Genomic DNA, 56,806 nt, shown 5'->3' on the forward strand with positions numbered 1-56,806 from the left:
CTCGTGCTTCTGCGGCGCTGAGGAGTTCGTGCTCCACGCCGGCGCCGGTGAGGACGCGTGCGAGGTGCTCCGGCTGCCGTTCGGGCCCGTAATCCACCGCACCGAACGCAGTGATCAGGTCAAGTCCGCTGGTCCGGTCGAGTTCGTCCCACAGAACCTTGGACTCGATCACTGCTCGGGTGTAGAACTCGTCCGGGTAGGCGTAGCGGAAAATCCGGGCGGACCCGTGCGAGCTGCCGTCATGGCTTGCCGGCACTTTTCGTTCCAGGATGGTCACGTCGTGCCCGCGTAAGGCCAGCTGCCAGGCCGTGGCGGCGCCGGCCAGTCCGGCACCGACCACAACGTACTCAGAGGATTCCGGCATCACTTCGCTCCCGGGATCCAGCTCGTGCCAGCCAGGGGAACCCGGGCCATGGCGGATGCTTCGATGGTGAGGGCCACGAGATCCTCGGGTTCGAGGTTGTGCAGGTGGGACTTCCCGCAGGCCCGGGCGATGGTCTGGGCTTCCATGGTCAGGACGCGGAGGTAGTTGGCCAGGCGATGGCCGCCCGCGATCGGGTCGAGGCGGGAAGAAAGCTCCGGATCCTGGGTGGTGATGCCGGCGGGGTCGCGGCCGTCCTGGAAGTCATCGTAGAAGCCTGCGGCCGATCCCAGGGCGGCGTATTCCGCGGCGTAGCGGGGATCGTTGTCGCCCAACGCGATCAGCGCCGCGGTGCCGATAGCGACGGCGTCGGCACCCAGTGCCATGGCCTTGGCGACGTCGGCGCCGGTGCGGATGCCGCCGGAGACGATGAGCTGAACTTTCCGGTGCAGCCCCAGTTCCTGCAGGGCCTGGACGGCCTGCGGGATGGCGGCCAGGGTGGGGATGCCGACGTTTTCGATGAAGACCTGCTGGGTTGCGGCGGTACCGCCCTGCATCCCGTCGACCACGACGACGTCGGCGCCGGCCTTCACGGCCAGGGCGGTGTCGTAGTACGGGCGGGAGGCGCCGATCTTGACGTAGATGGGCGTCTTCCAGTCGGTGATTTCGCGCAGTTCGCCGATCTTGATTTCGAGGTCGTCCGGGCCGGTCCAGTCCGGGTGGCGGCTCGCGGAGCGCTGGTCGATCCCGACGGGCAGGGTGCGCATGCCGGCGACGCGTTCGGTGATTTTCTGGCCCAGCAGCATGCCCCCGCCGCCGGGCTTGGCGCCCTGTCCGAGCACAATTTCGATGGCGTCGGCCTTGCGCAGGTCATCGGGGTTCATGCCGTAGCGGGACGGCAGGTACTGGTAGACAAGGTGCTTGGACTGGCCGCGCTCCTCTGGCGTCATGCCACCGTCGCCCGTTGTTGTGGAGGTGCCCACCTCGCTGGCGCCGCGCCCCAGGGCTTCCTTGGCGTTGGCTGAAAGGGCGCCGAAGCTCATCCCGGCGATGGTGACCGGAGTCTGCAGGTGCAGTGGACGGGAGGCGTGCCGGTCGCCGAGGACGACGTCGGTGTCGCACTTTTCGCGGTAGCCCTCCAGCGGGTAGCGGGACATGGAGGCCCCGAGGAACAGCAGGTCATCGAAGTGGGGGACCTTGCGCTTGGCTCCCCAGCCGCGGATGTCGTAGACCCCGGTGGCGGCGGCGCGTTGGATGTCGGCGATGGTGGCACGGTCGAAAGTGGCCGATTCGCGCAGGCCAAGCTCTTCGGTGTGCTGCGCGGGAAGGACAGCGGGTGTGTCCTGGGGCAGTGAAGTGATGGTCATGGGTGTTGTCCTTATTTAGTACGACGTCGAGTTGTGGACGCTGAAGTGGTAGAGGTTCCGTGCCGATCCGTAGCGCTTGAAGTCCGCGGGATTGTCGGTGCGGCCCGCTGCGGCGAGCAGGCCGGCGAGCTCGTCGAGGTGTTCGATGGTCATGGGTTTCTCGATGCAGTCCGCGCCGAGGGAGGCGACGGTTCCCTTGACGTAGATCCGGGCTTCGTAGATGGAGTCGCCGAGGGCGTCGCCTGCGTCGCCGCAGACCACGAGGCGGCCGGCCTGGGCCATAAAGGCGGACATGTGGCCGATGTTCCCGCCGACCACAATGTCAACGCCTTTCATGGAGATCCCGCAACGGGCTCCGGCATTGCCGTCGATCACGACGAGTCCGCCGTGTCCGGTGGCCGCGGCCGACTGGGAAGCATCGCCCTTTACGTACACTTTTCCGGACATGATGTTCTCCGCGAGTCCGACGCCGGCATTTCCGGTGATGGTCACGTCGCCTTTTTGGTGCATTCCGGCGGCGTAGTAGCCGGCATGGCCTTCCACGGTGACGGAGATGTGGGCGTTGATGCCGACGGCGAGGCTGTGCTTGCCGCCGGGCTTGGTGACGGTCCAGGACTGGCCGTCGGCGGCGTCGTGCAGGGCTTGGTTAAGGTCCCGGACCGGGCTGTCGGCCAGGTCAACGTCGATGGGGCTGCCGCCGGTGGTTGCGGTTTCGTTCGCTGGGGTTTCGATCAGAGTGACCATGTGTAGACCTTTCCGGGTTCCGGTTCAAAGATGCGGGCTGTTTCGATGCCGGGCAGGGCGGCCAGGGCACGGTATTCGGAGGCCATGGCCACATAGTCGTCGGTTTCGGCGATGATGGCGGGCTTGCAGGCGATGGGGTCGCGGACCACTGCCATGCTGTCGGCGGTGGTGACGACGAGGGTGTAGAAGCCGTCGAAGACCTTGCCAAGGTTGGTGAGCGCGGTTTCCAGGTCATCGCCCTGCTGCAGGCGGGAGGCGATGTAGCGGGCGCCGACTTCGGTGTCGTTGTCGGAGTCGAAGACCACGCCTTGACGCAGCAGGTCCCGGCGGATGGTGGCGTGGTTGGAGAAGGATCCATTGTGTACCAGGCACAGGTCGTCGGCCACGGAGAAGGGGTGCGAGCCTCCAGCCGTGACGGCGGATTCGGTGGCCATGCGGGTGTGAGACAGGCCCTGGCTTCCGGCCATGGCCTCCAATCCGTGCTCGGCGGCGATGTCCATCGGGTGGCCCACGCTCTTCATGACGGCCACGTGTTCGCCGCGGCCGATGATGGTGGAGCCCGGGAGTGTTTCGCTGACGGCCTTGACCAGCAGGTCGGTCCCGACGGCGGCGCTCACCAGGGTGGTGTCCCCCACCACCCTGACGGCGGTGGCGGCGGAGGCGGGCAGCAGGGTTTCCAGCGCTGCGGTGATGGCATCAAAGGTGATGCCCTGGTCCTTGCCCAGGAGGCTAAGCGTGGAGGTGCCTGGGGAGACGAGGCCGGGGGTGTCGTAGACGGCGAGGCCGGCGGAGTCCGGGCCGCGGTCCACGATCTGGCACATCATGGAGGACAGGAGGCTGCCCATCTGGGGGTGCAGCCGGGGGTTGCGCAGCTGCAGCGCGGCGATTCCGCACATTTTGTGTCCTTTTCTCTCTGGAGGTTTTTGTTAGATGGAGGTCAGGTAGGCGCGGATTTCCCAGTCGCTGACCTGGTTATGCCAGCTCAGGAACTCTTCTTCCTTGGCGTTCGCGTAGTACTTTCCGATCTGCTCGTCGCCGCTGAGGCTGGCGAGGATCACCGGGTCACGGCGCAGGGCCTCGACGGCGTGCAGGAGTGTCGCGGGCAGGAAATGGGCCTCCGGCCGCGCTTCGCCCGGGCCTGACGGGGATCCGGGATCGGTTCCGTTGGCGACGCCGTCCAGCCCGGCCTCGATCGCCGTGGCGATGGCGAGGTAGGGGTTGGCGGAGCCGTCCCCGGACCGGAGTTCGATCCGCTTGTCGTCCGGGACGCGGATCATGTGAGTGCGGTCATTGCCTCCGAACGAGGCCCTCCGGGGGGACCACGTGGCGCCGGAGGAGCTCGTGGTCGCCCCGGAGCGTTTGTAGGAATTGACGGTGGGAGCGAGGAACGCCTGGAGGGCCGGGGCGTGGTTGAGGATTCCGCCAATGAACGAGTAGGCCAGCTCCGAGAGCCCCAGGCCTCGTCCGCCGTCGTCCCCCGGGAACAGCGCCTCGGCGCCGGACCACAGCGACAGGTGGAAATGCAGGCCGGTGCCCGTCCGGTCCGTGAAGGGCTTGGGCATGAACGTGGCGGTCATGCCGCGCTGTTCGGCGAGAATGTTCAGGATGTAGCGCAGGGTGACGACGCGGTCGGCCGTGGTGAGGGCGTCGGCGTAGTTGAAGTTCTGCTCAAACTGCCCGGCGGCGTCCTCGTGGTCATTGGCGTAGTTGCCCCAGCCCAGGCCGTTCATCGCTTCGGAGATCGACGTCAGGTGGTCGTACATGCGGGTGACGCCGCGGGCGTCGTAGCAGGGGTGTGGTGAATCGTCCTTGGCATCGGCCGTGCTCAGGGAGCCGTCGGGGTTCTTGTTGACCAGGAAGTACTCAACTTCGGCACCCACCTTGGCCTGCATGCCGTGCCCGGCCAGCCGGGCGAGCGTGTTTTTCAGGATGACCCTCGGGGCGAAGGGCCAGGGCGTACCGTCCACGTGCGGGTCGCAGTGGATGATCGCCAGGCCCTCCTTGATGAACGGCACGGGCGTGAAGGATGTGAGGTCAGGTACCGCGATGAGGTCCGAGTCCTGCGGCTTCTGCCCGATTAGCCCTGCTGCATAACCGGCAAAGCCCATGGCACCGGCCTCGAGCTCATCCGCTGCTTCGACCGGAACCAGCTTCGCGCACGGTTTGCCGGTCATATCCACGAACGTCGCCAGCAGGAACCGCACGTCATGGGCCTTCGCGATGTCCGCGAGGGAAATCTGTCCGGCCTCGGCCGGCACCGATTGCTCGGTTGGTACTGCAGGGGTTGCGACACTGGTCATCGGAACTGTCCTGTTCAATTGGTGTTACCTACGGGGAAACGTTGTTGAACCACAGTAGTCAATGTGATGTTACAGGCGTACGCCTCAAGCGTTAAATCCGCGTGTCACGATCGGGCGGCGAACGCAACAGAAAGTTAACGCGCGCGAAACCCGCCATCGTTCACTGCCATGAATCATGGTTTCATCCCACGGTTGCGTTGAGTGCTTCCGTTTCTGGCGGATATTGACTTCCACCCCTTCTTGATTGGAGTTCCATGAATTCTGGAGACGTCGCCTGGATCCTCGCCGCGAGTGCACTGTTGTGCATCATGATCCCCGGCCTTGCCTTGTTCTATGGCGGTATGGTCGGTTCCCGCAGAATCCTGAACATGATGATGATGTGCTTCGGCGGCATGAGCATCGTCGCGGTCCTGTGGGCCGTGTTCGGCTACTCCATGGTCTTCGGCAATTCCATCGGCGGTGCCGGACTCCTCGGTGACGTCACCGAGTATTTCGGGATGGAACAATTGCTGGCCGAGGACCCGAACGCGCCGATACCTGCAGCCCTGTTCGCTGCCTTCCAACTGTTTTTCGCCGGTATCACCACGGCAATCATCGCCGGAGCTGCCGCCGGACGAATGAAATTCGGCGCGTGGATGACCTTCGCCGCCCTCTGGGCCACCCTGGTCTACTTTCCTATCGCCCACTGGGTATTCGCGTTCAGCTCGGCGGACGGCTCAGTGACCGGCGGCTGGATCGTCAACAGCCTCAAGGCCGTCGACTTCGCCGGCGGAACCGCCGTTCACATGAACGCCGGCGTCGCAGCCCTCGCCCTCGCCCTGGTCCTGGGACGCAGCGCAGGCTGGCCCAAGAGCGAACACACCAAACCGCACAGCCGGCCGCTGGTACTGGTGGGGGCCGGACTGCTGTGGGCTGGCTGGTTCGGCTTCAACGCAGGATCGGCGCTCACCGCCGGACAGTCCGCATCGGTGGTGTTCCTGAACACCGCCGTCGCCGCTTGTGCCGGCCTCCTGGCGTGGGCGCTGGTGGAACGCATCCGGCTGGGCAGCGCCAGCAGCATGGGCGCCGCCTCCGGCCTGATCTCGGCCCTGGTCGCCATCACTCCCGCGTGCGGCGCCGTCAGCCCCCTCGGTGCTCTCGCCATCGGCGTGATCGCCGGTGCCGTCTGCTCCCTGGCCATCGAACTGAAGTTCCGCATGGGCTTCGACGATTCACTCGACGTCGTCGGTGTCCACCTGGTCGGCGGCATCCTCGGAACCCTCCTGATCGGCCTCTTCGCCACAGACGCCGCCCCCAACAAAGTCAACGGGCTCTTCTACGGTGGAGGCTTTGAACTCCTCGGAATCCAGACGGTCGCAACCCTGGCTGTGCTTGCCTATTCCTTCGTCGTGACCTGGGTCATCGCCAAGGTCCTCAACGTCACCATGGGCCTGCGCGTCCATGAGGCCGAGGAACTGCGCGGCATCGACATCGCCGCACACTCGGAGGCCGCGTACCTCAGCGACGAAGAACCCGTGGAACTCGGCTCCCCGAGCCGTGCCTAAGGCCTCCGAAGAAGGATCGGGGCTTCTCATGCCCCTAGGCTCCATCATCCGCACCAGCCGCCTGGCCCGCGTCCCCTGGAAGAACGGGGCAGGCACCACCCGGGAAGGTGCAGTCTTCCCGGATGGTGCAGGTCCAGACAGTTTCTGGTGGAGAATCAGCGTGGCCGACATCATCGAAGACGCAGCCTTCTCAACGTTCCCCGGCACCGACCGACACTTTCTCCTCGCAACCGCCGGCACCCTCACCATGGACGTCGACGGGGCACGCCGCACCGCCGCCTACGGCCGACCCGAAACCTTCCCAGGAGAAGCCGACGTGTCAGTCAGATTGTCCTCTGGACCAACTTCCGTCATTAACCTCATCACCAAGCATCCTTACTGCACCGGGGATGTCTCGGTGGAGCGCCTTGACGGACCACTCATCCCCCATGTGAATGCCGTCGCCCTGGTCCTCCTTAACGGAGCCGCATGGATTGACAGCGGAGAGAGGCTGGAACCCCTCGACTTTCTAATTTGCGGCCCAACAACGGAAGGAATTCAATTCAAGGAAGCACTGGTGGCCACCATCTCTGTTTTCCCCTGAGACAAGTCCGGGCACAAGCGTGACGAGATGCTGGGCGTCATAAAGGAGCTAAGCAGCTACCGTGTTACTTACCTGTGTCGCAACCTTCAGGTTGCGAGGGTTCGAGGGGTTCTTCGGCCAACAGCCACCACTGCATAAGACAACCACAGACGCTGCACCGGATCCGGGACTGCCCCGGATTTGCTTGACTCCTGACTTGTGAGGATTCGCTCCTTGCAGCAAGGATGATCAACATGTCCAAGCCTTTCCCCGCTGAGTTCCGCCGTGACGTGGTCGCGGTTGCACCGGATGACCGTGTTTACGATGCACTCGATCACCGCGCGCATCCGCTTCCTCACCGGACAGCTCAATGAAATTGACCCGGAGCTGTTGGCCCTGATTCACGAGCATCCTGCGGGTCCGGCCCTGCTGACCGAAACGGGTGTGGGGCCCGTGGTCGCGGCGCAGCTGCTGATCAGCTGGTCCCACCCCGGACGTCTCAGAAGCGAAGCAGCTTTCGCCTCTCTGGCCGGGGTCGCACCGCTGGAAGCCAGCAGCGGCCAGCGGAGCCGGCACCGGCTGAACCGCGGCGGCGGTCGCGCCCTGAACCGGGCACTGCACAGCGTCGCCATCACCCGCATCAGATGCCACGCCGAGACCCGGGTATACGAAGCCCGGCGCACCCTGCAGGGCAAAACCCACCGCGACATCCGCCGTTGCCTTAAGCGCACCTTGGCCCGGCACCTATACCGCGTTATGGAAGCCGCGGCAGCCTCTCATTCGGCGCCCTCGGCGGATTGACAAACTTAGGACCGTCGAACGGGTGAGTATGTCAACCTGATTCAGGACCACTCAGACGGGGTGGCTTCTAACGATCGTCGCAACGGCAGTCAATGTGCGGGGGCGTCATAGTGCGTGGGGATGAAAGCCCCTCCAAGATCCGTGAGGGGTAACTATCGTTCTAGGAGCGTGGGTCAGTAGTCATTAAAACGCCGGATGAATTGCCGAGCTCCCGGGACGGCGGCTGGAAGAATTGCGGGTATGAACTCCGATTCCCAGGATGGCCTCTTTGATGAAGCACTTGTCGAGCGGGTCGAATTATCCGCTGATGATGGCCTGATTGAGGCCGGCGCCGGTGTGAACAAGCGCTTTAAGCCGTTTGATCCGGATGCGGTGATGCTCGTGCCGCCGTCACTGGATGAGTGGCTGCCGCAGAATCATCTGGCCCGGTTTATCGCCGATCTGGTGGCCGAGGAGCTGGATTTGTCCCGGTTCTACGACGCCTACGAGAAGACGAAGGGTCAGCCCCCGTATGATCCGAGGCTGATGGTCCGGATCCTGCTCTATGGCTACTGTGTCGGGGTCCGCTCCTCACGGGAGCTGGAGCGGGCATGCGTGGATGTAGTCGCGTTCCGCACCGGATTTCCGGTCCATCGGCCGGGTCCGCAAACGGCATCTGGCGGCCCTGGGAAACGTGTTCCTGCAGGCGTTGGAGCTGTGCCGCGCCGCCGGCATGGTCTCGCTCGGCCGGGTCGCCCTGGACGGGACGAAGGTCCGGGCCAACGCCTCACGGCGAAAGGCCATGAGCTACGCGAGGCTGACCGAGAAGCAGAAAATCCTCGCCGCTGAAGTCTCCGATATGCTCGCCGACGCGCAGGCCGTGGACAGCGAAGAGGACACCCGGTACGGGGCGGACAAACGCGGCGATGAGCTCCCGCCGGAGCTGGCCGAACGCCAATCGCGGCTGGCGAAGATGGCCGCTGCCCGGCAGCATCTGGAAGCCGACGCGGCCGAAAAGGCCCGCAAGGAGGCCGAAGCCAAGGCCAGGGATCGTGGTGATGATGATGGTTCCGCGGCCGCGGCAGGGGACGCGGCGGCCGCGAAGGCCGTGGTAGCGCCGAAGGCGCAGCGCAACTTCACGGACCCGGACTCAAGGATCATGAAAACCGCGGACGGGACTTTCCACTACTGCTTCAACGGCCAGGCCGTCGTTGACGCGGCCCATCAGGTCATCGTGGCCACCGAGCTGAACAACACCGCGGTCGATGTCCAACAGCTTCTTCCGATGCTGGACAAGACCCGCCGGACACTCGGTGCGCTGCCAGGGCAGGTCCTTGCCGATGCGGGGTATTGCTCGGTCGCGAACCTGGCACACGCCGCCCTGCTCGAGGCCGAGCCCGGCTCGAGCACGGAGTTCTTCATCGCGACCGGCCGGCACAAGCACGGCGAGAAGATCCCGGACGCACCCCGCGGCAGGATCCCGGCCAGCGCCACCGCGCGCGAACGCATGGGCCGCAAACTCAAAACAAAACGCGGCCACCGAATCTACGCCCGGCGCAAGGCGATCGTCGAACCGGTCTTCGGGCAGATCCACACCCGCCAGGGCAAGCACGTCCTGCTGCGCGGCCTCGAAAAGGCGAAGAACGAATGGAACCTGATCGCAGGCTGCCACAACCTGCTCACACTCCACACATTCCGGCAAGCGAACCCCGCATAGACGCCGGGGCCCCGTCCTGCGACCCGGGAACCGGCGGCTGGACAAATAATCCGGCCAAAGCGCCGCCCAAGCCCGGTGACCCGCGGCAACAGCCACGAACAATCATCACAGCAGCGCAGCACCCGGCGAGCCGTCACAACGACTACCGACCCACGCTCCTAGTACTACAGTCGTGTTTGTGGGGTCGAATTCCGGGCCCGGTAGTGGTGCCGTTTCGCGGTTTGTTGGTGTCTTCGGCGCCAGTATGAACGCTGAGGGTGCGTTCCGGGGCGGGCGGCTGGGTCCAGACCAGATGGGTGAGCAGGTGCCGGATTTCGGGCAGGGTCAGGGCTATGAGCTCGCCGCTGCCCCTCTGAGGGCCCCTTTTTTTGACCGGGTGACGGTGAGGAAGGCGTGGGCGAGCATGGACAGGGTGATGTGCCGGTGCCAGCCCTTCCATTGCCTCACCTGGTAGTGGTCCAGTCCGGTCTCGTCCTTGGACGTCTGGAAGGTTTCCTCGATCGCCCACCGGGCGCCGGCGACCCGGGCGAGTTCCGCCAGGGATATCCGCAAGGGTGCGTGGCAGATGTAGTAGGCCGCCCGCCCGGACAGGGAAGCGATCAGCCCGTCGGCACGGAACTCCACGCCGAGGGCGCCGGTTTTGGCGATGACGCGCTGGTTCATCGGCACCGCGAGCACGTAGGAGACGCCCCGGCCGTGGAGTGTTTCGCGCAGCTTGGCGTGCTGGCCGTAGACCGCGTCCCCGGTCACCCACTGCGCGGGCACCCCGGCGTCCAGGGCGCGGGTGATCATCGTGATCGCCAGCTCGGGCTTCGTCGCGAATTTCCGGGTCGCCGGGATGCCGGCGGACGCGCAGCGGTCCCGGTCATCGGTCCAGGCCTTGGGCAGGTACAGTTCCCGGTCCAGGAAGGTGCGCCCCGCCGGTGTGGCGTAAGTCAGGAACACCCCGATCTGGCAGTTCTCGACCCGGCCCGCCGTGCCGCAATACTGCCGGGCGACACCGGCCGATCGCGTGCCCTTCTTCAGGAAACCCGTCTCGTCCACGATGAGCACGCCGTCGGCGGAGCCGAGATGGTCCACGACGTAGGAGCGCAGGTCATCGCGCAGCCCGTCCGGGTCCCAGTCCGTGGTCGAGAGCAGCCGCTGCATCCGGTCAGGGATCGCCTGACCGGCCCGCTCCGACAGGGTCCAGGAATTCTTCCGCTCCTCGGCCGAGAGCAGGCCCTTGAGGTACCCCACCGCGTTGTGGTGCGGTTCGGCCCGGGCAAACCGAGGGCCAATCAGCTCCCGGATCTCCTCGAGCCCGTCCGCCCATTCCTGCACATCAGCCACACAAATATCATCGCCCACCGACAAGGATTAACACGACAGCCGATGGAAATCCGGTTAAAACGCCGACGGGAGACAAAATAAAAGCGACTGTAGTACTAAGGCGTGTCTCCTAAAGCGGCCAGCCGGATTCTGATTGCCCTGAGGACGGCGCCTCCGCGGTGGGTGAGCGCGAGCTTGTCGTACCGGGTGGCGAGGCCGCGTTCTTGGCCGACCTGGGCGCAACGCTCCAAGGCATCCTCAGGCGTGTCCTTATGCTCGCAGCCGCTGGAGCGCCCCGGTCCACGGAGCGCTCCAGGGCTTTCTTTCTAGAAGAAGCCGAGCTTGTTTTCGTTGTAGCTGACCAGGAGGTTCTTGGTCTGCTGGTAGTGGTCCAGCATCATGGAGTGGTTTTCACGGCCGATGCCGGAGGACTTGTAGCCGCCGAACGCGGCCCCCGCCGGGTAGGCGTGGTAGTTGTTGACCCACACGCGGCCGGCCTGGATCTCGCGGCCGGCACGGTAGGCGACGTTGCCGTTGCGGGACCAGACTCCGGCACCGAGGCCGTAGAGGGTGTCGTTGGCGATGCCCATGGCGTCGTCGTAGTCGCTGAAGCGCGTCACGGACACCACCGGGCCGAAGATCTCCTCCTGGAAGATCCGCATCTTGTTGTGGCCTTCGAAGATGGTGGGCTGGACGTAGTAGCCGCCGGCCAGATCCCCCTCGAGCTCAGTCGACGCACCGCCGGCAAGGATCTTGGCGCCCTCCTGCGTTCCGATGTCGATGTAGGAGAGGATCTTCTCCAGCTGGCCTATGGACGCCTGGGCGCCGAGCTGCGTGTCGGTGTCCAAGGGGTTGCCCTGGATGATCTTCTGCGTCCGGGCCACTGCGTCGGCCATGAAGGAATCATAGAAGGAATCCTGCACCAGGGCGCGGGACGGACTGCTGCAGACCTCTCCCTGGTTGAAGGCGTACAGGGTGAACCCTTCCAGCGCCTTGTCGTAGAACGCATCGTTGGAGTCGGCGACGTCGGCAAAGAATATATTCGGACTCTTGCCGCCCAGTTCCAGCGTGACCGGGATCAGGTTCTGGCTGGCGTACTGGCTGATCAGACGGCCGGTGGACGTCTCACCAGTGAAGGCGATCTTGCGGATCCGCGGACTGGATGCCAGCGGCTTCCCAACCTCCGAACCGAAGCCGTTGACGATGTTCAGCAGGCCGGGCGGCAACAGGTCCGCGATGAGTTCGGCCAGCACCAGAATCGAAGCGGGCGTGTTGGACGCGGGCTTGAGAACAACAGCGTTGCCGGCCGCCAGGGCCGGAGCCATTTTCCAGACGGCCATCAGGATGGGGAAGTTCCAGGGGATGATCTGGCCCACCACGCCGAGCGGCTCGTGGAAGTGGTAGGCGGTGGTGTCGTCGTCGAGCTGGGACAGCCGGCCTTCCTGGGCACGGATAGCAGCGGCGAAGTAGCGGAAGTGGTCCGCGGCGAGCGGGATGTCGGCGTTGAGGGTTTCGCGGACAGGCTTGCCGTTATCCCAGGTTTCGGCGACGGCAAGCATCTCAAGGTTCGCATCAATTCTGTCGGCGATCCTATTCAGAACTACGGCACGAACAGCGGCCGAAGTCTTACCCCAGGCCGGTGCGGCCTTATGAGCAGCGTCCAGTGCCAGTTCTACGTCCGCCGGGCCGCCGCGGGCCACCTCGGTGAATTGTTTGCCGTTTACGGGGGAGACATTTTCAATGTACTGGCCCGTAGTAGGGGCTACCCACTCACCGCCGATCCAGTTCTCGTAGCGGTCCTTGAACTGGACCTTGGATCCTTCTTGGCCGGGCTGTGCATAAACAGTCATCGTTACTCCTTTGGGGGACAGACGTCTTCGTCCTGGGCCCAATGGTAGAACTTCAAAGGTTGCGACTAGGCTGCGGTGGAGATCACTGACAGCTGAACACGGGTCCCTAACGTTGTTCCACTTGCCGTCGCGCAATCCCTCAGAACGCCCGGTACATGGTGCGTTGCGGTCCGGCGTCACCGCCCAGGTGCTGCCCGCGGTCCTCGAAGCCCGCCTTGCGGTAGGCGGCCTGCCCGGCCGGATTGATTTCGTTGACGGAGAGGACGACGCCGCGCTGTCCCCCGCCCAGCCCCGCCGTCAGTTTGGCGGCCTCCCGGACCGCAGCCTCGGCGGCGACGGTGCCGAGCCCCTTCCCCTGCTGCCGCCGGTCGATCAGGAAGCCGCGGAGCAGCCAGACAGAGTCGTCGTCCGGCCAGCCCGCCAGTGTGGCCGCGCCGGCCTGGAGCGTCAACACTCCGACGGCCGTTCCGTTGGAGTCCACAACGAACGGATACCGGGCCTCTTCCTCGAGCCCGATCAGTATCATCCGCAGCGGATCGCCGACGAATTTCCGCTGCTCCCCGCCGACCTCAAGAAGCGCGATCTCCCCCAGTTTGATGGCCCGGGCGTCGTCGTCGAGGTTCTTCAGGGGCAGCAGCCACAAATTTTCAGACATGCAGCCAGCGTACCCACACCGGCGCGACTAGATGAGTAGTTCCAAGGGATGCTCTGCCCGGCGTGGCTTGATGTATTTGTAGGCAAGGGTGTCCAGAATCGGCGTTATCAACGTCGAACTTGGAGGCTCACGTGGACACCGATCTGGACACCCTTGCCACTGCATTCTATGTGAAGGTCGATGACCTGTTGAAGGCGCATCCGGAACGGATCCCGCCGCGTCCCCGGATCGGTATTGCGCCCAGGATCAGCGATGCCGAACTCATGACGCTGGCCGTGATGCAGGCGCTGCTGGGCTTTACCAGCAGGCACGGTGGCTGCGCCACGCACGGAGGTCGCTGCGCCCGATGTTTCCGTATCTGCCGGGCCAGGCCGGCTACAACAAGCGGCTGCGCCGGCTCGGACCCACGATGGACTGGCTGATCGGCGTGCTCGTCCACGGCACCGCCGTCTCCTCCGATGATGTGTGGGTGGTCGATTCAACCCCCGGTGGAATGCGCCCGGTCGCGGGAAACGGTCCGCCGCTCGGACCTGGCCGGCTGGGCCGAGTACGGCTACTGCGCTTCACACAGCCGCTGCTTCTGGGGGCTGCGCCTGCATCTGGTCTGCACACCCTGCACGGGCTGCCCGTCGGGTACGCGCTGACCGGGGCCAAAGCCGACGAACGCCAGACCTTCCTGGACATCCTCGCCGGCACCCCGGCCATGGCCGGGGTCCGGACCGACGGGCACCCACAGATCCTCATCGGAGACAAAAACTACTACGGCGCCGGGTTCGAGGAAACCGTGGCACAGGCCGGACTGGAGCTGCTTCGCCCGGCCCGGAAGGGCGAGAAGTCCCGGGCACGGTCACGGTTTTTCAAACCGTTGCGGCAGGTCATCGAATCGGTCAACGACACATTCAAAGGCCAGCTCAACCTCGAGCAGCACGGCGGACGGACCCCGGCAGGAGTCATCGCCCGCGTCATCCAACGCGTCCTCGCCCTGACGGCCGCGATCTGGCACAACGACCAGACAGGCCAAACCATCCGGCGCTCACTCACCGCCTACGACCACTGACCCCTTGGAATTACTCGTCTAGAGGGCACGCTGCCGGCGGCCCCCACCAGAGGTGACGGCCGTCGTCGTGATGAAGGGCCTCGGGACTACAGCGCGGCGTCCGCCGGAGGCCCCGCCGGATCCATCCACATGACCTCCCAGAGGTGCCCGTCCGGGTCCTGGAAGCTGTGGCTGTACATGAAGCCGTAGTCCTGGACTTCCTGGGACGGCGTTCCGCCGGCCGCCAGGGCCTTCCGGACAGTCGCATCGACGGCCTCACGGCTGTCCACCGAAAAGGCCGTAATGGCCTCGGCGGTGCCGGTGGCGTCGGCGATGCTCTTGGACGTGAAGGTCTTGAAGAAGCCCTCCACCAGCAGCATCACGAAGGCGTCGTCGTTGATGATCATGCAGGTGGCATTCTCATCGGTGAAGTCCGGGTTGAAGGAGAAACCCAGCGCGGTGAAGAACGCAACGGTCTTGTCGAGGTCCTTGACGGGGAGATTCAGGTACATTTGCTTGGCCATGCGCCCAAACTAGCACCACGGCGGCTCCCGCCGCCAGACCGGGGCGGAGCCGCCGGCCCCTGGATCGTTACTCGTCCGCGGCCTTGTCCGTGGGGCCAGCCTTGTCCGTGGGGCCAGCCTTGCGCGTGGGGCCAGCCTTGCGCGTGGGATCAATAGTTCCGTCAGTCCCGTAGTCACCTTCTGTGTACTGGCCGATTTCCGACTCGGCGGTCCGCCCCGCGGCTGCACCTGCAGCGGCATAGTCGCCCTTGACAAAGCGGCCCGCTTCCTTGGCTTTGGCGCCGAGAGGTTCCGGCAGTCCTGCCTCAGTGCCGGCCTCACCGTAGTCACCTTCGATGTACTGCCCCTCCACATCGTCCGTATGGCGGCCGCCTTCGGTGCCGGCGGTACCGTAATTGCCTTCAACATACCTGCCACGGAGTTCCGGGTCCTCGGGGTTTTCCCCGGCGCCGGCCCGTTCCGTGGGCTCTTGGAATCCCTTGCTGTCCGTCATGATCGTGCCTTTCCCTGACGAATCACTGCGCCCGCCCAGGCGCAATTCAAGTCTAGCGAGGGTCAACTCCCTGCAACAGGCCAGCCGGACCTGCGCGGAACGCTGCCGCACCGCCCGTCGGCAAGGGCACCGCGGCCGGCCTTACTGGCCGTAGAAGACCCGCTCGAACACGGCGCGGGCCCGCCTGCTGAGCCGCAGGTACTCCTCCTCCAGCGCCGCAGCGTTGCCCTGCCCGTAGCCGCACCAGCGGGCCACGGCCTCAAGGTCGCGCCGGGAGGACGGCAGCAGGTCCGAGGCCCGGCCCGTCCAGATCACATTGGCCGAGCGGATCCGGCTGGCCAGCCGCCACGCCCGGAGCAGGATGACCGCGTCCCCGGCTTCAATGAGGTCCAGGGCAGCAGCCGCCTCGATGGCCTCCACGGTGGACGTGGTCCGCAGCTCCGGATGCCTGCCGGCATGCTGGAGCTGGAGCAGCTGCGCCAGCCATTCGACGTCGCTGAGTCCTCCCCGCCCCAGCTTCAGGTGACGGGCGGGATCGGCTCCGCGCGGCAGCCGCTCCGCCTCGACCCTTGCCTTGACCCGCCGGACTTCCCGCACATCCTGTTCCGAGAAGGAGGCGGGATAGCGGATCGGATCGATCAGCGCCACGAAATCGGCGGCCAGGTCGTCGTCGCCCGCCATAGGCCCGGCCCGCAGCAAGGCCTGGGCCTCCCAAACGAGGGACCACCGGCGGTAGTACTCGGCGTACGACTCCAAGGACCGCACCATCGGGCCGCTCTTGCCCTCGGGGCGCAGGTCGGCATCCACCATCAGCACGCGTTCGGCCCGGATGGCCGGCTTGAGCGGCTGGGTCAGGAGGCTCGAGAGCCGGCCGACAATCTGGGCGGCCTGGTTCTGCGCTTCCTCCTCCTCCACTCCGGGCAGCCTGCGGTGCACGTACATGACGTCGGCGTCCGAGCCGTAGCCGATCTCCCGGCCGCCCTGGCGGCCCATGGCCACCACGAGCACATGCGTCTTGAGGGGCCCCTCGGCGGCAACCACGGTCTCCGCAACCCGCAGCGCGCCCAGGATCGCGGCGCGGTCGGTGTCGGCCAGGGCGGCGCTCACCTGGTCCTGGTCGAGCAGTCCCGCGCTGTCCGCCACGGCAATCCTGAGGATTTCCCGGCGTCGGATCAGCCGGATCAGGCGCATCGCGCTCTCGGGATCCGGGTGCCGGGACATCTTCGACGTGATTTCCAGCCATTGCGCTTCGTAGCTCAGCGGCGCCAGTTCCTTGTCCGAGCCGAGCCACGCCACGGACTCGGGCGAGACTTCGAGCAGGTCCGCAATCAGCCGGGAGTTGGACAGCACATGGCACAGACGTTCGGCGGCCGCCGTCGAATCCCGGAGCATGCCCAGGTACCAGTGCGTGGTGCCGAGCGCCTCGCTGACTCGGCGGAAGGCCAGCAGCCCGGCGTCGGGATCCACGCCCTCCGCCAGCCAGCCCAGCAGGATCGGCAGGAGCTGCCGCTGGAGCGCGGCGCGCCGGCTGACCCCTGCGGTGAGGGCCTCGATGTGCCGCATGGCGCCCCGCGGATCCTGGTAGCCCAGTGCGGCGAGACGCCCCTGGGCGGCCTCCGGGGTCAGGCGGGCCTCTTCGCTGCTCAGGGTGGCGACGGAGTTGAGCAACGGACGGTAGAAGATGCGTTCGTGCAGTTCCCGGACCGAGCGCTTGGTCTTGCGCCAGGCAGCGACCAGCGCGTCGGGCTTGGGCCGTTCGCTGGAGAACGGTCCCAGCACCGCCTTCGCCAGGGCGCGCAGCGACGACTCCTTCACCGGCATCAGGTGGGTGCGGCGCAGCTGGAAGAGCTGGATCCGATGTTCCAGCAGCCGCAGATAGCGGTAGTCTCGGTCGAACTCCGCGGCGTCCGAGCGGCCGATGTAGCCGCCGGCGGACAGTGCCGCAATGGCCGAGGTGGTGTCCCGGCAGCGCAGCGATTCATCGGATTTTCCGTGCACCAACTGCAGGAGCTGGACGGTAAATTCGACGTCGCGCAGGCCGCCGCGGCCCAGCTTGATCTGGCGCTGTTCCTCCTCAGCGGGAATGTGCTCGGTCACCCGGCGGCGCATGGCGCGGACGGATTCGACGAATCCTTCACGGCCGGCCGAGGACCAGATCAGCGGCTTGACGGCCGCCTCGTAGCGGGCGCCGAGGCCCGTATCGCCGGCGATGGTCCGCGCCTTCAGGAGGGCCTGGAATTCCCAGCTCTCGGCCCAGCGGGCGTAGTAGCTCTCGTGCGATGCCAGGGTCCGGACCAGCGGCCCGGACTTGCCCTCGGGCCGCAGGTTGGCGTCCACCTCCCACAACCCGGGTTCGCGGCTCGTGGACATGATCGCCCGCGAGATGCCGGCGGCCAGGGCCGTGCCGATGGTGTTCGCGCGGGAGTCCACCAGCTTCCCGGACTCGATCACGTAGATGACGTCGACGTCGGAAATGTAGTTGAGTTCGCGGGCGCCGCACTTGCCCATGCCGATCACGGCGAGCCCGACGTCGGCCACGTCCGCGGCGTCGTACTTTTCCGCCGCCTCGGCCCGCGACACGGCGAGGGCCGCCTCGATGGCGGCGCCCGCCAGGTCGGCCAGCTCCGCCCCCGCGGCGGGCATGAAATCCAGCGGATCGGCGGCGCAGAGGTCCTTGATGGCGAGCTCCACGAGGCCGCGCCGGTAGGCCGTGCGGAGCGCCGCGTAGGCTTCCTGCCCGGTCAGGGCAGCGACCGGGCGGGCGGACTTGGGGTCGGCCCGCACGGACTGCAGCAGCCTGGCCTGCAACGCCCCGGGGTCGGCGGCCAGCGGCTCCGGGCTGGCTGTCACGTCAAAGGCGTCCAGGTGTTCGGGGTGGCGGATCAGGAATTCGCCCAGCGCCTCGGAGGCACCCAGGACCCGGTACAGCGGTTCGCTGGTCTCCAGCGCCGCCACCGCCAGCTTCCGCAGATCCGGATGCTTCTCGATGAGCCTTACCAGGGACTGCAGGGCGGTATCCGGGTTGGCCGCCAGCTGCAGCCCGGCGAACAGGGCATCCTGGTCGAGCCCGTCAAGCTCCGGCGCGGCGAGGAACCGCTCGCCTTTGTCCAGGTCGCTGAAACCGGCGGCAATGAGGCGTCGTGCCAGGCTCACCGGGGCCGCCTACAGGATGCCGAGGTTGCGCTGCAGCTCGTAGGGCGTCACCTGGAGACGGTAGTCCTGCCATTCGGCGCGCTTGTTGCGCAGGAAGTGCTCGAACACCTGCTCGCCAAGGATCTGCGGCATGAGCTCGGAGTCCTCCATGGTCCGGATGGCGTCGTGGAGGCTCGCCGGGAGCGGATCGTGGCCCATGGCGCGGCGCTCGGCCGAGCTCAGCGACCAGATGTCGTCCTCGGCCGCGGCGGGCAGCTGGTAGCCCTCCTCGATGCCCTTGAGGCCGGCGCCCAGCAGCACGGCGTAGGCGAGGTAGGGGTTGGCCGCGGAATCAATGCCGCGGTATTCGATCCGGGCGGACTGGCCCTTCCCGGGCTTGTACAGCGGGACGCGGACCAGGGCGGAGCGGTTGTTGTGGCCCCAGCTGAGGTAGCTCGGCGCCTCTCCCCCGCCCCAGAGCCGCTTGTACGAGTTCACGAACTGGTTGGTCACCGCCGTGAATTCGGGGGCGTGCTTGAGGATGCCGGCGATGAACTGCCGGGCGGTCTGGGAGAGCTGGAACTCGGCGCCGGCCTCGAAGAAGGCGTTTGTGTCGCCTTCAAAAAGCGAGAAGTGCGTGTGCATGCCGGATCCCGGGTGGGCCGTGAACGGCTTCGGCATGAACGTGGCGTAGGTGCCCTGCTGCAGTGCGACTTCCTTGATCACCGTCCGGAACGTCATGATGTTGTCCGCGGTCTGCAGGGCGTCCGCGTAGCGCAGATCGATCTCGTTCTGGCCCGGGCCGGCCTCATGGTGGCTGAACTCCACCGAGATACCCACCGATTCGAGCATGGTCACGGCCGTCCGCCGGAAGTCCTGCGCCACGCCGCCCGGCACGTGGTCGAAGTAGCCGCCCTCGTCCACCGGCACGGGCGAACCGTCCGGGCCCGGCTGCTGGGACTTGAGCAGGTAGAACTCGATCTCGGGGTGGGTGTAGCAGGTGAAGCCCATGTCCGCGGCCTTGGCCAGGTTGCGTTTGAGCACGTTGCGGGGATCCGCGGCGGAGGGCTCGCCGTCGGGCGTCAGGATGTCGCAGAACATCCGCGAGGTCGCCTCCGTCTCACCGCGCCACGGCAGTATCTGGAACGTGGCCGGGTCCGGCTGGGCCAGCATGTCGGATTCGAACACGCGGGCGAGTCCCTCGATGGAGGAGCCGTCAAAGCCCAGGCCCTCTTCGAAGGCGCCCTCGACCTCGGCCGGGGCAAGTGCCACGGACTTGAGCGATCCCACGACGTCGGTGAACCACAGGCGCACGAACCGCACGTCACGCTCTTCGATCGTCCGCAGGACAAACTCTTGCTGGCGGTCCATACTGGCCTCTTTCCGGTTCGACGTCCGTGCCCCAGGCCCGTCATGCTTGGCGCCCGCAGCTGCTCACGGTTCACTTTACTAAGCATCGCCACCGATTGCTGGAGCAGGCCCTGCGCGTAACACAGCGTTAACACAAAGGCCCGCAAAATCGCGTCCCCCAGCGGGGTTATGGAGCCGCAGGCACCGCGCGTGTGACGTGATTCACCGGCTCCGGCCCGGCACCCGGTAGCTGTTACGCGCGGTATCGCACTACGCTCGTGCCATGGCCACAAGCAACAGCCCCGATTCAAGCACGCCCGCAGAAGTTGCGGCCCCCTACGGAAACGGCCCGGCAGTGGCTGCCGCTGGCGCAGTTGTGCCTGCGGCAGACGCTTCCCGGAAGCCGGTGGCCAGGATCCGCACCCATCACCTGCGCGAGGCCAAGCTCAACGGCGAGCACTTTGCCATGCTGACCGCCTACGACCAGTACACCGCGGAGATTTTCGACCAGGCGGGCATCGAGGTGCTCCTGGTGGGCGACTCGGCCTCCAACAATGTGTTCGGCAACGAAACCAGCCTCCCCGTGACCGTGGACGAGCTCATTCCGCTGTGCCGCGCCGTCACGCGCTCGGCGAGGCGTGCCCTGGTGGTGGCGGACCTGCCGTTCGGCAGCTACGAGGTCTCCGCGCAGCAGGCGGTGGCCACCGGTGTGCGGTTCCTCAAGGAGGGCCTCGCACACGCCGTCAAGATTGAGGGCGGTAAGTTCTATGCCGAGACTGTCCGAGCGATGGTCCAGGCCGGCATCCCGGTCATGGCGCACATCGGCTTCACGCCGCAGAGCGAACACGCCCTGGGCGGCTACCGTGTCCAGGGCCGCGGCGATGACGCCCGGCGGCTGATCGACGACGCCGTGGCGTTGGCCGACGCCGGCGCGTTCTGCGTGCTGATGGAAATGGTTCCGGCCGCGACGGCGGCGGCGGTGGACGCCGCCGTCGACGTCCCCACGATCGGCATCGGGGCCGGCAACGCGACCACCGGACAGGTGCTGGTCTGGCAGGACATGGCGGGGCTGCGCGGCGGCAGGATGGCCAAGTTCGTCAAGCAGTACGCGGACCTGCGGACCTCGCTCAGCGACGCCGCGAAGGCCTACGGCGAGGACGTGCGCTCGGGAGTGTTCCCGGGCCCGGAGCATTCCTTCTAGCCTTCTAACCGCGGCGCCGCTGCCCGGGGCACACCGCGGCGGGCCGCGGTGTGCCGGCTACTCGTCGTCGTCGGACTTTTCCCAGGCCTCGTTGCGCGCCTTGACCTTTTCGAGGGCGTGTTCGGCTTCCTCGCGCGTCTTATAGGGGCCGATCAGCTGGCTCCAGTCGGACATGGCGTCTTCTTCGACCTCGTGGGTGTTGACGTTGTACCAGTACTCCGGCATCGGTGCTCCTCCAGTGTCATAGTGCCCCGGTAAGGGCGGGTTGGCGCCGAATGTGGCCCGAAGTGTCCGCCACCTGTTTCCGCTGTATGTTTCTTGGCGTTCGACGTCGCCTTATATGATCAATGTATGCCTTCTCTAGCCTCGACTGCACCCATCGGCACCCTGGTCCCGGGAACAGTGAGCCCGCAGCTGCCCGTCCCGGCGTCGATCCCGCGTCCCGAATATGTCGGCAAACCGGGACCGGCCAAGTTCACCGGCTCCGAGGTCAAGTCGGCGGAGACCATCGAGAAGATCCGGATCGCGTCACGGATCGCTGCCAAGGCCATTGTGGAGGTCGGAAAGTACATCGAACCCGGTGTCACCACAGCCCAGCTGGACCGGGTGGGCCACGAATTCCTCCTCGACCACAAGGCCTACCCCTCCACTCTCGGGTATCGCGGCTTCCCCAAGTCGCTGTGCTCCTCGCTGAATGAAGTGATCTGCCACGGGATTCCGGACAGCACCGTGGTCCAGGACGGCGACATCCTCAACATCGACATCACGGCGTTCATCGGCGGCGTGCACGGCGACACCAACTACACCTTCCTGGTGGGCGACGTCGACGAGGATTCCCGGCTGCTGGTGGAGCGCACCCGGGAATCACTGAACCGTGCCATCCGGGCGGTGGCCCCGGGACGCGAGATCAACGTGATCGGCCGGAGTATCGAGTCCTACGCCAAGCGCTTCGGCTACGGCGTGGTCCGCGACTTCACTGGACATGGCGTCGGCGAAGCCTTCCACACCGGGCTGATCATCCCGCACTACGACGCCGCCCCGGCCTACAACACCGTCATGGAGGCGGGCATGGTCTTCACGATCGAACCGATGCTGACGCTCGGCACGGTCGAGTGGGACATGTGGGCCGATGACTGGACCGTGGTGACCCGTGACCGCAAGCGCACCGCACAGTTCGAGCACACCCTGCTCGTCACGGAATCCGGCGCCGAAGTCCTCACGCTACCCTGACGCGGGCACCCCGCAGTATTTGCACTGACATTCCTAGCCCGCCCCCTGCCACGAACGGAACGACATTGGCCAAGAAGGACGAGAAGTCGAAGAAGAACGCCCCGCTGATCGGCATTGACATCGGCGGCACGGGTATCAAGGGCGGGATCGTCGACCTGAAGAAGGGCAAGCTGATCGGTGAGCGCCTCCGCGTGCCCACCCCGCAGCCGGCCACCCCCGAGTCCGTCACCGAAGTGGTGGCACAGGTTGTGGCAGAGCTCTCCGGCCGCCCCGACGCGCCGGTCGACGGCTCCCCCGTGGGCGTCACCTTCCCGGGGATCATCCAGCACGGCGTGGTCCACTCCGCGGCGAACGTGGACAAGTCCTGGCTTGAGACCGACATTGATGCCATGCTCACCGCGCGGCTGGGCCGCCCGGTGGAGGTCATCAACGACGCCGATGCAGCCGGCCTGGCCGAGGCCCGGTTCGGCGCCGGCGAGGGCGTCTCCGGAACCGTGCTGGTGATCACCCTCGGTACCGGAATCGGTTCCGCCTTCATCTTTGACGGCAAGCTGGTCCCCAACGCCGAGCTGGGCCACCTGGAGATCGACGGCTTCGACGCCGAGACCAAGGCCTCGGCCGTGGCCCGTGAGCGCGACGGCCTCAGCTGGGAGCAGTACAGCGTGCTGCTGCAGCGCTACTTCTCCCACGTGGAGTTCCTGTTCTCCCCCGAACTGTTCATCGTCGGCGGCGGCATCTCCAAACGGTCCGACGAGTACCTGCCGAACATGAAGCTGCGCACGCCGATTGTTCCGGCCGAACTCAAGAACGACGCCGGCATCGTCGGTGCTGCAATCGAAATCGCCCTGAAGCACAAGCTGGTCAACTAGCACCATGGCTGAACCCCGACCGGAGGTTGTCATCGTCACAGGCGGCAGCCGCGGCATCGGTGCCGCCATCGCGCGCCGCGCCGCGCGGGCCGGGTACGTCGTCGTCATCAATTATTCGGCTGACGCCGGCGGCGGCGCCGCTGTGGCTGCCGGTATCAATGCCGAATACGGCACCGCGGTGGCCGTCCAGGCCGATATCAGCGACCCCTTTGCGGTCGCCGACCTCTTCGACGCCGCCGAGGGGCTCGGGACGCTGGCCGCCGTCGTGAATAACGCCGGCATCACCGGCGACCTGATCGGGCCCCTCACCGAGGTGCCGGCCGCCACTGTCCGGCGCGTGCTCGATGTCAACGTGGCCGGGCTCATCTACGTCTGCCAGGAAGCTGTGCGCCGGCTCGGGACAGACCGGGGCGGCCGCGGGGGTTCCATCATCAACATCTCCTCAACCGCCACCAAGGCCGGCTCGCCCGGCACCTGGGTGCACTATGCGGCGTCCAAGGGCGCCGTCGACGTGCTGACAGTGGGTCTGGCGGCGGAGGTGGCGGCGCAGGGCATCCGCGTGAACTGCGTGGCGCCCGGTAGCACCAATACCGGGCTCCATGCCGCGGCGGGCATGCCGGACCGGGTGGAGCGGCTCAATTCCTCGATTCCGATGGGCCGCGGGGCCGAGCCGGACGAGGTGGCCGCCGCGGTCCTCTGGCTGCTCTCTGGGGAGGCCGGGTACATCACCGGCGCGGTGCTCCCGGTCTCGGGCGGCAGATAGCCCGCTGCCCCATGGGGAACGGAGCCTAGAGCGGGCTCTTCTGGGAGTTCTTGCCGTCCGCGCCCTTGGTCTCTGCCTCGTGGCGGAGCAGTGAGATGGCGGACTCGAAGTCCTCGAGGGATTCAAAGGCCTGGTACACACTGGCGAAGCGCAGGTAGGCGACCTCGTCGAGCTTCTGCAGCGGGTTCAGGATGGCCAGTCCGACTTCGTGGGCGTCGATCTCGGCGGCCCCGGAGGCACGGATCGACTCCTCGACTTCCTGGGCCAGCAGGGCGAGGTCATCCTCCGTGACGGGACGGCCCTGGCAGGCCTTGCGCACGCCGTTGATGACCTTGCTGCGGCTGAACGGCTCGCCGACGCCGGAGCGTTTGATGACGGTCAGGCTGGTGGTTTCCACCGTAGTGAAACGGCGGCCGCATTCGGGGCACTGCCGGCGGCGCCGGATGGCGGAACCGTCGTCGGCGATGCGGCTGTCCACCACACGCGAATCGGGGTTTCGGCAGAAGGGGCAATACATGTCGTTTCCTCCCCTGTCGCAGACTGCGGTGTAAACGCCGGTGCAGTCAGTACCGGCGTTGTTTACCGGCGTTCTTTCTTCCGTCACCAGTTTACGACTAGATATAGCTGAATAACAAGACTGTAATTACTACATGTAGTGGTTCACGGCAGTGGCTACCGGACTGCGGAGAACCGCGCCGTGACGGCTTCACCGTGCGCCGGCAGGTCTTCCGCGCCGGAGAGGCTCACGATGTGCCCGCTGACCTGTTCCAGCGCGGAACGGCTGTAGTTGATCACCTGGATGGCCCGCAGGAACGTGGTCACATTCAGCCCCGAGGAGAAGGCGGCCGTGCCGCTGGTTGGCAGCACGTGGTTGGATCCGGCGCAGTAGTCCCCCAGGCTCACGGGGCTGTAGTCCCCCACGAAGATGGCCCCGGCGTTGCGGATCCGGGCGGCCACCCGCGCGGCGTCCGCCGTCATGATTTCCAGGTGTTCCGCGGCGTAGGCATCGCAGGCGGCGATGCCCTGGGCCAGGTCCTCCACGAGGACGACGCCGGACTGCGGGCCAGACAGTGCCTCGCGGACCCGCTCGGAGTGCTTGGTGGCGGCCGCCTGGCGGTTCAGCTCCACGCGCACGGCTGCCGCGAGGACCTCGGAATCGGTGAAGAGGACGGACGCGGCCTTGGGGTCGTGCTCGGCCTGGCTGATGAGGTCCGCCGCGACGAGGGCCGGCTGGGCCGTCGCGTCGGCCAGGATCGCGATTTCCGTGGTGCCGGCCTCCGAGTCGATCCCCACAACGCCCTTGACGAGGCGCTTGGCGGTGGCGACAAAGATGTTGCCCGGTCCGGTGACAACATCCACGGGATCCAGCCCGGCAAGATTCCCCGCCTCGGGCCCGGTGGCGGGGATTCCGTAGGCGAAGGCCGCGATGGCCTGCGCCCCGCCGATCGCATGGACCTCTTCGATGCCGAGCAGGCAGGCGGCCGCGAGGATCGTGGGGTGCGGTAGGCCGCCGAAGTTCTTCTGCGGCGGCGACGCCAGGGCAATCGACTCGACGCCGGCAGCCAGGGCCGGGACGACGTTCATGATCACCGAGGACGGATAGACGGCCAGCCCGCCGGGGACATACAGCCCCACCCGCGCCACCGGCACCCAGTTCTGGCTGACGACGGCGCCTTCGCCGAGTTCGACGTCGACGTTCGCCGGGCGCTGGCTGTCGGCGAAGCGGCGGGCCCGCCGGATGGACTCCTCGAGCGCTGCCCGCACCGCAGGATCGAGGCCTTCCAGGGCCGCACGCAGCGCCTCGGCCGGGACGCGCGGGTGGGTCTGCTCCACGCCGTCGAAGGTCAGTGCCAACTCCCGGAGCGCGGCGAAGCCCCGTGCGCGGACGGCGGAAATGATGTCCAGGACCTTTTCCTCGGCGTCGGCCATGGTGCCGGACTGCGCCCGCGGGACGGCCGCGCGGAGCCCGGCGAGGGACAGATGCTGGCCGCGCACGTCCACGGTGCGGAAGTTGATGGCGGCGGGAACCGGGGGCGCCGGAACAGGGGGAACCGGAACAGGGGACACGGAGCTGTCAGGAGTAAGGGTCACCCGTTCATTTTACGTGCCCGGCCGCAGCGTCCTAACGCTGTTACGCAGGGGGCTGTCCGGCTTCGGCGTCCGGGGCGCGGCCTGGCATCGGGAAGAGGCTCTGCAGGAAGATGGACAGCGCGATGGCGGCGGGCCAGATGGCCAGGATGGCATAGGACCGCAGCGAGAAGGCGATGCTGGCGTTGGCTGAGGTGTCCACGGCAGCGCCCCACCAGTGGCCGCTGAGCACACCCGTGCCCCATGCGATGACGGCTCCGAGGGCGCCGGAGAGCACCAAGAGGATGATGGACCCGGGCGCCGGCTGATCATGCTTGGATCCGGACACCACTGCCCCGGCAATGCAGCCGGCGAGCAGGAACAGCCCGGCCAGCACCAGGTCCCGGGGCAGCCAGGTTGCGGTGTTCCTGCCGGCGGCCAGCTCGGGGTTGCCCGTCAGCAGGTTCAGACCCGACGGCGCCAGGAGCCACCAGAGCAGCCCCACCGGCATGCCGGCGGCCGCGATGGCCGCGGCCTCCCGCCACGGCGTTGCGCGGCGGCCGGGCTTCGGCTCAGGTTGCGTGGGGTCCTCGGCGTGCGGCTGAACCGGGCCGTCTACTACGGGCTGTGTCATGCAACAAACGGTAACAAGGATTGTGCCGGCCCGGCACATGACGCAGCGCGTCAGCACATGACGAGTCAGGTAAATAAATGCCGCGCTGGATCACGGGCGCAATACGCTGGCAGGGTAGGAACAATCACACGCATGTGCAGCAGGGAGTTGGATCGCAGTGGGCACAGATGACGGAGTCTTCGAGGGAACATTCAAGGAAATGTTCCGCCGGCATGCGGCGGGTGTGGCCATCATCACCGCCAATCACAACGGCGTCCCCTTCGGTTTCACCGCGACGTCGGTAGCCTCGCTCTCCGCCAAGCCGCCGCGGTTTACGTTCAACATGGCCCGCACCTCCAGCTCGTGGCCGGCCGTGGCGAACACCACCTACATCGGCGTGCACATGCTCGGAATGGAAAACCAGGAACTTGCGGACCGCTTCGCCCGCGCCGGCAACCGCTTTGACGGCGACCACTGGGAGCTGGGACCCCACGAGGTCCCCGTCCTGAAGGGCGTCGCCGGCTGGCTGATCGGCAAGGTCCAGATGCGGCTCTCCTTCGAGAACAATGCCGTGGTGGTGGTCGAGGTGGTGGAGGGGCAGGTCGGCGACGACGTCGCTCCCCTGCTGTACCACTCGGGGGCGTACGGCCAGCCGGTTCCGCTCGACTACGAGATCTAGTATTCTGTCTGGTTTTCCCGGCTAATTGTCACGGCTAGTTGTCCAGGCTAGTTGTCCAGGCAGGTCGGGCCGAGGAGCACCTTCAGGTCGCCGAACAGGGACGGGCTGGGATTGACCCGCAGATGGACGGGCAGCCCCATGACCTCCACCCGGGTGTCGCCCTGCAGGTGCAGCCGGACCTCCGAGTTGCCGCGGTGGGTCCGCAGGACGTCGCCCAGCTCGCTCACCACGGCCTCGGTGGCCTTGTGCGTCTGCATGGTGATCACCACGGGGCCGTTCATGTTGTCGCTGAGGTCCGGGACGGACAGCTCCATGCAGTTCAAGGTGACGGCGCCGTCGTCGCGCTTCTGCATCCGGCCCTTGACCACCACGATCAGGTCCTCCGCCAGCACCGAGGCGATCGGGCCGTAGACCTGGCCGAAGAACATGACTTCCATGGAGCCGCCGAGGTCCTCCACTTCGGCGCGGGCGTAGGCGTTGCCGCTGGCCTTGGCGATCCGGCGGCTCAAGGAGGTGATCATGCCCGCGATGGTGATGATGGCGCCGTCGTTCGGTCCGTCTTCGCCGATCACCGAGGTGATCGTCTGGTCCGCGTGCTGGCTCAGCAGCCCCTCCAGGCCCTGCAGCGGGTGGTCGGAGACGTACAGGCCCAGCATGTCGCGTTCGAAGGAGAGCTTGTCCTTCTTCTCCCACTCGGGCAGGTCCGGGATCTCGGTGGTCAGCGAGGCCTCGGGTTCCTGGTCCTCGAAGCCCGCGAAGAGATCGAACTGACCGATCGCCTCATTGCGCTTGAGGGTGATGACCGAGTCGATGGCTTCTTCATGGATCATCGCCAGGGCGCGGCGGGGATGGCCCAGGGAGTCGAACGCGCCGGCCTTGATGAGCGATTCGATGGTCCGCTTGTTGCAGACCACGGCCGGGACCTTGAGCAAGTAGTCCTTGAACGAGGTGAAAGCCCCTTCGGATTCGCGGGCCTTGACCATCGCCTCGACGACGTTGACGCCGACGTTGCGGATGGCGGCCATGCCGAAGCGGATGTCCGTACCGACCGGGGTGAAGTTGACGCTGGACTCGTTGACGTCCGGCGGAAGCACCGTGATGCCCATCTTGCGACACTCGTTGAGGTACAGCGCCAGCTTGTCCTTGTCGTCGCCGACGCTGGTCAGCAGGGCGGCCATATACTCGGCCGGGTGGTGTGCCTTCAGGTACGCGGTCCAGTAGGACACCAGCCCGTACGCCGCCGAGTGCGCCTTGTTGAAGGCGTAGTCGGAGAAGGGCAGCAGGATGTCCCAGAGCATCTTGATGGCGGCGGCGGAATAGCCGTTGTCCATCATGCCCTTTTCAAAGCCCGCGTACTGCTTGTCCAGCTCGGACTTCTTCTTCTTACCCATCGCGCGGCGCAGGATATCGGCCTGTCCGAGCGTGAACCCGGCGACCTTCTGCGCGATGGCCATAACCTGCTCCTGATACACGATCAGACCGTACGTTCCGCCGAGGATCTCGGACAGCGGTTCCTCAAGCTCCTTGTGGATCGGAACGATCTCCTGCAGCCCGGTCTTGCGGAGCGCGTAGTTCGTGTGCGAGTTCGCCCCCATGGGACCGGGACGGTACAGGGCGATGACGGCGGAGATGTCTTCGAAGTTGTCGGGGCGCATCTGCTTGAGCAGGGAGCGCATCGGTCCGCCGTCGAGCTGGAAGACACCCAGGGTGTCGCCCCTGGCGAGGAGTTCATAGGCCCCCTGGTCGTCCAGGCCAAGGTCCTCCAGGACCAGGTCGATGCCCTTGTTGAGCTTGATGTTCTCCACGGCGTCCGTGATGATCGTCAGGTTCCGCAGGCCCAGGAAGTCCATCTTGATCAGGCCGAGGCCTTCACACGTGGGGTAGTCGAACTGGGTGATGACCTGGCCGTCCTGCTCACGGCGCATGATCGGGATAATGTCGATCAGCGGATCCGAGGACATGATGACGCCGGCCGCGTGGACGCCCCACTGGCGTTTCAGGCCTTCCAGACCGAGGGCCGTCTCAAAGACCTTTTGGGAATCGGCGTCGGATTTGAGCAGTTCGCGCAGTTCTTCGGCCTCGGAGTAGCGCTGGGCCTCCGGGTTGTGGACGTCCGCCAGGGCGATGCCCTTGCCCATGACGTCCGGCGGCATGGCCTTGGTGAGGCGTTCACCGGTGGAGAAGGGGTAGCCCAGCACGCGGGAGGAGTCCTTGAGCGCCTGCTTGGCCTTGATGGTGCCATACGTGACGATCATGGCCACGCGCTCGTCGCCGTACTTCTCGGTGACGTACCGGATGACTTCCGCACGGCGCCGATCATCGAAGTCGACGTCGAAGTCGGGCATGGAAACGCGTTCCGGGTTCAAGAAGCGTTCGAAGATCAGTCCGTGGACGAGGGGGTCCAGGTCGGTGATGCGCATGACGTACGCGACCATTGAACCGGCACCGGAACCACGTCCCGGACCCACCCGGATGCCGTTGTTCTTCGCCCAGTTGATGAAGTCGGCCACCACGAGGAAGTAGCCCGGGAAGCCCATCTGCGTGATGACGCCGACCTCAAAGTCGGCCTGCTTGCGGACGTGGTCCGGAATGCCCTTCGGGTAGCGGTAGTGCAGGCCCTTTTCGACTTCCTTCACAAACCACGACTGCTCGTCTTCGCCCTCGGGCACCGGGAAGCGCGGCATGTAGCTGGCGCTCTCGTTGAATTCGACGTCGCAGCGCTCGGCGATCAGCAGGGTGTTGTCGCAGGCGTCGGGGTGGTCGCCGAAGATCGCCCGCATCTCCGCAGGCGACTTCAGGTAGAACTCGTCGGCGTCGAATTTGAAGCGCTTGGGGTCGGCCAGGCTGGAGCCGGACTGCACGCACAGCAGGGCGGCGTGGCTGGAGGCGTCCTCGGCGTGGGTGTAGTGGAGGTCGTTGGTGGCCACCATCGGCAGGCCGAGTTCCTTGGCCAGCTTGATGAGGTCGCCCTGGATGGTCCGCTCGATGTCGAGCCCGTGGTCCATCAGCTCGCAGAAGAAGTTCTCCGCACCGAAGATGTCGCGGAAGTCCGACGCCGCCTGCTTGGCTTCCTGGTACAGGCCCAGCCGGAGTTTGGTCTGGACTTCGCCGGAGGGGCAGCCGGTGGTGGCGATCAGGCCCTTGCCGTAGGTCTGCAGCAGGTCCCGGTCCATGCGCGGCTTGTAGAGGTAGCCCTCGAGCGACGCCAGCGAGGACATCCGGAACAGGTTGTGCATGCCCTGGGTGGTCTCGGCCCACATGGTCATGTGGGTGTAGGAACCGGCACCCGAGACATCGTTGCGGCCGCCGTCGCCCCAGCGCACACGCGTCTTGTCCTGCCGGGCCGTGCCCGGGGTGAGGTAGGCCTCCACCCCGACGATCGGCTTGACGCCGGCGTTGCGGGCCTTGTTCCAGAAGTCGAAGGCGCCGAAGACGAAGCCGTGGTCCGTCGTGGCCAGCGAGGACATGCCCAGTTCCTTGGTGTGGCTGAACAGGTCCCCCAGTCTCGCCGCACCGTCCAGCATGGAGTATTCGGTGTGGTTGTGGAGGTGGACGAACGAGTTGTTGCTGGAAGTCACCGAATCATTCTAGTGCCGCTCAGGCCTTTCCCGATTCCAGGACCTCAAGCGCGTACGCCAGGTCCTGCGGGTACTCGCTCGTGACGGTGACCCGTTCCCCCGACCGGGGGTGGTCGAAGGACAGCGCGCGGGCGTGCAGCCACTGCCGGGTGAGCCCCAGGGTGGCGGCCAGCCGCGGATCGGCGCCGTAGGTGAGGTCACCGGCGCAGGGGTGGCGCAGCGCCGAGAAGTGCACGCGGATCTGGTGGGTGCGCCCCGTCTCGAGGTGCACCTCCACGAGCGAGGCCTTGCCGAAGGCTTCGAGGACTTCGTAGTGCGTGATGGAGTCACGGCCGTCCTCGATCACGGCAAAGCGCCAGTCGTGGCCGGGGTGGCGGCCGATCGGCGCGTCGATGGTGCCGGCCAGCGGGTCCGGAAGGCCCTGGACGACGGCGTGGTACACCTTGTCCACGGTGCGTTCCTTGAACGCACGCTTGAGCACCGTATAGGCGTGTTCGGTCTTGGCGACCACCATGACGCCGGAGGTCCCGACGTCGAGCCGGTGGACGATGCCGGCGCGCTCGGGAGCGCCCGACGTCGAGATCCGGTAGCCGAGTCCGGCCAGGCCGCCCACCACCGTGGGACCCACCCAGCCGGGCGAGGGGTGCGCCGCCACTCCGACCGGTTTGTCGATGACGACGAACTCGTCATCGTCCAGCAGGATCAACAGGTCGTCCACTACTTCCTCCACGATTTCCAGGGGGTCCCGGCGTTCGGGCACGACGACATCGAGCACTGTGCCGGGGGCGAGCTTGACGGACTTCCCGACGGCCTTGCCGTTGCTGCTGACATTGCCCTCGGCGATCAGCGTGGCGGCCTGGGAGCGGGAGATGTCCATCAGTTTCGACAGTCCGGCGTCCACCCGCGTCCCGGCGAGTTCCTCGGGGACAACAACGCGCAAGGTTCCCGCGGGCTCAGACATCGTGTTCCGCCGCATGCTTCGCGTGGTGCGAGCCGTCGAGGGAAATGCCCCGAAGGGTGAGCAGGCAGATGATCACGACCGAGGACACCACCGCGGAATCGGCGATGTTGAAGATCGCGAAGTTGGGCAGCTGGATGAAGTCCACCACATGGCCCATCGCGAAGGAGGGTTCGCGGAACAGCCGGTCCGTGAGGTTGCCGAGGGCACCGCCGAGCAGCAGCCCGAGCGCCAGCGCCCACCAGGCCGAGCCGAGCTTGCGCAGCTGCAGCAGGATCGCAACGGATACGGCCGCCATGATGATGGTGAACACCCAGGTCACGTTCTCGCCGATCGAAAACGCCGCGCCGGAGTTGCGGATGTAGTACCAGTGCAGCAGCGGGGGAAGCACGGGAATCCGCTCGCCCTCGGTCATGGTGCTGGTAACCCACAGCTTGGTGAGCTGGTCGAAAACGTAGGCGAACACCGCGAAGGCGGCGAACACGGAGAGCAGCACGCGCCGCCGCGGCCGCGGCCGCGCGGACGACAGCGGTGCGTGGACCCGCGCCTCGGCCCCACCAACGGGCCGGCCGGCGTCGGCAGGCTGCGTGGCGTCGGTAGGCTTCACGGCATCGATGGGCTGCGTGGCGTCTGGTGATGGTGCGTCAGTCATAGGGCTTTCGTTCGGGAGCCAGTGCGGGACTGGGAGTTTACTGCTTGGGACACGCCGGCGCCGGGCCGGAAGGCGGCACTTTGCGGCGCAAAAAGCGAGAGGCCGGGCAAAAAGTGAAAAGCCGGCGGCCGAGGAGTCCCCAGCCACCGGCTTTCAGAATACTTGCTTAATGCCCTAGCTGGCTTCGCCAACCTCAGGAGCGGCTACGGAGCCGCGGGCATCCAGGTCGCGGAGCTGACCTTCGATGTAGGCCTTCAGGCGTGAGCGGTAGTCGCGTTCGAAGCCGCGCAGCTGCTCGACCTTGCGTTCCAGGACGGAGCGCTGCTGTTCGAGGGCGCCCAGGATCTTGCGGGACTTTTCCTGCGCGTCGTTGACGAGGCTGCTGGCCTCGATCTGGGCTTCAGCGATGATCTTGTCCCGCTGCTGCTCGCCGTCGGCGACGTGCTTGTCGTGCATCTGCTGGGCCATGGCGAGCAGGCCCGCAGCGGACTCGGCGGCGGGAGTTGCGGCGGCACGTGCCGGAGCGGCTGCCGGGACGGGAGCCTGCTCGGCTTCCTTCTTCTTGGCAGCTTCAGCGGCCTTGGCCTCGGCTTCTGCCTTGGCACGGTCTTCCTTCTCGGCCTTGACGGGCGCCGGGACCTTCTCCACGACGGGAGCCGGGGCAGCGGAGCTGGCAGGCGTGCCGGCGCCGAGTTCGGCGAGCTTCTTGCGCAGCTCGTCGTTCTCCTGGTTCAGGCGCCGCAGTTCGACGACGATTTCATCCAGGAAGTCATCAACTTCATCCTGGTCGTAGCCTTCGCGGAACTTGGTCGGCTGAAAGCGCTTGTTGACAACGTCTTCTGGCGTCAAAGCCATCTGGTCACCTCGTTGGTCTAGTAAGTCAGTAGGCCTTCCGGCCGTCAAAACTACGGTACCTAAATATGGTCTGGTTCCTCTAATTCAACACCGCAGTGTCAAACCGGAGTTTCTATCGGTTCGGGCCGCGGACCGGGTCCGCCGCCCCTGCAACATATGCCTATGCCAGGCTCCTGGCGACTGCCATCGCCACGCTCACGGCCACAAAAAGCAGCAGGAAGCCCAGATCCAGCGAGATCCCGCCCAGCCGCAGGGGCGGAATGAGCCGCCGGAGCAGCTTGAGCGGCCTGTCCGTGACGGAATACACGGCATGCGCAGTGACGAGCGCCGCACCCCGCGGCCGCCAGCTCCGGGCGAACATCTGGACCCAGTCAAAGACCAGGCGGATGATCAGGGCAACGAAAAAAAGCAAGAGCGCGATATAGACAAGTCCGAAAACAATTCCCATGAGTTAATTCATATCTCCATGTTCATTCCGGATACCGCAGTGTCCTGAAGAAAGTATCGCTTCTATTTCAACACGGATAATTCAGCACGGATGCCAGGCAGGTGTCCCTGCCTGGCATCCGTGGGGAAATCCGGGTTAGCTCTGGTTGAAGAAGCTGGCCTGCGTCTCGCTGACCTTCTTGTCATCGCCGATGACTTCAACGTACGACGGCGACAGCAGGAACACCTTGTTCGTCACCCGTTCGATGCTGCCCCGGAGGCCGAAGACAAGCCCTGCGGAGAAATCGACGAGGCGCTTGGCGTCGGCCTCGCCCATGTCGGTGACGTTCATGATGACGGGGATGCCATCACGGAAGCTTTCACCGATGAGTTTGGCGTCGTTGTAGGACCGCGGGTGGATCGTGGTGATCTGCCGGAGGCCGGTGGTCTCTTCGCGGCTCGATGCCGCACGCTTGATGGGTGTCACAGGTGCGCGATATTCCTCTTCAGCGGCGTAGGGCTCTTCCCTGGGGACCTCGCGGACAGGCGCCGGCGCACGGCGTTCCTCGCGGTCGTGCTCCATGGATTCGTCCTCATCCTTGTGCGATGTGTGGTGCTCAGACTCGTAGTGTTCGTCGCCGTCAGCGAGCCCAAGATAGATCATTGTCTTGCGCAGAGCGCCAGCCATGGTCGGCTCCTAATCGTGTCCGTAAGCGGGCCGATCAAATGACTAGACAGCCTTGGAATCCCCGCCATTACCTTCCAATACGTTGAACCTACCGCAACGCCGGACGCGGACCGAGAATATCCGAGCCAATGCGGAGGTGTGTCGCCCCGAACCTGATGGCCGCTTCGAGGTCCTGGCTCATGCCGGCGGAAATTCCCATGGCGTCGGGAAATTGCGCCGTCAGCCGCGCGGAGATGGCGGCCATCTTCTCGAAGGCCGCCGCCGGATCCGTCCCGAGCGGGGCCACCGCCATGACGCCTGCCAGCCGGAGGCCCTCCGAACCGGCGAGCTGTTCGGCAAGTCCCGGGACGTCGGCCGGCAGCGCACCGCCGCGGTGTCGGTCGGCGTCGTCGTCCAGGCTGACCTGGATGAAGCAGTCCAGCGGGGCGCGCCCGGTGCGTTCGCGTTCGGTGGCCATGGCCTTGGCCAGCGCGGCTGCCAGCGGCGGACGGTCCACGGAGTGTACGGCGTGGGCGTATTTCACCACGGACTTGGCCTTGTTGCTCTGCAGTTGGCCGATGAAGTGCCATCGGAGGTCCAGTTCGGTCAGCTGCGCCGCCTTGTCCGCGGCCTCCTGGTCCCGGTTCTCGCCGACGTCGGTGATGCCCAGGGAAGCCAGCCGCCGGACGTCCTGCGCCGGGTGGAACTTGGTGACGACGATCAGCCTCGGCGGGTTCCCCTGCCGTCCGGCGGCCGCCACGGCGGCGTCGATCCGCTGCCGGACCGCTGCCAGGTTGTCCCCGAGCCGCGCCAGGCGGGCGCCTTCCAGCGCTGCGTCCCCGGGCTCAGTCATTGACCGGCTCCCGGATCGTTGCGTGCCCGGACATCCGGCGCCCCGTCGGTCCGCGCCGGATCCGTCCATACCAGGCCCGCAAAGCGGCCGGTGTGGCTGTTGCGGCGGTAGGAGAACAGGCTTTCGTCCTCTAGGGTGCAGCCGCCGGAGTATTCGAGGGCGACGCCCGCAGCTTCCAGCTGGCTACGGACGCCTGCCGGCAGGTCCAGCCCCGGGGTGCCCCGGGAGGTGGTGCACCAGGTGGCGGGGACAATCGCGGCAACGTCCGCGCGCATCCCTTCGGGGACCTCGTAGCAGTGGCCGCAGATGGACGGGCCGATCCAGGCGCTGATGTGCCCCGCTCCGAGCTCCCGCAGGCGCGCCACGGCAGCCGGCACCACTCCGGAGGCCACGCCGGGACGTCCCGCGTGCGCGACGCCGAGGACGGGCGCTCCGGCGCCCAATGCCCCGGCGCCGGCCCCCACGAGCACCACCGGGACGCAGTCGGCCACCATGACAGCCAGCGGCTCGCCGGCGGAAACCATGGCGTCTGCAGTCGGAGCGTCTGCAGTCGGAGCGTCGGCGGTCGGGGCATCGGCCGTGGAGCCGTCCGCACTGCCGGCGATGGTGGTGACGTCGCTGCCGTGGACCTGGTTCATGTACCGGAAGTGGCGGCCGGCGAGTCCCGCGGCCTGTTCGAGCTCACCGCGGCGGCGCCTGACCTCCGCAGGGTCGTCGCCGACATGGAGTGCAAGGTTGCCGGCTGCGGTGTCGGTGAACGCCACCCAGACGCCGGGCCGGACTTCAGCTCGCCACGAGAACAATCAGTACACCGCCACATTCGTTGTCATCACTTGGATCATCATTAGGATCATCACCGGGATCCGGGGGAAAGCACCATGGCACTGCCGGAGGGCAGTGCCATGGATGCGGCCGCAGGACCTACTTGAGGAAGTCGGGGACATCCAGGTCGTCCGAGTGGCGGCCGGACAGGTCCGGCTCCACGACAGACGGCAGGTCGACGTCGAAGCCCGAGTCGGCCGGCACGGCGGACGGGCGCTGCTGGCCCCAGCCGCCGTAGCCGGACGCGCCTACCGTGGCATGCAGCGGCTGGACGTGGGCAGAGGCCGGAGCCTGGGCCGGGGCGGGAGCCGCGGGGGTTGCCGGGCGCTGGGGTGCAGCCGGGAGGGACTGGTCCATGGAGGGCGAGGTGGCCTTGACGTCGTCGAAGCCGGCGGCGATGACGGTGACGCGTGCTTCGTCGCCGAGGGCGTCGTCGATGACCGCACCGAAGATGATGTTTGCCTCCGGGTGGGCGACTTCCTGGACGAGGCGGGCTGCCTCGTTGATCTCGAAGAGGCCGAGGTCCGAGCCGCCCTGGATGGACAGCAGGACGCCGTGGGCGCCGTCGATCGATGCTTCCAGCAGCGGGGAGGCGATGGCGAGTTCCGCGGCCTTGACGGCCCGGTCTTCGCCGCGTGCCGATCCGATGCCCATCAGGGCCGAACCTGCGCCCTGCATGACGGACTTGACGTCGGCGAAGTCGAGGTTGATCAGGCCCGGGGTGGTGATCAGGTCTGTGATGCCCTGGACACCGGACAGCAGGACCTGGTCGGCGGAACGGAACGCGTCAAGGACGGACACGTTGCGGTCGCTGATAGACAGCAGGCGGTCGTTCGGGATCACGATCAGGGTGTCGACTTCGTCGCGGAGTGCGTCGATGCCCGCCTCGGCGGAGCCGGCGCGCCGGCGGCCTTCAAAGGTGAACGGACGGGTGACGACGCCGATGGTCAGGGCACCGAGCGAGCGGGCGATCCGGGCCACGACGGGCGCGCCGCCGGTGCCGGTGCCGCCGCCTTCGCCGGCGGTGACGAAGACCATATCCGCGCCACGGATGACCTCTTCGATTTCATCGGCGTGGTCCTCCGCGGCCTGCTTACCGACCTCAGGGTTCGCACCGGCTCCCAGTCCACGTGTCAGCTCACGCCCGACGTCGAGCTTGACGTCTGCGTCGCTCATCAACAATGCCTGGGCATCGGTGTTGATGGCGATGAATTCGACGCCGCGAAGACCGACCTCGATCATGCGGTTGACTGCGTTCACGCCACCGCCGCCGATGCCGACGACCTTGATGACGGCCAAGTAATTCTGCGGAGCTGCCACGTTACGTGTCCCTTGTTCGTGTTCTGTTGCGAAAACTGATGGAGTCGGGCTTGAAGCTTTGAACCTTAACCTTCGACTTGAAGGTTATAGTTATGTCAAGTAACTCATGTCTGTGACGGTATTTCCTATGCCGGGGACATTCAATAACCGGCACCGCGTGTCGCAGGAATACCGGGGAAATACCCTCTTTTGTGTTGCCGCGGGTCCTTCTGTGAGCGCCGCGGGCGGCGCCCGGGCCGCTGCCCTGACGCCCGCCGGAGCGAAACGCCGTGTAACTGATTGGCTGCTACCGGGTGACGGGGTGCCGGGGCACGCTGACGTCGTAGATCCGGACCGGGTTTTTCGGGTCCGCGGGTGCCTTCAGGAGGGCCGCGAGCACCCGGGCCTTGAGCTCCTTCTCCCCCGCATTGCCCCAGATGATCGTCTGCCCGTCGACGAGCCTGAGTTCGACGGCGTCCGCGGACGCCGCCGAGGCGTTGGAAAGCCTCGCGAGGACATCCGCCGGGAGCGCTCCCAGCACCGCGGTGATGGCGTGGAACAGCTCCGTCGCGAGGGCTCCTCCTCCCTCGTCGATGACCGGCAACGGTACGGACGTCGGGTCGGCGGTCTTGCTGAGCTGCACGCCGTCGACATCCACCAGCTGGAAGGTTTCCCCCTGCTTGACCAGGGCCACCGGAACGCGTTCGGTGACGCGGACTTCGAGCGTGGAGGGCGGGCGCCCCTGGGTGCTGACCTCCTTGACCTGGACCAGCGGCTTCAGGAGGGCGCTGACGTCCTCCTTGCTGATCTGCGGCAGGGGTTTGCCCTGCAGCGGCGCGAGGGCCGCCCGGACCTGGTCAGCGCTCAGCAGTTTGGTGCCGTCCACCGTGACGGTCCGCAGGGCCAGCACCGGCGAGTAGACGGCGGCCGCCAGGATCCCCGCCATCAGCACCGCGAGGACGCCGATGGTGCTCAGCAGGATGCGCTTGCGGCGCTTGGCCTTGGGCTCGGGAAACGAAAGGACATTGTCCGGCGCACTGCCCGGGCCACTGCCCGGGGCCGTGTCCGTGTCCCCGGCGTTCTTGGACGCCGAGATGACCTCCGTGCCGGTTCCGCCGGATCCACCGGAGCGCTCCGGCGAAGGGGTGCGGGTTCCTGCCCTGTAGGTGGGGCGTCGGGTGCTAGCCACCGGGGGCCTCCACCGTCAGGGCCTCAACGATCAGCGGCCCGTACGCCGTGACGTCGCCTGCGCCGGCGGTCAGCACGATGTCGCCCGGCGCCGCAGCGGCCAGCACCGCCTGCACGGCCTCGCGGTCCGGGCCGACAAGCCTGCCGCCGGAACCCAGGTGGTCGGCGATCAGCCGGCTGCTGACTCCGGGGATGGGATCCTCGCGGGCAGGATAGATGTCCAGGACCAGGGCCGTGTCCGCGGTGTTGAGCGCTTCGGCGAACTCGCGGGCGAATTCGCGGGTCCGGGAGAACAGGTGCGGCTGGAAGAGCACGTGCACTTTGTGCCCGCCGGCAACGGCCCGCGCGGCGGACAGGGCGGCGCGGACCTCGGTGGGGTGATGGGCGTAGTCATCGTAAACGCGGACACCGCGGCCCCCGCCCTTGAATTCGAAGCGGCGCGAGGCGCCGGAGAAGTGCGCCAGGGCACGGGCGGCGGCTTCCGGCTCGACGCCGAGTTCGACTGCGACGGCGAACGCCGCGGCGGCGTTAAGCGCGTTGTGCCGGCCGGGGACCTGCAGCTCGACGGCGAACCGGCCCGCCGGCGTCGAGATCCACACCTGGCCGGGGCCGGCGTCGTGCAGCTTGACCTCGGCATCGTCCGCCGTGCCGTACAGGACTACCCTGGTGTTGCCGCGCGCCAGGGTGCGCTCAGCCAGGGCCCTGGCCCCGTCGTCATCCGCGCACGCCACCAGGAGTCCGCCGGCCGGCAGCAGGGCCGTGAAACGGTCGAAGGACTCATAGACGGCTTCGGCCGTGCCGTAGAAGTCCAGGTGGTCCGGTTCGACATTCGTCACCACCGCGACCTGCGGGCGGTAGTTCAGGAAGGAGCCGTCGGACTCGTCGGCTTCGGCGACGAAGATCCGGGAGCTGCCGTGCGCCGCGTTGACACCAAGCGCCGGGACGTTCGCGCCGATGGCGAAAGACGGATCCAGTCCGGCGCGCTGCAGCAGCACCGTGATCATCGACGTCGTGGTGGACTTGCCGTGCGTTCCCGCGACCGTCACGACGGTGTCGTCCGCCATGGTCGTGGCCAGCGCTTCGGAGCGGTGAAGCACGGGGAGACCGGCGGCGCGGGCGGCTGCGAGTTCGGGGTTGTCCGGGCGGATCGCCGAGCCGGCCACCACGGTCTGCGCGTCGCCGAGGTTTCCGGCGGCATAGCCGACCGCGATCCGGGCCCCGGCGGCCGCCAGGTCCGCCATGACCGGCAGGTCCTTGGCGTCGGAGCCGCTCACCGGGACGCCGCGCGCCACCATGATGCGGGCGACGGCGGACATGCCCACGCCTCCGATGCCGACGAAGTGCACCCGGCCCAGGGACTCGAGGGTACGGGCGCCGTGTGGGGGCTGGGTCATAGCTTTACCGCTTCCTGCCGTGCTGTTAAAGGACACTGCTGTTCAAGGACACCGCTGTTTGAAAGGCACTGCCGCTTCAAGTATGAGATCGGCCATGCGCCGGTCCGCGTTTCGGATGCCGAGGTGTTCGGAGCTGGCGGCCATCCGGGCCAGCCGGCCGTTGTCCAGCAGCAGGGGGATGATGTGTTCGCGGACCCAGTCGACGGTGAACGCGCTGTCCTCCACGATCAGGGCGCCTCCGGCGTCGACGAGGCCGGCTGCGTTCAGCGCCTGTTCGCCGTTGCCGATGGGGAGGGGGACGAAGACGGCGGGCACGCCGACGGCGGCGACTTCACAGACCGTGGCGGCACCGGCGCGGGCGAGCAGCAGGTCCGCCGCGGCGTAGACCGCTTCCATCCCGTCGACGTACTCCACCTGCCGGTAGCCCGGCGCGGCCAGCGGCTTGCCGTCGGCGTCGTGCACGGACTTGCCGCGCCCGGTGATGTGCAGGGTCTGGACACCGGCGTCGGCGAGAGCGCCGACGGACGCGGCCAGGGTCCGGTTGATGCTCTGGGCGCCCGAGGAGCCGCCGGTGACGATCAGTGCCGGCTGCTGCGGATCCAGCCCGAGCGCCGCCCGCGCCGCGGCCCTGGCCGCCGGGCGGTCCAGGCCGGAAATTTCGGGGCGCATCGGCATGCCGACATGCCGTGCGCCGCGGAGCCTGGTCCCGGCGAAGGCCACGGCCACGTGCCCGCCCAGCAGGGCCCCCACCCGGTTCGCCAGCCCGGGCCGGGTGTTGGCCTCGTGGACCACGATCGGAATCCTGCGGCGCCGGGCCGCGAGGTACATCGGCGTGCACACATATCCCCCGACCCCCACCAGGACGTCGGCCTTGGCCTCATCGAGGATTGAGCCGGCCTGCTTCACCGCACCGGACAGCCGGCCGGGAAGCCGCAGCAGGTCCAGGGAGGGCCTGCGCGGAAACGGGACACGGCTGATGGTGGCGAGCTCCAGCCCGGCAGCCGGGACCAGCCGGGCTTCCATCCCGCCCGGGGTGCCCACGGCCAGGAGCCGCGCCCCGGGGCGGGCCTGCCGGACCGCACCTGCGATGGCCAGCAGCGGGCTGATGTGCCCGGCTGTTCCGCCGCCGGCGAGGACCACGGACAATGTCGACTCGGTGTTCATGAAGGGCTATTTACGCTTTCGTGCAGGGTTATGTGGTGCAGGGCTTTGTGGTGCAGGGTTCTTCGGTGCAGGGTTCTTCGAGCCCGCGCCGGTGCCCCGGGACTTCGTGCGCCGGGGCAGGCTCAGGCCGAAAAGCCGCTTGGATTGGAGGCTTGGTGCCATCTGCGCCCGGGCCAGAGACAAGACTACGCCGATCGCGCACAGCGACATGAGCAGCGCCGAGCCGCCGTAGGAGATGAACGGCAGCGGGATCCCGACCACCGGGGCCAGGCCGGTGACGACGGCCATGTTGACCGTGGCCTGGCCGAGCAGCCAGACCATGATGGTGCCGGCGAGCACGCGGTGGAACATGTCCTTCTGCGCCGCAACCACGCGGTAGATCGCGGTGCCGAGGATGGCGAACAGCACCAGGACGACGACGGTGCCCACGAGTCCGAGCTCCTCGCCGATGATGGCGAAGATGAAGTCATTGTGGGCTTCCGGAATCCAGCTGTATTTCTGCCGGCTCTGGCCCAGCCCCACACCGAACCAGCCTCCGGAAGCAAGCCCGTAGAGGCCGTTCGTGGACTGGTAGTTCACGTCCGAACCGTCCGCGCAGGTCTGGCCGGTCCAGGACAGGATGCGGCAGACGCGGTTGGGGCTCGTGATGGCGAGGATCAGGGTGCCGGCGGCCAGCACGATCCCGGCAATGCCGAAGACGTAAAGCCGCACCCCGGCAAAGAACAGCGCCGCGGCCGTGATGATCATGACGATCATGGCCGTGCCGAGGTCGTTGCCGGCCAGGATGAGGCCGATGATCACGACGGCGCCGGGCCCGACGGGGATCAGTGCGTGCTTGGAGTGGGTGAGGAGCTTGGCCTTGCGGTGCAGCACCGTGGCCATCCACAGGGCCAGCGCCAGCTTGGCGGCTTCGGAGGGCTGGAAGGTGAACGGTCCGACGTCGATCCAGTTCTGGTTGCCGAGCGTGCTGCGCCCCACCAGGAGCACCAGCACAAGCAGGATCATGGCCGCAAAGAGGGCGGGCCAGGCGAAGCGCTTGAGCCACACCACGTTGACACGGGACAACACCAGCATGAAGAACACGCCGATGGCCGCGAACATGCCCTGCTTGAGGGCGGCAGAGTACGGCGACTCCCCGGCCGCTATGGCTTCCACGCTGGAAGCGGACAACACCATCATGATGCCGATCGCGGTCAGCGCGAGGGTTGATCCGAGGATCAGGTAGTACGTGGACCCGTTGCGGGACTTGCCCGTCCCCTCCAGGGCCGACCAGAAGCCCCGGTACCAGCGGCGCAGCTTTCCGGCCGGAAGCGCCTCCGCTGAAGCCTCGCGCGGTGCTGCGGATTCCTTGGCTGCCGGTTGGCCCCCGGGGTTTTTTGCGGGGTTGCCGACGACGGCGGGCTTGGCCGCCGTCGTACGTGTGGGCGTGCTGACCATTGTTACTCCTCGCTGGTCTGAGCCTGCCCTTCCACGAGCTCGCGGACAGCGTCGATGAAGGCATCGCCACGGTGAGCATAGGAAGAGAACTGGTCCATGGAAGCAGCCGCCGGGGCCAGGAGCACAGTGTCCCCGGAGGCGGCCAGCTGCGCCGCCGACGCAACGGCCCGGGCCATCACAGTCTCGCTGAAAATCGGCGAAGGGCCTGCGTCGGCTTTGGCCGTTCCGGCAGTCTGCACATTTTCAGTGTCGCCCTTCGCCTGGCCGATCACGGGGACATCCGGCGCGTGTCGCTTCAGCGCGGACTGCAGCTCGCTGGAGTCCGCGCCGATCAGGACTACCGCCTTGAGCCGGCGGGCGTGCTCCTGGACCAGGGCATCATAGTTCACGCCCTTGGATAGCCCGCCGGCGATCCACACCACGTTCTGGAACGCGGACAGCGAGGCCGAGGCGGCATGGGGGTTGGTGGCCTTCGAGTCGTTGACCCACAGCACGCCGTTGTGGCGGGCGACGGGCTGGATCCTGTGGTCGCCCGGAAGGTAGTCCCGCAGTCCCTTGCGGACGGCGGACGGCTCGACGCCGTAGGCCCGGACCAGGGCTGCCGCCGCCAGCGCGTTGGCCACCATGTGGCGCGGTGCCACCGGGCCCAGATCGGACATGGCGGCAAGTTCCGCGGCACTGTCCTTGCGCCCGGGAATGAACGCGCGGTCCACGAGCAGCCCTTCGACAACGCCGAGCATGCTGATGGCCGGCGTCAGGGTGGTGAAGCCCACGGCCCGGCAGCCTTCCACCACGTCGGCGTCTTCCACCATGCGTTCGGTTTCGATCTGCTCGGCGTTGTAGATGCACGCCTTACGGGTGTTCTCGTAGACCTTGGCCTTGTCGGCCAGGTAGGAGGCATAGGAGCCGTGCCAGTCGACGTGGTCTTCGGCGACGTTGAGGCACACGCTGGCGACGGGCGAGACGGAGTGGCTCCAGTGCAGCTGGAAGCTGGAGAGTTCCACGGCAAGGACGTCGTAGTCCACCGGGTCGCGAAGGGCGTCCAGGATGGGCGTCCCGACGTTGCCGACGGCGATGGCCTTGAGTCCGGCTGCCCGCAGCATGGACTCGGTCAGGCCGACCGTCGTCGTCTTGCCGTTGGTACCGGTAATGGTGAGCCAGTCGGCGGTCTTCCGGCCCTTCCGTTCGCGCACGCGCCAGGCGAGTTCGACGTCGCCCCAGACCGGGATGTGCGTCCTCGCCGCGCCGGCCAGTAGAGACTGGTCGGGGCGCCAGCCCGGGGAGGTGACGATCAGGTCCGGCTTCTGGCCGTCGACCTTGGGGACCGTCTCCACGGCCGCATCACCGAGCAACACTTCGGCCGCGCCGACGATCCGGAGGGTGTCCGCCTGGGCCTGCGCCTTGAGGCTGGTGGCGGCGTCCACCACCACCACCCGGGCGCCGAGTTCGATGAGCGTGTCCGCGGCGGCGAAGCCCGAGACGCCGATGCCGGTGACCACGACGCGCAGCCCGGCCCAGTCGGAATCCCAGCTGACCAGATCCTGCAGCCGGGGTGAGGTGGTAAGGGGTACGGGAATCGGTCCGGTCACAGGAGCACCACCCATTCGGCGTAGAAGATGCCCAGGCCGGCGGCGACGAACAGCCCGCACAGGATCCAGAAACGGACCACAACGGTGACTTCCGCCCAGCCCTTGAGTTCAAAGTGGTGCTGCAGCGGGGCCATCTTGAAGAACCGCTTTCCCTTGGTGATCTTGAAGTACCCGACCTGGATGATGACCGAGAGGGTGATGAGGACGAAGAGTCCGCCGATGAAGGCCAGCAGCAGTTCCGTCCGGGACAGGATGGCGAAGCCGGCGACTGCGCCGCCGATCGCCAGCGATCCGGTGTCGCCCATGAAGATCTTGGCCGGTGAGGTGTTCCACCACAGGAACCCGACCAGCGCGGCGCTGAGGATCGCGGCCAGCAGTGCCAGGTCAAGGGGATCGCGGACCGAGTAACAGCCGCTGCCGGCCTGGCGCGGGGAACCGCAGGCCTGGTTGCTCTGCCAGATACCCATGAGGGTGTACGCGCCGAACACCATCACCGAGGCGCCGGCGGCCAGGCCGTCGAGGCCGTCGGTGAGGTTTACGCCGTTGGTGGCCGCGGTGACGATCAGGTTGGACCACACGACGAACAGGATGGCGCCGATCACGGTGCCGCCGAACGCCAGGTTGAGCCACGGAATGTCTCGGACCAGCGAGATCTGCGTGGACGCGGGGGTCACGCCGGCGGCATTCGGGAAGTTCAGGGCCAGGACGGCGAAGCTGATGCCGACGGCGGCCTGGAGGATCAGCTTGGCCTTGGCGTTCAGGCCGAGGCTCCGCTGTTTGGAAATCTTGATGAAGTCGTCGAGGAAGCCGACGAGCCCCATTCCCACCATGAGGAACAGCAGCAGTATGGCCGAGGCTGTCGGTCCCGGGGAGCGCGGGTTCATCAGCCACATGATCAGGTGCGTCAGTCCGTAGCTGACAAGGACCGCCATGACAACGACCGTGCCGCCCATGGTTGGCGTGCCGCGCTTGGTGTGATGTGAGGTGGGACCGTCGTCCCGGATGAACTGTCCGTAGCTCTTCCGGACCAGGAGCCGGATGAAGAGCGGGGTGCCTGTGAAGGCGAAGAGCAAGGCCATTCCAGCGCCAATCAGCAGTGCAATCACAGCAGTGCACTCCCTTCCGTGGCGGTTCCGGCAGGTTTTCCGGCAGAGGTTCCCGCAGAGTTTCCGGGGGATTGTGGAGGTAATGCTATCCGATCGCCCAGATGGCGCAGTCCGATGCTGTTGGAGGACTTGAACAGGACCAGATCCCCCGGCCTGAGTTCGGCCTGCAGGAGCTCGTAGGCCTCGTCCGGCGTCTCGGCGAAGACGCATTCATCGCCCCACGATCCCTCCTGGACGGCGGAGACGTAGAGGGAGCGTGCCTCCCGGCCGACGACGACCAGGCGCGAGATGTTGAGACGCACCACCTGGGTGCCCACGGCGGTGTGCTCGCGGATGGAGTCGGGGCCGAGCTCGAGCATGGCGCCCAGGACCGCCCAGGTCCGGCGGCCGCGGCCGAGGTCGGCCAGGGTCCGCAGGGCGGCCCGCATGGATTCCGGGTTCGCGTTGTATGCGTCATTGATGATGGTGACGCCGTCGGCGCGCTCGGTGCGTTCCATCCGCCAGCGGCTGGCGGCCGCCTGGGCGCTGAGCGAGGCGGCGATCTGCATGCCGGGGATGCCGGCCGCGTGGGCCGCGCCGGCCGCTGCCAGGAGGTTGGCGACGTGATGGGCGCCGATCAGGCGGCTCGCGACGTGGTACGGGGTCGTCCCATCCGGGGCGTTTTCGCCCGGCAGGTAGAGCTCGAATTCGGGGCTGCCCCCGGCGTTCAGTTCGACGCCCTCGGCGCGGACCGCGGCCGGCTGCCCGTCGCGGGCAGGCTGGGCCGTGTAGCCGAGGACGCTTGCTTCCGTCCGGGCGGCCATGGCGGCGACGCGGGGATCGTCCAGGTTCAGCACGGCGGTGCCGGCGGCCGGGAGCGCCTCGACGAGCTCCCCCTTGGCGACCGCAATGTTCTCGACCCCGCCGAATTCGCCGGCATGGGCCGAGCCGACGCCGAGCACGACGCCGATGTCGGGGCGGACCATGTCCGCGAGGTAGCGGATGTGGCCGACGCCGGTGGCGCCCATCTCGATCACAAGGTACCGGGTGTCATAGCCGGCCTTGAACACGGTCAGCGGGACACCGATCTCACCGTTGTAGGACCCCTGCGGGGCTATTGTCTTGCCTTCGGCGTTGCCTTCGGCGGTCCCGTCGGCGTCGTTGGCGGCGAGGATTCCGGCCAGCAGGTCTTTGGTGGTGGTCTTGCCGGCGGAACCGGTGATGCCGATGACGGTCAGCGGCGCGCCAGCGGCTTCGCGGCGGGCCCGGATCCGGCGGACTGATTCAGCCGCCAGGGCGCCCACGGCGAGGACCGAGTCCTGGACGACGACGGCGGGGTAGTTCCGCCCGGCGTCATCGGGGACATCTCGCTCCACGAGCGCCAGGACCGCGCCCCGGTCAAACGCGGCGCCCACGAAGTCGTGGCCGTCGGCCGTCTCCCCCGGCTTGGCCACATAGAGGGAACCCGCCGTGGCCTCGCGGGAGTCGGTCACCACGGCGGCCGGGGTGATCCCTGGTTCCGCGGCCAGCCGGCCGTTGGTTATCTCGGCGATTTCCGCCGCTGTAAGTGCAATCATCTCGGTTTAGGACTCTATCCGCTGGTCTTCGAGAACGGTGAATCCCCGTGCTGTCAAGGCGTCCCGGAGCTCCACCCTGTCATCCAGGGCAAGGTTGACGCCCTTGACCTCCTGCCACACTTCGTGGCCGCGGCCGGCCACGAGGATGGTGTCCTCAGGGCCTGCCAGTTCCACAGCTTTTCGGATGGCGGCATCCCGCGGGTAAACCTCCAGCACCGTGCAGTCGAGGCCCTCCTTTTCCTTGGCCTCGAGGGCGCCGGCGAGCACATCGCGGCGGATTGCGGCCGCGTCCTCGTCGTGCGGGTCATCGTCGCTGACGATCACGGTGTCCGCCAGCCGGGCGGCGATGGCACCCATGGCGGGCCGCTTGCCCTGGTCCCGCTGGCCCGTGGCGCCGAAGACAATGATCACCTTCGAGGCCGGTTCCGGGGAACGGACGGCCTCGAGCGCACGGGCCAAGGCGTCAGGATTGTGCGCGAAGTCCACCACGGCAGCGGGAGCCGTGGAGAGGAGCTGCATGCGGCCGGGGACGGCCACCGTGAAGGGGTCCTCGCCGTCGAGGGCGGCCTGCACGGCGGCAGGATCCTGCCCGCTGGCGAGAACCATGACGGTGGCCAGCGCGGCGTTAGCGACGTTGAAGGACCCCGGGAGGCCGGTGTGGACGCGCAGTTCGGCGCCGCCGCGGTGCCGGAGCACGAAGTCGGTGCCGAGCCCGCGCGGGGCAGGGTTGACGACGGTCCAGTCCGCGCCGCCGCCGCCGTCCGTGCCGCCGTCAATGCCGCCGTCGGCCGGCCGGGCGGTGGCGAGGGTCGTCACGGGGATCTCGGAGGCGGCAGCCAGCTTCCGGCCCCAATCGTCGTCCACCGTCACGACGGCGGCGCGGGCGCGCTCCGGGGTGAACAGCCGGGCCTTGGTCTGGAAATACTCCTCCATGGTCCCGTGCAGGTCCAGGTGGTCCTGGGTCAGGTTGGTGAAGCCCGCGACGTCGAACACCACCCCGTCCACGCGGCGGAAGGACACGGCATGCGAGGAGACCTCCATGGACGCCGCATCCAGCCCGCGTTCGCGCATCAGCGCGAGCAGGGCGTGCACGTCCGTGGATTCGGGGGTTGTGAGCAGGCTGGGGATCGGCTCCCCACCCGCCAAGATCTCGATGGTCCCGATCAGCCCGGTCCGCTTGCCGAGCGCCTGCAGCAGGGAGTTGATGAAGTAGGTGGTGGTGGTCTTGCCGTTGGTGCCCGTGACCCCGTACAGGACCGGCGCTGCGGCCCCCTCGGGCCGGCTCTGGTAGATCAGGGCGGACAGCCGGCCGACGAGGCTGCGGGGCTCATCGGCGAGCAGCACCGGGACCGGAACGTCGTTGGAGAGCGCCAGCAGGCGCGCGCCGGCGTCGTCCGTCAGCACCGCAGCGGCGCCGGCGTCGACAGCCTGGGCCACGAAGTCGGCCCCGTGCCTTGTGGCACCCGGCAGGGCAACGTACAGATCCCCGGGCTGGACCGCCCGGGAGTTCAGCGAGATACCGGTGACCGGAACGGAGCCGGACGCCCCTGGAACGGCGACGCCGATCGACTCACCGATGGCTGCCAGTGGCACTGCGGCAACCGCAGTGGGCCGGAAGCCCGGGGTGGAGTCCTGGCCGGACGGCACGGAAGCGTCGGGGGCGTTGAGCTCTGACAAGTGGATCTCCGTTGTGGTGCTAGTGGATCTTGCGCTGCGCACGGAGGCAGGCTCCGGCCCGCAGGCACTGTGGTCTGGCAGTGTTTATCGGCACCGTGGTCCGGCACTGGTTCGTGACGCGGGGTGCTGAGTGGAACAGGTGCTACTTGGCGTACTGCGGCAGCCTGGCGGGTTCGCCGGTGGAGGGCTGGACGTTGAACATCCGTAGCGTCTGGCTCATCACCGAACGGAACACCGGTCCGTTGGTGATTCCGAAGATGCTGCCCTTGGGCCGTTGCAGGACCACCTCAACAATAAACCGCGGATCGTCCATCGGCGCCATCCCGATGATGGAGGCCGTGTAGCCGCAGAAGCCCGACTTGCCGTCGTCGCAGGGCGATTCCGAGGTTCCGGTCTTCGCCCCGACCCGGTAGCCGTCGATCGCGGCCTCCTTGATTTCGCCCTCGGTCACGGCGCTCTCAAGGATGTCGCGGACCTGCTTGGCGGTATCCGTGGAGACGATCTGCCGGGGCGCCTGGGCCTGGACCTTTTCCTCGGTGCCGTCGGGGCTGATGTAGCTGTCGATCAGCCTCGGCTGGAGCATCACTCCGCCATTGGCGATGCTCTGGTACGCCCGGACCGTCTGGAGGGTCGATTGGGAGACGCCCTGGCCGAAGAGGACGGTGTACTGCTGGCGCCCGTCCCATTGATCGGCCGGCGTCAGGATGCCCGTGGATTCGGCGGGAAGCCCGATGTCCGGCGCCTCGCCGATGCCGAACTTCTGCAGCCAGTCGTGGCGTTGTTCCATGCTCAGCCGCTGGCCCACCATGACCGTGCCGGTGTTCATGGAGTAGCCGACGATGCCGGCCAGGGTCCGTTCCTCAGTGCCGTGGACGAAGGCGTCGCTGAAGGTCTGCCCGTCGACGGTGTACGTCGGCGGAATGGTGAACGTGTCCAGCGGGCTGGACTTGCCTTCTTCGATCACGGCGGCGGCCGTGATCATCTTCTCCACCGACCCCGGCTCGTAGGCCGCGGTCACCGCCCGGACGCCGCGGTCCTTGGCCGCGACCTTGCCGGGGTCGTTGGGGTCCGGCGCATCGGTGTCCGCCATCGCAATGATGTTGCCGGTCTTGACGTCGGAGACGACGATCACGCCCCACTCGGCACTGAGCTTGTCCTTCTGGCTCTGGATCGCCTGCTGGGCGAAGTACTGCAGGTCCGAGTTGAGCGTGAGCTTGATGTTCTTGCCATTCACGGCGGGCGTCAGCTGGTCCACGCCCACCGGGATGCGGAGCCCGTCGGCGCCGATTTCGAAGAGGCGTTTGCCGGGTGTTCCCTTCAGCACCTCATCCTGGGTCTGCTCGAGTCCGGCCTGGCCGGTGGTGCCGTCCTTCAGGAAGCCGACGATCCCGCCGGCGACGGAGCCGTTCGGATAGACCCGCTTGCTGGTACCTTCGGTGACGATGCCGGGGATCTGCAGTTTGGAGACGCGGTCCTCGACGTCGGGCTTGAGGTCCTTGGCGACGATGTAGTAGCGCTGGTTTCCGGTGAGGGCGCCCCGCACGGCATCCCGGTCCATGCCGAGCACGGTGGCGAGCTCGGAGATGCCCTGGTCGCGCGAGACCTTGACGAGTTCATCCTTGCCGTCCACCGATTCGAGCCGCCGGAAGGATTCGGTCTTGGTGTTGACGGTCTGGTCCACGACGATGTTGAAGCGGATGACGCTGCTGGCGAGGACAGTGCCGGCGGAATCAAGGATGCTGCCGCGTTCGGCGGGCAGCTCCACCGGCGTGAGGCGGTTGTTGAGCGCGGCCTCGGCCATGCCGCCGACGTCAAGGCCCTGGACCAGGAACAGTTTTCCGCCGACGACGAGCAAGAGCGTCAGCATGAGGCCCAGTCCTACGCGCAGCCGCCGCGTCGCGCTCGGCGCTTTCGCCTTGCGTGCCTTGCCGGTGTTCTGCGCCACGATGTTTCCTTGCTGCTTGCCTTGCTGGTGGTCAGTCGACGGTTACTTTCCGGGAACCTTTTGCGCGGGGGCCGGAACTGATCCGCCGTGCAGTTCCACGACCGGGACCGGGGCCGCAGCCGGCGGAGCCGGCGCGCCTGCTGCGGCAGGCGTCGCGGCCGCCGGCGCTGACGCCGGCACCGGGGCGCTGTCCGCCGGCTTGCGGTTGGCGAGCGGCTCGTTGTCCGAGACCGGCGGGACGACGTTGAGCTGTCCCGCGACGGCCGGCGCAGCGATGACGGCGCCCGGGGCGTCGCCCTTGATAGCCGGCTTGGCCTTGCCGGTGACGCTCAGGGTGGACAGATCAATCTGGCCCTTGGCGACGGAAGCCACCATGCCCAGTTCCGTGGCCTTGGCGGCGAGGTTCTGCGGTGCGTCGAAATTCTGCACCTGCTGGGTCAGGTCCTGGTTCTGCTTTGTCAGGGTGGTCTGCTCGCTACGGAGCTGTACCAGCTGGTACTGAGCGGAGGAAACGGAGATGTTGAGGACCAGGACGGCCATGAGGGCAATTGCCAGGAGCCCGAAACAGAGCACCACGAACGGGGCGCGGCGCTTGCGGGGGGCAGAGCGGACCAGCGACAGCGGAGTGCGCGACTTCCGGGCCGGACCGGTGCCGGGGTGGGTCCCCGGCAGGGCGCGGGCAGTGGCGCTTGTGGCAACGGGATAGCTGTTGACGGCGGCAGTGCTCATGCGACTCTCCTGGCTTTGATGCGTTCGACGGCGCGGAGCCTGGCGGAGGCTGCGCGTGGGTTCTCAGCGATTTCAGCGGGGGTGGGCACCTCGGTGCCCTTCGTCAAGGTCTTCAGTTCGGCCTTGTGCTCTTCGAGCTCCACCGGGAAGCCGAGCGGGGCGGAGGACTTCGATCCGGCCTGGAAGAAGCCCTTGACGATCTTGTCCTCGAGGGAGTGGTAGGACATGACGACGACGCGGCCGCCGAGGGCGATTGCCTCGATGGCTGCGGGGATGGCACGCTCCAGGACGTCCAGTTCCTCGTTGACCTCGATCCGGAGCGCCTGGAAGGTGCGCTTGGCAGGGTGGCCCCCGGACTTGGCGGCGCCGGCAGGAACCACGGCGCGGATCTGTTCTACGAGTTCCCCGGTGGTGGTGAAGGGCTTCCCTGCGCGTGCAGCAACAATCCTGTTCGCGATGCGGCCGGCGAACTTCTCTTCCCCCCATTTCCGGATGATCCGGACGAGGTCCTCTTCGCTGTAGTTGTTGACCACGTCGGCGGCCGTCTGGCCGCGGCTCGTGTCCATCCGCATGTCCAGGGGGGCGTCGAAGGAGTAGGCGAAGCCGCGCTGCCGTTCGTCCAGCTGGAGCGAGGAGACGCCAAGGTCCATGAGGACGCCGTGGACGTCCGTGTAGCCCAGGTCCGCGAGGACCTCCGGGATTTCGTCGTACACGGCGTGAACCAGGTCGATGCGGTCCTCGAAAGGCTTGAGCCGCTCCCCCGCCAGGGCCAGCGCTTCCTCGTCGCGGTCGATGCCGATCAGGCGAAGGTCCGGAAAGCGCTGCAGCATGGCTTCGGAGTGGCCGCCCATGCCCAGGGTGGCGTCAATGACCACCGGCGTCTCGCTGCGGCTCCGGGCAGCGTCGAAACCCGGTGCCAACAAATTGATGCACCGGTCCTTGAGGACCGGTACATGGCGTTCGGACGTAGGCTTCGCCTGGTCGGGATCCGTCATACCTTCGTCCTTTCGTGGTCCGGGATCTTGCTTGCGGTGCTGGATCTGACGTGCACTGCTTCCAAGAAACGTTCCTTGATCCAGATCCCCATCCGCGCCTACCCGGCGTTGGCCTGGCTCCGGGGAAGTGAGCCAGGAATACTACCGGATGGGCGGCTGGAGATCTCAATCAAGGAACGTGTCGTGCGGGTGGGTCGGCCGGGTCTTCAGAGAATCCCCGGGATGGCGTCGTCGGTCTCCGAGAAGGCAGTTTCCTTGTCGGCCAGGTACTCGTTCCAAGCCTGGGCGTCCCAGATCTCTGCGCGGGATCCGGCGCCGATGACGGCCAGTTCCCGGCCAAGGCCTGCGTACTCCCGGAGCGCCGGCGGAATCGTCACGCGCCCCTGCTTGTCAGGTACCTCGTCCGAGGCTCCAGAGAGGAAAACACGGATGTAGTCACGCGCCTGTTTGGAGGAGATTGGAGCCTCCCGCATCTGCTCGTGAACCCGGCCGAATTCCGACTCACTGAAGACGTAGATGCAACGCTCCTGGCCCCTTGTGAGAACCAGCCCGCTGGCAAGTTCCTCACGGAACTTCGCGGGGAGGATAATTCGACCTTTTTCGTCCAGACGCGGCGAATGTGTGCCGAGAAACACGGCCCACCGCCTGTCTGTTCTAGGAAGCCCAACGTCCCCTGTGCTGCCACTACCCTCTTACGCCCTCCACATTACTCCACATCGCTCCCCAGTCAACGACACGCCCGAGCTATTTGCGCAAATCGGAGGGAGTTTGGCCCGTTTCTTCCCTGCAACTGCAGGGAAGCGGGGAAGGTGGGGCGGAGTGGAGGGATTTTGCCCCGCTGCGCCGGCCGCCCACGCCAAATGACGCCGCCGGCCCGGCGCCGTCGGCGTTGCTGTCCTGGGCTGGGCAAAAGCGCGGCGAATTGGGCGTTTAAACGGCGAGAAACCCGCCTAAGCGGGTCTCTTGCCGGCCTCCCGGCGGACCGGGTGGTGGGGAATGGAGGGCGTCACGCGCCTCCCGGCGAAGCGGTCAGGACTCTCCGCGGTGCCGTTCGTCCCAGCGTTGCTCGAGGTTGCTCATGAACGAGCTCCTGGACTTGCCTTGCTTCCGGCCGGCCCCGGCTTTCGCCTTGCCGACCGCCGAACTGCGCATCGTGGCAAAGTACACGCCGGCACCCATAACCACAAAGCCCAAGACCCCGACGAACGTTATTTGTATCGTCACGCCGACCAACAGGAGCAGGACGCCCGCCAACGTTGCGAGGACGCCGATGACCAGATGACGGGTGGACCATGAACGTCCCGGGTCCGAGCCCATCGAACTGGCGAACTTGGGATCGTCCTCATTCAGCTGCTTCTCAAGTTGCTCAAGCAACTTCTGTTCGTGCTCCGAGAGCGGCATCACGACCTCCTTAAGTCGGCCAACGCCCAGACTTGACGCGGCCAGTGCCCTAATCCCATAACGCCCGGGATTCCCAAGTGGTTCCCATTCGCCGTCGTTGGTCAAATATGGGATTCCACGGTCCCGTGAGGATGTTCAGCTGGCCAGGTCGTAGTCCGAACGTTTGATCCGGTCGTACTAAACCTACGTATAAATAAGGATAGTTTGTTGCGCCCTGTTCTGAAAGACGCCGACAAGACTCACGTATAGTGCTCGCGAAATGGGGTGCGTGCCTCATTTGATTAATGCTCGCGAAATGCCGGTGACCGCCCGAGTGCTGCGGTGTGCTTGGCGGATGGGTCAGTTGTCGATGGGTGCGCGTCGGGAGATCACGAAGAAGCATGCGGCCGAGTATGGGCGCGCGTCGAAGAAGGCCAAGGGGGTGATGCTGGATCAGCTGGTCGCGACGACGGGCTGGTCCAGGGCGAATACGAGACGGGCGTTACGGACGGCGCTGCAGCGGAAGGGCCCGGTGAAAGCGGTCAAACGCGTACCGCGGTCCCGTTCGTACGGGTATGACACGCTGAAGCTGCTGGTTCAGGTGTGGAACCTTGCCGGGCGTCCGTCCGGGAAGTATCTGGCCGCGACGATGGCCATCTGGCTGCCCAAGCTGGAGAGGTTTCACGAGCTGGACCAGAGACGTCTGAACGAGCAGACGCGGGCGCAGCTGCTCGCCGTTTCCGGGGCAACGATCGACAGGATGCTGAAGCCGACCAAGGACGGTGCGCGGATACTGGGCCTGTCCGGGACGAAACCCGGGCCGCTGCTGCGCAACTCGATCCAGGTCCGCAAGGCCGGGGATGAGCACGAACAGGCGCCGGGGTTCGTCGAGGCGGATCTGGTGCTGCACTGCGGCCCGACCCTGGCCGGGGAGTTCATCCGCTCCCTCACGGTCACCGATGTATTCACCGGCTGGACAGAGAACATTGCGATTAAGAACGGCGCCCACCGGTGGGTCCTCGAGGCTATGACAGGCATCGAGGCCAGGCTGCCGTTCCCGCTCGTGGGCCTGGATACCGATAACGGTGGTGAATTCATCAACCACGCCCTGATCAAATGGGCCGGTGAGCGGGACTTGTTCTTCACCCGGGCCAGGCCCTATAAATCCAACGACAACGCCCACGTTGAACAGAAGAACGGCGATGTGGTCCGCCGTCACGCCTTCCACTACCGCTACGACACTGCCGGTGAGCTGAGGCTGCTCAATGAGCTCTATCCGCTCGTGAGGGTGCGGCTGAACATGTTCACTGCGACCACGAAGGCCATCGGCTGGCGTTCGAACAGGAACGGAAGGAAGACCCGGATCTATGACAGGCCACGCACCCCGTACCAGCGCGTCATGGACTCAGCTGTCCTGACACCGGAGCGCGCCAGCGAGTTCGCCCGGCTCTTCAACGACACCAACCCCGCCGAACTGACGCGCGCCATCACCGCCATCCAACACAAACTCATCGCCTTGGCCAAAGACAAAACCAATGCCATCACCGCCGGCATTTCGCGAGCAGAAATAGCTGAGGCACCGGAACCTATTTCGCGAGCATCTTGACTTGAGGCACTACGGACGCTGTTACTGCCGGGGATACTGAGGGAGCGTCCAGCGCGGTCAACCGGAGTTGCTTCCGGGATCGAGCAGCCGTGCCGGAAGCACCGACTTGCTGCCGAATTTTCGGGTGACCGCATCCAGCGCCTGCTCCGCGGCCCGCCAGTTGTCATCCCGGCGGTCCAGGCTGAGCTGCAGCGGCGCCTGGGCCGCCGCTTCCAGCTGCTCGGCCCGGATGCCCACGAGCCGCACCGTCATGGGCCGGTCGCCGATCGATTCCAGGAGCTGCACGGCCACGGCATAGAGCAGCTGGGCGCTGTCGATCGGGGTACCCACAGTGCGGCTGCGGGTGATGGTCGAAAAATCCGCGTAGCGCAGCTTGAGCGCCACCGTGCGGGCGTGCATGCCGGCACTGCGGAGGCGTTCCGCCGTCCGGTGCGAGAGGCGCAGCAGCTCGCGGTGCAGCAGCGCGTCGTCGGCCGTGTCCACGGCAAAGGTCTCTTCGGCGCCGATGCTCTTTTCCAGCCGGACCGGCGTGACCGCCCGGGGGTCGATCCCCCAGGCGAGCCGGTAGACGTGCTCCCCCGACGCCCCAAGCACCTTCCGGAGCGAGGGAAGCGGCGAAGCGGCGACATCCGCCACCGTCCGGATGCCCATCCGCGCCAGCACTTCGACGGTCTTGGCCCCGACTCCCCACAGCGCGCTGACGGGAAGGCTGTGCAGGTACTGCACGGTCTCGTCCGGACCGATGAGCAGCAGGCCGTCGGGCTTGCATCGGGTGGAGGCGATCTTGGCGACGAATTTGCTGGCCGCGATCCCGACCGACGCCGTGATCCCCAGCTCCCGGTGGACGCGTGTGCGGATCAGCTCCCCGATGTCGCGCGGGGGGCCGAGCCGCCGGATCGCGCCCCCGACGTCGAGGAAGGCCTCATCGACGCTGAGCGGCTCGACGAGGTCGGTGATGGAACCGAAGATGGCCATGATCTGGCCGGACACGTCGTAGTACAGCTTGTGACGGGGCTCGATGATGACGGCCGAGGGGCACATGCGGGCAGCTATCACCATGGGCATCGCTGATTTGACGCCGAAGGCCCTGGCCTCGTAGGAGGCGGAGAGCACCACGGAACGGTCAGCCGGGTAGCCCACGATCACAGGCGTGCCCTTCAACTCCGGCCGGCTGCGCAGCTCGACGGAGACAAAGAAAGCGTCCATGTCCACGTGCATGATGCTGCTTCGGCGGAGCTCCCGAAGCGTAGCTTCACTGGGCCGGTTACCGGCCCGCTCTGTCTGCTGTTTATCTGCGTCCGGCCCCACGGCTTCAATCCTATGCCCCGGGACTGACTAAACTGGAGGCTGAATCCGGCGTCAACACCAGGAGGAAAGTCCCTGTGAAGGTTTTTGGAGAGCGCAAACGTGCTGTAGTTGCCGTAGCGGCGGCGGGCACGTTACTGGCCCTGGCCGCATGCACGCCCGCCAGCACCGGGACCCCCGCGTCATCGTCGTCGACGGCGGGAGCATCGTCCACGGCCCAGTCCGCCACCACGGCGCCGCCCAGCCCCTCGGCGGAACCCGGCACCTCGGCCACCGTGGGCGCAGTCGTCTCGGGCTTCCCGCAGAAGCTCCTGCCGCTGATGCCCGGCGCCAAGGTTGTGTCCAGCAGCTTTGACAAGACCACCGCGCCTGCGACGGCGGCGCTGGTCGGCAGCATCGCTGCGCCTGCCGCCGACGTCGTGGCCTACTACTCGACGGAGCTTCAGGGGCAGGGCTTCAAGGCCGTGCCCGGAGAAA

49 protein-coding genes and 2 pseudogenes (2 of these 51 only partly in view) are annotated in these 56,806 nt (G+C 66.8%); 12 read left to right on the forward strand and 39 right to left on the reverse strand.

The genetic code is table 11. The features are described from left to right. The 5 genes in view from ACQCSY_RS01390 to glnT are tightly spaced (at most 30 nt apart) and all read right to left on the reverse strand, a layout consistent with a single transcriptional unit that may run on beyond the window. Positions 1–364, reverse strand: the beginning of a protein-coding gene (locus ACQCSY_RS01390) for an FAD-dependent oxidoreductase (RefSeq protein ID WP_427132545.1). The gene continues 773 nt to the left of window position 1, outside the view; the window shows 364 of its 1,137 coding nt (coding positions 1–364); the start codon lies at positions 362–364; its stop codon lies off the left edge, out of view. Continuing rightward, positions 364–1,728, reverse strand: a complete 1,365-nt coding sequence (locus tag ACQCSY_RS01395; protein ID WP_427132547.1) for an FMN-binding glutamate synthase family protein — start codon at positions 1,726–1,728, stop codon at positions 364–366. Before ACQCSY_RS01395 ends, ACQCSY_RS01390 begins: the two co-directional genes overlap by 1 nt. A gap of 15 nt (positions 1,729–1,743) precedes the next feature. Further along, positions 1,744–2,472: a protein glxC gene (locus ACQCSY_RS01400; RefSeq protein ID WP_427132549.1), complete on the reverse strand. Its 729-nt coding sequence runs from the start codon at positions 2,470–2,472 to the stop codon at positions 1,744–1,746. Further along, a complete protein-coding gene (locus tag ACQCSY_RS01405) occupies positions 2,460–3,368 on the reverse strand; it encodes a glutamine amidotransferase (protein WP_427132551.1) in 909 nt (302 codons plus the stop codon). The genes ACQCSY_RS01400 and ACQCSY_RS01405 overlap by 13 nt, the downstream gene beginning before the upstream one ends. Positions 3,369–3,398: 30 nt before the next feature. Next, positions 3,399–4,772, reverse strand: a complete 1,374-nt coding sequence (glnT, locus tag ACQCSY_RS01410; RefSeq protein ID WP_427132553.1) for a type III glutamate--ammonia ligase — start codon at positions 4,770–4,772, stop codon at positions 3,399–3,401. 254 nt (positions 4,773–5,026) lie between these two features. Here glnT and ACQCSY_RS01415 point away from each other — a divergent pair, with 254 nt between their 5' ends. The 4 genes and pseudogenes from ACQCSY_RS01415 to ACQCSY_RS01430 all read left to right on the forward strand — a co-directional run bounded on the left by ACQCSY_RS01415 (position 5,027) and on the right by ACQCSY_RS01430 (position 9,375). Continuing rightward, positions 5,027–6,316 carry an ammonium transporter gene (locus ACQCSY_RS01415; protein WP_427132555.1) on the forward strand — a complete coding sequence of 430 codons (1,290 nt, stop codon included), beginning with the start codon at positions 5,027–5,029 and terminating at the stop codon, positions 6,314–6,316. A 28-nt stretch (positions 6,317–6,344) separates the two neighbouring features. Continuing rightward, on the forward strand, positions 6,345–6,899 hold the full coding sequence (locus ACQCSY_RS01420; protein WP_427132557.1) for a HutD/Ves family protein: 555 nt from the start codon (positions 6,345–6,347) through the stop codon (positions 6,897–6,899). A 303-nt stretch (positions 6,900–7,202) separates the two neighbouring features. Beyond that, positions 7,203–7,679, forward strand: a complete 477-nt coding sequence (locus ACQCSY_RS01425; RefSeq protein ID WP_427132559.1) for a transposase — start codon at positions 7,203–7,205, stop codon at positions 7,677–7,679. A gap of 336 nt (positions 7,680–8,015) precedes the next feature. Beyond that, positions 8,016–9,375 (forward strand): annotated as a pseudogene (locus ACQCSY_RS01430) (transposase). Between the two features lie 330 nt (positions 9,376–9,705). Here ACQCSY_RS01430 and ACQCSY_RS01435 read toward each other — a convergent pair. The 3 genes from ACQCSY_RS01435 to ACQCSY_RS01445 form a co-directional block, all read right to left on the reverse strand. Next, positions 9,706–10,713 (reverse strand): IS701 family transposase, encoded by a 1,008-nt coding sequence (locus ACQCSY_RS01435; protein ID WP_427135599.1) that lies wholly within the window; start codon positions 10,711–10,713, stop codon positions 9,706–9,708. A 299-nt stretch (positions 10,714–11,012) separates the two neighbouring features. Next, on the reverse strand, positions 11,013–12,536 hold the full coding sequence (gene exaC, locus ACQCSY_RS01440; RefSeq protein ID WP_427132561.1) for an acetaldehyde dehydrogenase ExaC: 1,524 nt from the start codon (positions 12,534–12,536) through the stop codon (positions 11,013–11,015). 139 nt (positions 12,537–12,675) lie between these two features. Beyond that, a complete protein-coding gene (locus ACQCSY_RS01445; RefSeq protein WP_427132563.1) occupies positions 12,676–13,191 on the reverse strand; it encodes a GNAT family N-acetyltransferase in 516 nt (171 codons plus the stop codon). A gap of 131 nt (positions 13,192–13,322) precedes the next feature. On the opposite strand from ACQCSY_RS01445, the pseudogene ACQCSY_RS01450 reads away from it, so the two are divergent. Continuing rightward, a pseudogene (locus tag ACQCSY_RS01450) lies at positions 13,323–14,248 on the forward strand (IS982 family transposase). 86 nt (positions 14,249–14,334) lie between these two features. Here the strand turns inward: ACQCSY_RS01450 and ACQCSY_RS01455 are convergent. The 4 genes from ACQCSY_RS01455 to glnA form a co-directional block, all read right to left on the reverse strand. Continuing rightward, positions 14,335–14,751: a VOC family protein gene (locus ACQCSY_RS01455; protein ID WP_427132565.1), complete on the reverse strand. Its 417-nt coding sequence runs from the start codon at positions 14,749–14,751 to the stop codon at positions 14,335–14,337. A gap of 67 nt (positions 14,752–14,818) precedes the next feature. Then, on the reverse strand, positions 14,819–15,244 hold the full coding sequence (locus tag ACQCSY_RS01460; RefSeq protein WP_427132566.1) for a hypothetical protein: 426 nt from the start codon (positions 15,242–15,244) through the stop codon (positions 14,819–14,821). Between the two features lie 141 nt (positions 15,245–15,385). Continuing rightward, entirely contained in the window at positions 15,386–18,397 is a 3,012-nt protein-coding gene (locus ACQCSY_RS01465; RefSeq protein WP_427132568.1) for a bifunctional [glutamine synthetase] adenylyltransferase/[glutamine synthetase]-adenylyl-L-tyrosine phosphorylase, read from the reverse strand. A 9-nt stretch (positions 18,398–18,406) separates the two neighbouring features. Further along, complete coding sequence (gene glnA / locus ACQCSY_RS01470; protein WP_427132570.1) at positions 18,407–19,747, reverse strand: type I glutamate--ammonia ligase; 1,341 nt, start codon at positions 19,745–19,747, stop codon at positions 18,407–18,409. Between the two features lie 262 nt (positions 19,748–20,009). On the opposite strand from glnA, the gene panB reads away from it, so the two are divergent. Next, positions 20,010–20,927 (forward strand): 3-methyl-2-oxobutanoate hydroxymethyltransferase, encoded by a 918-nt coding sequence (panB, locus tag ACQCSY_RS01475; protein ID WP_427132571.1) that lies wholly within the window; start codon positions 20,010–20,012, stop codon positions 20,925–20,927. Between the two features lie 57 nt (positions 20,928–20,984). Here the strand turns inward: panB and ACQCSY_RS01480 are convergent, their stop codons facing one another. After that, a complete protein-coding gene (locus ACQCSY_RS01480) occupies positions 20,985–21,152 on the reverse strand; it encodes an SPOR domain-containing protein (RefSeq protein WP_427132573.1) in 168 nt (55 codons plus the stop codon). Between the two features lie 126 nt (positions 21,153–21,278). On the opposite strand from ACQCSY_RS01480, the gene map reads away from it, so the two are divergent. The 3 genes from map (at position 21,279) to ACQCSY_RS01495 (ending at position 23,789) form a co-directional block, all read left to right on the forward strand. After that, positions 21,279–22,157: a type I methionyl aminopeptidase gene (gene map, locus ACQCSY_RS01485; protein WP_427132575.1), complete on the forward strand. Its 879-nt coding sequence runs from the start codon at positions 21,279–21,281 to the stop codon at positions 22,155–22,157. A gap of 65 nt (positions 22,158–22,222) precedes the next feature. Next, the gene (ppgK, locus tag ACQCSY_RS01490) at positions 22,223–23,026 is read left to right on the forward strand and encodes a polyphosphate--glucose phosphotransferase (RefSeq protein ID WP_427132577.1); all 804 of its coding nucleotides are present in this window, start codon (positions 22,223–22,225) and stop codon (positions 23,024–23,026) included. A gap of 4 nt (positions 23,027–23,030) precedes the next feature. Next, positions 23,031–23,789, forward strand: a complete 759-nt coding sequence (locus tag ACQCSY_RS01495) for an SDR family oxidoreductase (protein ID WP_427132579.1) — start codon at positions 23,031–23,033, stop codon at positions 23,787–23,789. Between the two features lie 25 nt (positions 23,790–23,814). On the opposite strand, the gene nrdR is transcribed toward ACQCSY_RS01495, so the two are convergent. The 3 genes from nrdR to ACQCSY_RS01510 form a co-directional block, all read right to left on the reverse strand. Beyond that, complete coding sequence (nrdR, locus tag ACQCSY_RS01500) at positions 23,815–24,306, reverse strand: transcriptional regulator NrdR (RefSeq protein WP_427135601.1); 492 nt, start codon at positions 24,304–24,306, stop codon at positions 23,815–23,817. 155 nt (positions 24,307–24,461) lie between these two features. Next, entirely contained in the window at positions 24,462–25,880 is a 1,419-nt protein-coding gene (hisD, locus tag ACQCSY_RS01505) for a histidinol dehydrogenase (protein WP_427132581.1), read from the reverse strand. 40 nt (positions 25,881–25,920) lie between these two features. Then, positions 25,921–26,490, reverse strand: coding sequence for a hypothetical protein (locus ACQCSY_RS01510; RefSeq protein WP_427132582.1), 570 nt, complete (start codon positions 26,488–26,490; stop codon positions 25,921–25,923). A gap of 199 nt (positions 26,491–26,689) precedes the next feature. On the opposite strand from ACQCSY_RS01510, the gene ACQCSY_RS01515 reads away from it, so the two are divergent. After that, complete coding sequence (locus tag ACQCSY_RS01515; RefSeq protein ID WP_427135603.1) at positions 26,690–27,148, forward strand: flavin reductase family protein; 459 nt, start codon at positions 26,690–26,692, stop codon at positions 27,146–27,148. Between the two features lie 47 nt (positions 27,149–27,195). Here the strand turns inward: ACQCSY_RS01515 and dnaE are convergent, their stop codons facing one another. The 22 genes from dnaE to ACQCSY_RS01625 form a co-directional block, all read right to left on the reverse strand. Continuing rightward, positions 27,196–30,726 carry a DNA polymerase III subunit alpha gene (gene dnaE, locus ACQCSY_RS01520; protein WP_427132584.1) on the reverse strand — a complete coding sequence of 1,177 codons (3,531 nt, stop codon included), beginning with the start codon at positions 30,724–30,726 and terminating at the stop codon, positions 27,196–27,198. A gap of 19 nt (positions 30,727–30,745) precedes the next feature. Then, positions 30,746–31,687: an RluA family pseudouridine synthase gene (locus ACQCSY_RS01525; RefSeq protein WP_427132585.1), complete on the reverse strand. Its 942-nt coding sequence runs from the start codon at positions 31,685–31,687 to the stop codon at positions 30,746–30,748. Continuing rightward, positions 31,680–32,336, reverse strand: a complete 657-nt coding sequence (gene lspA, locus ACQCSY_RS01530; protein WP_427132587.1) for a signal peptidase II — start codon at positions 32,334–32,336, stop codon at positions 31,680–31,682. Before lspA ends, ACQCSY_RS01525 begins: the two co-directional genes overlap by 8 nt. Before the next feature lie 174 nt (positions 32,337–32,510). Then, the gene (locus ACQCSY_RS01535) at positions 32,511–33,191 is read right to left on the reverse strand and encodes a DivIVA domain-containing protein (protein ID WP_427132589.1); all 681 of its coding nucleotides are present in this window, start codon (positions 33,189–33,191) and stop codon (positions 32,511–32,513) included. 160 nt (positions 33,192–33,351) lie between these two features. Next, positions 33,352–33,639 (reverse strand): YggT family protein, encoded by a 288-nt coding sequence (locus ACQCSY_RS01540; protein WP_427132591.1) that lies wholly within the window; start codon positions 33,637–33,639, stop codon positions 33,352–33,354. A 135-nt stretch (positions 33,640–33,774) separates the two neighbouring features. Then, a complete protein-coding gene (locus ACQCSY_RS01545; protein ID WP_427132593.1) occupies positions 33,775–34,305 on the reverse strand; it encodes a cell division protein SepF in 531 nt (176 codons plus the stop codon). 88 nt (positions 34,306–34,393) lie between these two features. Further along, positions 34,394–35,137 (reverse strand): YggS family pyridoxal phosphate-dependent enzyme, encoded by a 744-nt coding sequence (locus ACQCSY_RS01550; protein WP_427132595.1) that lies wholly within the window; start codon positions 35,135–35,137, stop codon positions 34,394–34,396. Further along, entirely contained in the window at positions 35,134–35,940 is an 807-nt protein-coding gene (locus ACQCSY_RS01555; RefSeq protein WP_427132597.1) for a polyphenol oxidase family protein, read from the reverse strand. The genes ACQCSY_RS01550 and ACQCSY_RS01555 overlap by 4 nt, the downstream gene beginning before the upstream one ends. 118 nt (positions 35,941–36,058) lie before the next feature. Further along, positions 36,059–37,279 carry a cell division protein FtsZ gene (gene ftsZ, locus ACQCSY_RS01560; protein ID WP_427132599.1) on the reverse strand — a complete coding sequence of 407 codons (1,221 nt, stop codon included), beginning with the start codon at positions 37,277–37,279 and terminating at the stop codon, positions 36,059–36,061. Between the two features lie 286 nt (positions 37,280–37,565). After that, the gene (locus ACQCSY_RS01565) at positions 37,566–38,447 is read right to left on the reverse strand and encodes a cell division protein FtsQ/DivIB (protein ID WP_427132601.1); all 882 of its coding nucleotides are present in this window, start codon (positions 38,445–38,447) and stop codon (positions 37,566–37,568) included. Beyond that, positions 38,440–39,840 carry a UDP-N-acetylmuramate--L-alanine ligase gene (murC, locus tag ACQCSY_RS01570; RefSeq protein WP_427132602.1) on the reverse strand — a complete coding sequence of 467 codons (1,401 nt, stop codon included), beginning with the start codon at positions 39,838–39,840 and terminating at the stop codon, positions 38,440–38,442. Before murC ends, ACQCSY_RS01565 begins: the two co-directional genes overlap by 8 nt. Positions 39,841–39,882: 42 nt before the next feature. Next, positions 39,883–41,004: a UDP-N-acetylglucosamine--N-acetylmuramyl-(pentapeptide) pyrophosphoryl-undecaprenol N-acetylglucosamine transferase gene (locus ACQCSY_RS01575; protein WP_427132604.1), complete on the reverse strand. Its 1,122-nt coding sequence runs from the start codon at positions 41,002–41,004 to the stop codon at positions 39,883–39,885. A 6-nt stretch (positions 41,005–41,010) separates the two neighbouring features. Beyond that, on the reverse strand, positions 41,011–42,441 hold the full coding sequence (gene ftsW, locus ACQCSY_RS01580) for a putative lipid II flippase FtsW (protein WP_427132606.1): 1,431 nt from the start codon (positions 42,439–42,441) through the stop codon (positions 41,011–41,013). A 2-nt stretch (positions 42,442–42,443) separates the two neighbouring features. Then, on the reverse strand, positions 42,444–44,045 hold the full coding sequence (murD, locus tag ACQCSY_RS01585; RefSeq protein WP_427132608.1) for a UDP-N-acetylmuramoyl-L-alanine--D-glutamate ligase: 1,602 nt from the start codon (positions 44,043–44,045) through the stop codon (positions 42,444–42,446). Then, positions 44,027–45,136 (reverse strand): phospho-N-acetylmuramoyl-pentapeptide-transferase, encoded by a 1,110-nt coding sequence (gene mraY / locus ACQCSY_RS01590; RefSeq protein ID WP_427132610.1) that lies wholly within the window; start codon positions 45,134–45,136, stop codon positions 44,027–44,029. Before mraY ends, murD begins: the two co-directional genes overlap by 19 nt. Continuing rightward, positions 45,133–46,692 (reverse strand): UDP-N-acetylmuramoyl-tripeptide--D-alanyl-D-alanine ligase, encoded by a 1,560-nt coding sequence (locus tag ACQCSY_RS01595; RefSeq protein ID WP_427132612.1) that lies wholly within the window; start codon positions 46,690–46,692, stop codon positions 45,133–45,135. The genes mraY and ACQCSY_RS01595 overlap by 4 nt, the downstream gene beginning before the upstream one ends. Positions 46,693–46,698: 6 nt before the next feature. Next, positions 46,699–48,369 carry a UDP-N-acetylmuramoyl-L-alanyl-D-glutamate--2,6-diaminopimelate ligase gene (locus tag ACQCSY_RS01600; RefSeq protein WP_427132613.1) on the reverse strand — a complete coding sequence of 557 codons (1,671 nt, stop codon included), beginning with the start codon at positions 48,367–48,369 and terminating at the stop codon, positions 46,699–46,701. A gap of 142 nt (positions 48,370–48,511) precedes the next feature. Continuing rightward, on the reverse strand, positions 48,512–50,314 hold the full coding sequence (locus ACQCSY_RS01605) for a peptidoglycan D,D-transpeptidase FtsI family protein (RefSeq protein WP_427132615.1): 1,803 nt from the start codon (positions 50,312–50,314) through the stop codon (positions 48,512–48,514). Positions 50,315–50,356: 42 nt separating this feature from the next. Continuing rightward, positions 50,357–51,043, reverse strand: coding sequence for a hypothetical protein (locus ACQCSY_RS01610; protein ID WP_427132617.1), 687 nt, complete (start codon positions 51,041–51,043; stop codon positions 50,357–50,359). After that, the gene (gene rsmH / locus ACQCSY_RS01615; RefSeq protein WP_427132618.1) at positions 51,040–52,038 is read right to left on the reverse strand and encodes a 16S rRNA (cytosine(1402)-N(4))-methyltransferase RsmH; all 999 of its coding nucleotides are present in this window, start codon (positions 52,036–52,038) and stop codon (positions 51,040–51,042) included. The genes ACQCSY_RS01610 and rsmH overlap by 4 nt, the downstream gene beginning before the upstream one ends. A gap of 206 nt (positions 52,039–52,244) precedes the next feature. Then, positions 52,245–52,673: a division/cell wall cluster transcriptional repressor MraZ gene (gene mraZ / locus ACQCSY_RS01620; RefSeq protein WP_427132620.1), complete on the reverse strand. Its 429-nt coding sequence runs from the start codon at positions 52,671–52,673 to the stop codon at positions 52,245–52,247. A gap of 394 nt (positions 52,674–53,067) precedes the next feature. Continuing rightward, positions 53,068–53,439 carry a DUF3040 domain-containing protein gene (locus tag ACQCSY_RS01625; protein ID WP_427132622.1) on the reverse strand — a complete coding sequence of 124 codons (372 nt, stop codon included), beginning with the start codon at positions 53,437–53,439 and terminating at the stop codon, positions 53,068–53,070. Positions 53,440–53,773: 334 nt separating this feature from the next. Here ACQCSY_RS01625 and ACQCSY_RS01630 point away from each other — a divergent pair, with 334 nt between their 5' ends. After that, complete coding sequence (locus tag ACQCSY_RS01630) at positions 53,774–55,024, forward strand: integrase catalytic domain-containing protein (protein WP_427129139.1); 1,251 nt, start codon at positions 53,774–53,776, stop codon at positions 55,022–55,024. Between the two features lie 57 nt (positions 55,025–55,081). Here ACQCSY_RS01630 and dinB read toward each other — a convergent pair whose 3' ends face one another. Continuing rightward, a complete protein-coding gene (gene dinB / locus ACQCSY_RS01635) occupies positions 55,082–56,332 on the reverse strand; it encodes a DNA polymerase IV (RefSeq protein ID WP_427132624.1) in 1,251 nt (416 codons plus the stop codon). A 74-nt stretch (positions 56,333–56,406) separates the two neighbouring features. On the opposite strand from dinB, the gene ACQCSY_RS01640 reads away from it, so the two are divergent. Then, positions 56,407–56,806, forward strand: the 5' portion of a protein-coding gene (locus tag ACQCSY_RS01640) for a hypothetical protein (RefSeq protein WP_427132626.1). Its footprint extends 131 nt past the window's final position; 400 of the gene's 531 nt are visible here — the first part of the coding sequence; its start codon is at positions 56,407–56,409; its stop codon lies off the right edge, out of view.

Origin of the sequence: Pseudarthrobacter sp. S9 (genome assembly GCF_050156545.1) — a bacterium.
Taxonomy (GTDB): Bacteria; Actinomycetota; Actinomycetes; order Actinomycetales; family Micrococcaceae; genus Arthrobacter.

What these genes read in the sequence shown, in the direction of transcription:
- ACQCSY_RS01395 (WP_427132547.1), bottom strand. Translation starts at nt 1,728, where the DNA reads ATGACCATCACTTCACTGCCCCAGGACACACCCGCTGTCCTTCCCGCG.
- ACQCSY_RS01400 (WP_427132549.1), bottom strand. Translation starts at nt 2,472, where the DNA reads ATGGTCACTCTGATCGAAACCCCAGCGAACGAAACCGCAACCACCGGC.
- ACQCSY_RS01405 (WP_427132551.1), bottom strand. Translation starts at nt 3,368, where the DNA reads ATGTGCGGAATCGCCGCGCTGCAGCTGCGCAACCCCCGGCTGCACCCC.
- glnT (WP_427132553.1), bottom strand. Translation starts at nt 4,772, where the DNA reads ATGACCAGTGTCGCAACCCCTGCAGTACCAACCGAGCAATCGGTGCCG.
- ACQCSY_RS01415 (WP_427132555.1), top strand. Translation starts at nt 5,027, where the DNA reads ATGAATTCTGGAGACGTCGCCTGGATCCTCGCCGCGAGTGCACTGTTG.
- ACQCSY_RS01420 (WP_427132557.1), top strand. Translation starts at nt 6,345, where the DNA reads ATGCCCCTAGGCTCCATCATCCGCACCAGCCGCCTGGCCCGCGTCCCC.
- ACQCSY_RS01425 (WP_427132559.1), top strand. Translation starts at nt 7,203, where the DNA reads ATGCACTCGATCACCGCGCGCATCCGCTTCCTCACCGGACAGCTCAAT.
- exaC (WP_427132561.1), bottom strand. Translation starts at nt 12,536, where the DNA reads ATGACTGTTTATGCACAGCCCGGCCAAGAAGGATCCAAGGTCCAGTTC.
- ACQCSY_RS01445 (WP_427132563.1), bottom strand. Translation starts at nt 13,191, where the DNA reads ATGTCTGAAAATTTGTGGCTGCTGCCCCTGAAGAACCTCGACGACGAC.
- ACQCSY_RS01455 (WP_427132565.1), bottom strand. Translation starts at nt 14,751, where the DNA reads ATGGCCAAGCAAATGTACCTGAATCTCCCCGTCAAGGACCTCGACAAG.
- ACQCSY_RS01460 (WP_427132566.1), bottom strand. Translation starts at nt 15,244, where the DNA reads ATGACGGACAGCAAGGGATTCCAAGAGCCCACGGAACGGGCCGGCGCC.
- glnA (WP_427132570.1), bottom strand. Translation starts at nt 19,747, where the DNA reads ATGGACCGCCAGCAAGAGTTTGTCCTGCGGACGATCGAAGAGCGTGAC.
- panB (WP_427132571.1), top strand. Translation starts at nt 20,010, where the DNA reads ATGGCCACAAGCAACAGCCCCGATTCAAGCACGCCCGCAGAAGTTGCG.
- ACQCSY_RS01480 (WP_427132573.1), bottom strand. Translation starts at nt 21,152, where the DNA reads ATGCCGGAGTACTGGTACAACGTCAACACCCACGAGGTCGAAGAAGAC.
- map (WP_427132575.1), top strand. Translation starts at nt 21,279, where the DNA reads ATGCCTTCTCTAGCCTCGACTGCACCCATCGGCACCCTGGTCCCGGGA.
- ACQCSY_RS01495 (WP_427132579.1), top strand. Translation starts at nt 23,031, where the DNA reads ATGGCTGAACCCCGACCGGAGGTTGTCATCGTCACAGGCGGCAGCCGC.
- nrdR (WP_427135601.1), bottom strand. Translation starts at nt 24,306, where the DNA reads ATGTATTGCCCCTTCTGCCGAAACCCCGATTCGCGTGTGGTGGACAGC.
- ACQCSY_RS01510 (WP_427132582.1), bottom strand. Translation starts at nt 26,490, where the DNA reads ATGACACAGCCCGTAGTAGACGGCCCGGTTCAGCCGCACGCCGAGGAC.
- ACQCSY_RS01515 (WP_427135603.1), top strand. Translation starts at nt 26,690, where the DNA reads ATGTTCCGCCGGCATGCGGCGGGTGTGGCCATCATCACCGCCAATCAC.
- ACQCSY_RS01525 (WP_427132585.1), bottom strand. Translation starts at nt 31,687, where the DNA reads ATGTCTGAGCCCGCGGGAACCTTGCGCGTTGTTGTCCCCGAGGAACTC.
- lspA (WP_427132587.1), bottom strand. Translation starts at nt 32,336, where the DNA reads ATGACTGACGCACCATCACCAGACGCCACGCAGCCCATCGATGCCGTG.
- ACQCSY_RS01535 (WP_427132589.1), bottom strand. Translation starts at nt 33,191, where the DNA reads ATGGCTTTGACGCCAGAAGACGTTGTCAACAAGCGCTTTCAGCCGACC.
- ACQCSY_RS01540 (WP_427132591.1), bottom strand. Translation starts at nt 33,639, where the DNA reads ATGGGAATTGTTTTCGGACTTGTCTATATCGCGCTCTTGCTTTTTTTC.
- ACQCSY_RS01545 (WP_427132593.1), bottom strand. Translation starts at nt 34,305, where the DNA reads ATGGCTGGCGCTCTGCGCAAGACAATGATCTATCTTGGGCTCGCTGAC.
- ACQCSY_RS01550 (WP_427132595.1), bottom strand. Translation starts at nt 35,137, where the DNA reads ATGACTGAGCCCGGGGACGCAGCGCTGGAAGGCGCCCGCCTGGCGCGG.
- murC (WP_427132602.1), bottom strand. Translation starts at nt 39,840, where the DNA reads ATGACCCAGCCCCCACACGGCGCCCGTACCCTCGAGTCCCTGGGCCGG.
- ACQCSY_RS01575 (WP_427132604.1), bottom strand. Translation starts at nt 41,004, where the DNA reads ATGAACACCGAGTCGACATTGTCCGTGGTCCTCGCCGGCGGCGGAACA.
- ftsW (WP_427132606.1), bottom strand. Translation starts at nt 42,441, where the DNA reads ATGGTCAGCACGCCCACACGTACGACGGCGGCCAAGCCCGCCGTCGTC.
- murD (WP_427132608.1), bottom strand. Translation starts at nt 44,045, where the DNA reads ATGGGTGGTGCTCCTGTGACCGGACCGATTCCCGTACCCCTTACCACC.
- ACQCSY_RS01595 (WP_427132612.1), bottom strand. Translation starts at nt 46,692, where the DNA reads ATGATTGCACTTACAGCGGCGGAAATCGCCGAGATAACCAACGGCCGG.
- ACQCSY_RS01610 (WP_427132617.1), bottom strand. Translation starts at nt 51,043, where the DNA reads ATGAGCACTGCCGCCGTCAACAGCTATCCCGTTGCCACAAGCGCCACT.
- rsmH (WP_427132618.1), bottom strand. Translation starts at nt 52,038, where the DNA reads ATGACGGATCCCGACCAGGCGAAGCCTACGTCCGAACGCCATGTACCG.
- ACQCSY_RS01625 (WP_427132622.1), bottom strand. Translation starts at nt 53,439, where the DNA reads ATGCCGCTCTCGGAGCACGAACAGAAGTTGCTTGAGCAACTTGAGAAG.
- ACQCSY_RS01630 (WP_427129139.1), top strand. Translation starts at nt 53,774, where the DNA reads ATGGGTCAGTTGTCGATGGGTGCGCGTCGGGAGATCACGAAGAAGCAT.